At 71.3% G+C, this 55960-nt stretch carries 53 protein-coding genes and 1 pseudogene (1 of these 54 cut by a window edge); 23 read left to right on the top strand and 31 right to left on the bottom strand.

Features of this window, described 5'->3' with window-relative positions:
- On the top strand, nt 1-860 hold the 3' portion of the coding sequence (locus Q0Q23_RS11120; RefSeq protein WP_295123333.1) for an aldo/keto reductase. 184 nt of this gene lie to the left of the window's left edge; 860 of the gene's 1044 nt are visible here — the last part of the coding sequence; its start codon lies beyond the left edge, outside the window; it ends in the stop codon at nt 858-860.
- A gap of 146 nt (nt 861-1006) precedes the next feature.
- Complete coding sequence (locus tag Q0Q23_RS11115; RefSeq protein ID WP_295123303.1) at nt 1007-2839, top strand: DUF2207 domain-containing protein; 1833 nt, start codon at nt 1007-1009, stop codon at nt 2837-2839.
- Here the strand turns inward: Q0Q23_RS11115 and Q0Q23_RS11110 are convergent.
- The 6 genes from Q0Q23_RS11110 to Q0Q23_RS11085 form a co-directional block, all read right to left on the bottom strand.
- Complete coding sequence (locus tag Q0Q23_RS11110; RefSeq protein ID WP_295123301.1) at nt 2836-3231, bottom strand: hypothetical protein; 396 nt, start codon at nt 3229-3231, stop codon at nt 2836-2838. The genes Q0Q23_RS11115 and Q0Q23_RS11110 overlap by 4 nt on opposite strands.
- The gene (locus Q0Q23_RS11105; protein ID WP_295123298.1) at nt 3197-4792 is read right to left on the bottom strand and encodes a cytochrome b N-terminal domain-containing protein; all 1596 of its coding nucleotides are present in this window, start codon (nt 4790-4792) and stop codon (nt 3197-3199) included. The genes Q0Q23_RS11110 and Q0Q23_RS11105 overlap by 35 nt, the downstream gene beginning before the upstream one ends.
- A gap of 71 nt (nt 4793-4863) precedes the next feature.
- The gene (locus Q0Q23_RS11100) at nt 4864-5772 is read right to left on the bottom strand and encodes an RNA polymerase sigma-70 factor (protein WP_295123295.1); all 909 of its coding nucleotides are present in this window, start codon (nt 5770-5772) and stop codon (nt 4864-4866) included.
- A 10-nt stretch (nt 5773-5782) separates the two neighbouring features.
- On the bottom strand, nt 5783-6538 hold the full coding sequence (locus tag Q0Q23_RS11095; protein WP_295123292.1) for an SDR family oxidoreductase: 756 nt from the start codon (nt 6536-6538) through the stop codon (nt 5783-5785).
- A 258-nt stretch (nt 6539-6796) separates the two neighbouring features.
- Entirely contained in the window at nt 6797-7252 is a 456-nt protein-coding gene (locus Q0Q23_RS11090; RefSeq protein WP_295123289.1) for a hypothetical protein, read from the bottom strand.
- 174 nt (nt 7253-7426) lie between these two features.
- On the bottom strand, nt 7427-7819 hold the full coding sequence (locus Q0Q23_RS11085; RefSeq protein WP_295123286.1) for a hypothetical protein: 393 nt from the start codon (nt 7817-7819) through the stop codon (nt 7427-7429).
- Nucleotides 7820-8161: 342 nt separating this feature from the next.
- Between Q0Q23_RS11085 and Q0Q23_RS11080 the strand changes: the two genes are divergently transcribed.
- The gene (locus Q0Q23_RS11080) at nt 8162-9646 is read left to right on the top strand and encodes a glyceraldehyde-3-phosphate dehydrogenase (protein WP_295123283.1); all 1485 of its coding nucleotides are present in this window, start codon (nt 8162-8164) and stop codon (nt 9644-9646) included.
- Between the two features lie 9 nt (nt 9647-9655).
- Here the strand turns inward: Q0Q23_RS11080 and Q0Q23_RS11075 are convergent, their stop codons facing one another.
- The 3 genes from Q0Q23_RS11075 to Q0Q23_RS11065 all read right to left on the bottom strand — a co-directional run bounded on the left by Q0Q23_RS11075 (nt 9656) and on the right by Q0Q23_RS11065 (nt 12279).
- Nucleotides 9656-10444 (bottom strand): alpha/beta hydrolase, encoded by a 789-nt coding sequence (locus tag Q0Q23_RS11075; protein ID WP_295123280.1) that lies wholly within the window; start codon nt 10442-10444, stop codon nt 9656-9658.
- Between the two features lie 143 nt (nt 10445-10587).
- Nucleotides 10588-11127 (bottom strand): carbonic anhydrase, encoded by a 540-nt coding sequence (locus Q0Q23_RS11070; protein ID WP_295123277.1) that lies wholly within the window; start codon nt 11125-11127, stop codon nt 10588-10590.
- A 135-nt stretch (nt 11128-11262) separates the two neighbouring features.
- Nucleotides 11263-12279 carry a DMT family transporter gene (locus Q0Q23_RS11065; RefSeq protein ID WP_295123274.1) on the bottom strand — a complete coding sequence of 339 codons (1017 nt, stop codon included), beginning with the start codon at nt 12277-12279 and terminating at the stop codon, nt 11263-11265.
- Nucleotides 12280-12364: 85 nt separating this feature from the next.
- On the opposite strand from Q0Q23_RS11065, the gene Q0Q23_RS11060 reads away from it, so the two are divergent.
- The 3 genes from Q0Q23_RS11060 (at nt 12365) to Q0Q23_RS11050 (ending at nt 14576) form a co-directional block, all read left to right on the top strand.
- Nucleotides 12365-12913 carry a CGNR zinc finger domain-containing protein gene (locus tag Q0Q23_RS11060; protein WP_295123271.1) on the top strand — a complete coding sequence of 183 codons (549 nt, stop codon included), beginning with the start codon at nt 12365-12367 and terminating at the stop codon, nt 12911-12913.
- A gap of 95 nt (nt 12914-13008) precedes the next feature.
- A complete protein-coding gene (locus tag Q0Q23_RS11055; protein WP_295123268.1) occupies nt 13009-13641 on the top strand; it encodes an MEDS domain-containing protein in 633 nt (210 codons plus the stop codon).
- 29 nt (nt 13642-13670) lie between these two features.
- Nucleotides 13671-14576: a response regulator transcription factor gene (locus Q0Q23_RS11050; RefSeq protein WP_295123265.1), complete on the top strand. Its 906-nt coding sequence runs from the start codon at nt 13671-13673 to the stop codon at nt 14574-14576.
- A 51-nt stretch (nt 14577-14627) separates the two neighbouring features.
- On the opposite strand, the gene Q0Q23_RS11045 is transcribed toward Q0Q23_RS11050, so the two are convergent.
- The 5 genes from Q0Q23_RS11045 to Q0Q23_RS11025 all read right to left on the bottom strand — a co-directional run bounded on the left by Q0Q23_RS11045 (nt 14628) and on the right by Q0Q23_RS11025 (nt 19401).
- Nucleotides 14628-15665, bottom strand: coding sequence for a thioredoxin (locus tag Q0Q23_RS11045; protein ID WP_295123262.1), 1038 nt, complete (start codon nt 15663-15665; stop codon nt 14628-14630).
- Complete coding sequence (locus Q0Q23_RS11040; RefSeq protein ID WP_295123260.1) at nt 15658-16620, bottom strand: alpha/beta hydrolase; 963 nt, start codon at nt 16618-16620, stop codon at nt 15658-15660. The genes Q0Q23_RS11045 and Q0Q23_RS11040 overlap by 8 nt, the downstream gene beginning before the upstream one ends.
- Nucleotides 16617-17837 carry an epoxide hydrolase family protein gene (locus Q0Q23_RS11035; RefSeq protein WP_295123257.1) on the bottom strand — a complete coding sequence of 407 codons (1221 nt, stop codon included), beginning with the start codon at nt 17835-17837 and terminating at the stop codon, nt 16617-16619. Before Q0Q23_RS11035 ends, Q0Q23_RS11040 begins: the two co-directional genes overlap by 4 nt.
- Nucleotides 17838-18000: 163 nt before the next feature.
- Nucleotides 18001-18405: a hypothetical protein gene (locus Q0Q23_RS11030; RefSeq protein WP_295123254.1), complete on the bottom strand. Its 405-nt coding sequence runs from the start codon at nt 18403-18405 to the stop codon at nt 18001-18003.
- A 108-nt stretch (nt 18406-18513) separates the two neighbouring features.
- A complete protein-coding gene (locus Q0Q23_RS11025; RefSeq protein WP_295123251.1) occupies nt 18514-19401 on the bottom strand; it encodes an aldo/keto reductase in 888 nt (295 codons plus the stop codon).
- A gap of 86 nt (nt 19402-19487) precedes the next feature.
- On the opposite strand from Q0Q23_RS11025, the gene Q0Q23_RS11020 reads away from it, so the two are divergent.
- Nucleotides 19488-20408: a helix-turn-helix transcriptional regulator gene (locus Q0Q23_RS11020; protein ID WP_295123248.1), complete on the top strand. Its 921-nt coding sequence runs from the start codon at nt 19488-19490 to the stop codon at nt 20406-20408.
- A gap of 129 nt (nt 20409-20537) precedes the next feature.
- Here Q0Q23_RS11020 and Q0Q23_RS11015 read toward each other — a convergent pair whose 3' ends face one another.
- Nucleotides 20538-21194 carry a fasciclin domain-containing protein gene (locus Q0Q23_RS11015; RefSeq protein WP_295123245.1) on the bottom strand — a complete coding sequence of 219 codons (657 nt, stop codon included), beginning with the start codon at nt 21192-21194 and terminating at the stop codon, nt 20538-20540.
- Between the two features lie 184 nt (nt 21195-21378).
- Between Q0Q23_RS11015 and Q0Q23_RS11010 the strand changes: the two genes are divergently transcribed.
- Both Q0Q23_RS11010 and Q0Q23_RS11005 read left to right on the top strand, forming a co-directional pair.
- Nucleotides 21379-22986 (top strand): molybdopterin-dependent oxidoreductase, encoded by a 1608-nt coding sequence (locus tag Q0Q23_RS11010; RefSeq protein WP_295123242.1) that lies wholly within the window; start codon nt 21379-21381, stop codon nt 22984-22986.
- A gap of 92 nt (nt 22987-23078) precedes the next feature.
- On the top strand, nt 23079-23702 hold the full coding sequence (locus Q0Q23_RS11005; protein WP_295123239.1) for a class I SAM-dependent methyltransferase: 624 nt from the start codon (nt 23079-23081) through the stop codon (nt 23700-23702).
- A 191-nt stretch (nt 23703-23893) separates the two neighbouring features.
- Here the strand turns inward: Q0Q23_RS11005 and Q0Q23_RS11000 are convergent, their stop codons facing one another.
- The 3 genes from Q0Q23_RS11000 to Q0Q23_RS10990 form a co-directional block, all read right to left on the bottom strand.
- Entirely contained in the window at nt 23894-24985 is a 1092-nt protein-coding gene (locus Q0Q23_RS11000; protein ID WP_295123236.1) for an ABC transporter substrate-binding protein, read from the bottom strand.
- Nucleotides 24986-25046: 61 nt separating this feature from the next.
- A complete protein-coding gene (locus Q0Q23_RS10995; protein WP_295123331.1) occupies nt 25047-25919 on the bottom strand; it encodes an ABC transporter permease in 873 nt (290 codons plus the stop codon).
- A 5-nt stretch (nt 25920-25924) separates the two neighbouring features.
- A complete protein-coding gene (locus Q0Q23_RS10990) occupies nt 25925-26782 on the bottom strand; it encodes an ABC transporter ATP-binding protein (protein ID WP_295123233.1) in 858 nt (285 codons plus the stop codon).
- Between the two features lie 246 nt (nt 26783-27028).
- On the opposite strand from Q0Q23_RS10990, the gene Q0Q23_RS10985 reads away from it, so the two are divergent.
- Both Q0Q23_RS10985 and Q0Q23_RS10980 read left to right on the top strand, forming a co-directional pair.
- Nucleotides 27029-28612: a sensor histidine kinase gene (locus Q0Q23_RS10985; RefSeq protein ID WP_295123230.1), complete on the top strand. Its 1584-nt coding sequence runs from the start codon at nt 27029-27031 to the stop codon at nt 28610-28612.
- A complete protein-coding gene (locus Q0Q23_RS10980) occupies nt 28609-29325 on the top strand; it encodes a response regulator (RefSeq protein WP_295123226.1) in 717 nt (238 codons plus the stop codon). The genes Q0Q23_RS10985 and Q0Q23_RS10980 overlap by 4 nt, the downstream gene beginning before the upstream one ends.
- Here the strand turns inward: Q0Q23_RS10980 and Q0Q23_RS10975 are convergent.
- Nucleotides 29304-29837, bottom strand: coding sequence for a hypothetical protein (locus Q0Q23_RS10975; RefSeq protein WP_295123223.1), 534 nt, complete (start codon nt 29835-29837; stop codon nt 29304-29306). The genes Q0Q23_RS10980 and Q0Q23_RS10975 overlap by 22 nt on opposite strands.
- A gap of 124 nt (nt 29838-29961) precedes the next feature.
- Nucleotides 29962-30828: a hypothetical protein gene (locus Q0Q23_RS10970; protein ID WP_295123220.1), complete on the bottom strand. Its 867-nt coding sequence runs from the start codon at nt 30826-30828 to the stop codon at nt 29962-29964.
- A 256-nt stretch (nt 30829-31084) separates the two neighbouring features.
- On the opposite strand from Q0Q23_RS10970, the gene Q0Q23_RS10965 reads away from it, so the two are divergent.
- The 3 genes from Q0Q23_RS10965 to Q0Q23_RS10955 all read left to right on the top strand — a co-directional run bounded on the left by Q0Q23_RS10965 (nt 31085) and on the right by Q0Q23_RS10955 (nt 33582).
- On the top strand, nt 31085-31252 hold the full coding sequence (locus Q0Q23_RS10965) for a hypothetical protein (RefSeq protein ID WP_295123217.1): 168 nt from the start codon (nt 31085-31087) through the stop codon (nt 31250-31252).
- Between the two features lie 123 nt (nt 31253-31375).
- Nucleotides 31376-31984: an HdeD family acid-resistance protein gene (locus Q0Q23_RS10960; RefSeq protein ID WP_295123213.1), complete on the top strand. Its 609-nt coding sequence runs from the start codon at nt 31376-31378 to the stop codon at nt 31982-31984.
- A 38-nt stretch (nt 31985-32022) separates the two neighbouring features.
- Entirely contained in the window at nt 32023-33582 is a 1560-nt protein-coding gene (locus tag Q0Q23_RS10955; RefSeq protein WP_295123210.1) for an ATP-dependent DNA ligase, read from the top strand.
- Between the two features lie 102 nt (nt 33583-33684).
- Here the strand turns inward: Q0Q23_RS10955 and Q0Q23_RS10950 are convergent, their stop codons facing one another.
- Both Q0Q23_RS10950 and Q0Q23_RS10945 read right to left on the bottom strand, forming a co-directional pair.
- Nucleotides 33685-35094 carry an MFS transporter gene (locus Q0Q23_RS10950; RefSeq protein WP_295123207.1) on the bottom strand — a complete coding sequence of 470 codons (1410 nt, stop codon included), beginning with the start codon at nt 35092-35094 and terminating at the stop codon, nt 33685-33687.
- A 4-nt stretch (nt 35095-35098) separates the two neighbouring features.
- Entirely contained in the window at nt 35099-35575 is a 477-nt protein-coding gene (locus Q0Q23_RS10945) for a RimK/LysX family protein (protein WP_295123204.1), read from the bottom strand.
- A gap of 25 nt (nt 35576-35600) precedes the next feature.
- Between Q0Q23_RS10945 and rimK the strand changes: the two genes are divergently transcribed.
- From rimK to Q0Q23_RS10930, 3 genes are all read left to right on the top strand, one after another.
- Nucleotides 35601-36791, top strand: coding sequence for a 30S ribosomal protein S6--L-glutamate ligase (rimK, locus tag Q0Q23_RS10940; protein WP_295123201.1), 1191 nt, complete (start codon nt 35601-35603; stop codon nt 36789-36791).
- A gap of 226 nt (nt 36792-37017) precedes the next feature.
- Nucleotides 37018-41319 carry a hypothetical protein gene (locus Q0Q23_RS10935; RefSeq protein ID WP_295123198.1) on the top strand — a complete coding sequence of 1434 codons (4302 nt, stop codon included), beginning with the start codon at nt 37018-37020 and terminating at the stop codon, nt 41317-41319.
- 105 nt (nt 41320-41424) lie between these two features.
- On the top strand, nt 41425-42417 hold the full coding sequence (locus tag Q0Q23_RS10930; RefSeq protein ID WP_295123195.1) for an aldo/keto reductase: 993 nt from the start codon (nt 41425-41427) through the stop codon (nt 42415-42417).
- An 81-nt stretch (nt 42418-42498) separates the two neighbouring features.
- Here Q0Q23_RS10930 and Q0Q23_RS10925 read toward each other — a convergent pair whose 3' ends face one another.
- Nucleotides 42499-43059, bottom strand: a complete 561-nt coding sequence (locus Q0Q23_RS10925) for a TetR family transcriptional regulator (RefSeq protein WP_295123192.1) — start codon at nt 43057-43059, stop codon at nt 42499-42501.
- Nucleotides 43060-43181: 122 nt separating this feature from the next.
- Here Q0Q23_RS10925 and Q0Q23_RS10920 point away from each other — a divergent pair, with 122 nt between their 5' ends.
- On the top strand, nt 43182-44087 hold the full coding sequence (locus tag Q0Q23_RS10920) for an SDR family oxidoreductase (RefSeq protein ID WP_295123189.1): 906 nt from the start codon (nt 43182-43184) through the stop codon (nt 44085-44087).
- Here the strand turns inward: Q0Q23_RS10920 and Q0Q23_RS10915 are convergent.
- The 4 genes from Q0Q23_RS10915 to Q0Q23_RS10900 all read right to left on the bottom strand — a co-directional run bounded on the left by Q0Q23_RS10915 (nt 44060) and on the right by Q0Q23_RS10900 (nt 47375).
- Nucleotides 44060-44668 (bottom strand): hypothetical protein, encoded by a 609-nt coding sequence (locus Q0Q23_RS10915; protein ID WP_295123186.1) that lies wholly within the window; start codon nt 44666-44668, stop codon nt 44060-44062. The two genes, Q0Q23_RS10920 and Q0Q23_RS10915, sit on opposite strands and share 28 nt — an antisense overlap.
- Nucleotides 44669-44681: 13 nt before the next feature.
- Nucleotides 44682-46109 (bottom strand): glutamate decarboxylase, encoded by a 1428-nt coding sequence (locus tag Q0Q23_RS10910; RefSeq protein ID WP_295123183.1) that lies wholly within the window; start codon nt 46107-46109, stop codon nt 44682-44684.
- A 27-nt stretch (nt 46110-46136) separates the two neighbouring features.
- Entirely contained in the window at nt 46137-46523 is a 387-nt protein-coding gene (locus Q0Q23_RS10905; protein WP_295123179.1) for an META domain-containing protein, read from the bottom strand.
- Nucleotides 46524-46625: 102 nt separating this feature from the next.
- Complete coding sequence (locus Q0Q23_RS10900) at nt 46626-47375, bottom strand: triacylglycerol lipase (protein WP_295123176.1); 750 nt, start codon at nt 47373-47375, stop codon at nt 46626-46628.
- Nucleotides 47376-47439: 64 nt separating this feature from the next.
- Here Q0Q23_RS10900 and Q0Q23_RS10895 point away from each other — a divergent pair, with 64 nt between their 5' ends.
- On the top strand, nt 47440-47619 hold the full coding sequence (locus Q0Q23_RS10895) for a hypothetical protein (RefSeq protein WP_295123173.1): 180 nt from the start codon (nt 47440-47442) through the stop codon (nt 47617-47619).
- Between the two features lie 120 nt (nt 47620-47739).
- On the opposite strand, the gene Q0Q23_RS10890 is transcribed toward Q0Q23_RS10895, so the two are convergent.
- Nucleotides 47740-48045, bottom strand: coding sequence for a hypothetical protein (locus Q0Q23_RS10890; protein ID WP_295123171.1), 306 nt, complete (start codon nt 48043-48045; stop codon nt 47740-47742).
- Between the two features lie 275 nt (nt 48046-48320).
- Between Q0Q23_RS10890 and Q0Q23_RS10885 the strand changes: the two genes are divergently transcribed.
- From Q0Q23_RS10885 to Q0Q23_RS10870, 3 genes and pseudogenes are all read left to right on the top strand, one after another.
- Nucleotides 48321-49496: an EfeM/EfeO family lipoprotein gene (locus tag Q0Q23_RS10885; protein ID WP_295123168.1), complete on the top strand. Its 1176-nt coding sequence runs from the start codon at nt 48321-48323 to the stop codon at nt 49494-49496.
- Nucleotides 49493-50727: pseudogene (gene efeB / locus Q0Q23_RS10880) on the top strand (iron uptake transporter deferrochelatase/peroxidase subunit). The gene Q0Q23_RS10885 and the pseudogene efeB overlap by 4 nt, the downstream one beginning before the upstream one ends.
- Nucleotides 50728-50795: 68 nt before the next feature.
- The gene (locus Q0Q23_RS10870) at nt 50796-52466 is read left to right on the top strand and encodes a phospholipase C (protein WP_295123159.1); all 1671 of its coding nucleotides are present in this window, start codon (nt 50796-50798) and stop codon (nt 52464-52466) included.
- Nucleotides 52467-52538: 72 nt separating this feature from the next.
- Here Q0Q23_RS10870 and Q0Q23_RS10865 read toward each other — a convergent pair whose 3' ends face one another.
- Together Q0Q23_RS10865 and Q0Q23_RS10860 are read right to left on the bottom strand one after the other, a co-directional pair.
- A complete protein-coding gene (locus tag Q0Q23_RS10865; protein WP_295123156.1) occupies nt 52539-53378 on the bottom strand; it encodes an SDR family oxidoreductase in 840 nt (279 codons plus the stop codon).
- A 25-nt stretch (nt 53379-53403) separates the two neighbouring features.
- On the bottom strand, nt 53404-53679 hold the full coding sequence (locus Q0Q23_RS10860) for a MerR family transcriptional regulator (protein ID WP_295123153.1): 276 nt from the start codon (nt 53677-53679) through the stop codon (nt 53404-53406).
- Nucleotides 53680-54111: 432 nt separating this feature from the next.
- Here Q0Q23_RS10860 and Q0Q23_RS10855 point away from each other — a divergent pair, with 432 nt between their 5' ends.
- Complete coding sequence (locus Q0Q23_RS10855) at nt 54112-54537, top strand: Hsp20/alpha crystallin family protein (RefSeq protein ID WP_295123150.1); 426 nt, start codon at nt 54112-54114, stop codon at nt 54535-54537.
- 260 nt (nt 54538-54797) lie between these two features.
- On the opposite strand, the gene Q0Q23_RS10850 is transcribed toward Q0Q23_RS10855, so the two are convergent.
- Nucleotides 54798-55960: L-arabinose isomerase (locus Q0Q23_RS10850; protein ID WP_295123147.1), on the bottom strand; the 1163-nt coding region annotated here is incomplete at its 5' end.

Genomic DNA, 55960 nt, shown 5'->3' with positions numbered 1-55960 from the left:
TCGGCGAGGCGCTCGTCGGCCGACGCGATCAGGTGGTGCTCGCGACCAAGTTCTCGGGACCGGTGGACGACGACATCAACCACCGCGGGGCATCCCGCCGCTGGATCATGCAGGCGGTGGAGGGGTCGCTGCGCCGGCTGCAGACCGACTACATCGACCTCTACCAACTGCACCGCCCGCAGCCCGGCACGGACATCGAGGAGACCCTCTCGGCGCTCACCGACCTGGTGCGGCAGGGCAAGGTGCGGGCGATCGGTTCGTCGTCGATGCGCGGGTCCGAGATCGTGGAGGCGCAGTGGGTCTCCGAGCGCCGCGGCTTCGAGCGCTTCCGCACGGAACAGCCGAACTACTCCCTGCTCGACCGGCAGATCGAGACCGAGGTCCTCCCGGTGGCGCAGCGCTACGGGATGGGGACGCTCATCTACAGCCCGCTCGCCGGCGGCACGTTGACCGGCCGGTACCGGGCCGGAGGCGAGAACGCCAACTTCCGATCGGTGCGCACGGGGATGCGGCACTTCCGCGACGAACGTCGGCTCGCCGCCGTCGAGGAACTGCTCCGGCTGTCCGACGAGATCGGCGTGAGCCTCACCCATCTCGCCATGGCCTTCGTCACCGCGCACCCCGCCGTGACCTCGGCCATCGTCGGCGCGCGGACTCTCGAGCAGCTGGAGGACACGCTGGCCGGCAGCGAGCTGGAACTGTCCGACGACGTGCTCGACCGCATCGACGCGATCGTCGCGCCGGGCGAGAGCATCGGCGCGATGGACATGGTGTACCGCGGGCCTGAGGTGGGCGACGCGCGGCTGCGTCGGCGCCCGGTCGGCGAACGCTCGGCCGCCGAGTCGGAGATCGCGTCCTGATTCCGTGACGGTGCCGACCGGTAGCCGTGTGAGGATGGACACGCGCTGCCGGGCGGGCCGGCGGCCGAACTCCACCACGCAGGGGGTGGACGGCAGGACAGGGGGTGCGCGTGCGAGGTACGCGGACGGCGCGTCGCAGCTGGAGGGTGCTTTCGGCCTCCCTCGCCGCGACGCTGGTCGCGCTCGTGCTGGTCGCCGCCGCTCCCGCCGGCATCCACCCGGCGCACGCGGATGCCCGGGCCGCGCACACCGCCCGGACGGGCGTCGACGACTTCACCTTCGCGAGCTTCGACGGCGACTACCGGCTCGGCCGCGACGCCGCGGGGCACTCGACGCTCACGACCGTGGAGACGCTGGTGGCGCGCTTCCCCAGCACCGACCAGAACCACGGCATCCGGCGTGAGCTCGTCGAGGACTACGACGGCCACCCGACCGACCTGAAGGTCCTGTCCGTCACCGACCAGAACGGCACCCCGCGGCCGTATACCAGCGAATCCGACAGCGGGATCCTCACGCTGACGATCGCCGCCAAAGACTACGTCCACGGCGACCAGACGTACGTCATCACCTACCGGCAGTCGAACGTCACGCGCTACTTCGGCGACACCCGCGACGACGAGTTCTACTGGGACACCAACGGCACGGAGTGGGCACAGCCGTTCGACCGGGTGACGGCAACCGTGCACCTCGGCTCCGGTCTGGCCGGAGCCCTGCAGGGCGCGGCGTCCGCGTACCGCGGCGCCCAGGGCTCCACCGACGTCGCAGCCGTCGAGCGCACCGCCGACGGGTACCGGTTCAGCGCCGAGCGGCTCGGCCCGCACGAGAACCTCACGTTCGCGATCGGGTTCGCCGCCGGCACCTTCACGGCGCGCGCCGACGGGCTGTTCGACACCGGCTGGGGCTTCGCGGCCGTCGCCGGCTTCGTCATCGCCCTCCTCGCTCTGATCGGCTCCGCCGTCGCGCGGGTGCGCCTGCTGGCCGATGCTCCCGGGCGCGGCACGATCATCCCCGAGTACGTCCCGCCCCCGGAGGGTCTGCTGCTCGCGGCGGACATCGCCGGGCTCACCAAGAAGGCGGTTCCGGCGCAGACGCTCGACCTCGCCGTCTCGGGCCGGATGCGGGTGCTGGAGGCCGCGAAGGGCTTCTTCGGCCGCGCCTCCTACACACTCGAGTTCGTCTCGACGGAGGCGACGGGCCGGGAGGCGCTGCGCCGACCGCAACCGACCGCCGACGAACTCCAGTTCCTCCGTGCCTTGTTCGGAGAGCCGCTAACGCCGGGCGACACCCTCGAACTCGGGTCGTCCAACCCACGTGTCGCGCGCTCCATCCAGTCGCTCCTGAAACGCGTGCACCGTGACGCCGCCAAGCTGGGCTACCGCACCACCGGGCCGCGCGGGCCGATCCGTGCGCTGTTCTTCAGCGCCCTGGGCGCGACCCTGCTCGCCGCGGTCGGTGCGATCCTCTGTCTCGTGGGCGTCTACGGAGGCGGGTGGCCGGTGGGCATCCTCCTCGGCTCGGTCGCCCTCTTCGTCGGCACCGCGGTCCTGCTGTCGCACTCGCCCCTGACCGGCTCCGGCACGGCGCTCCAGGAGTACGTGCGCGGCCTGCGGATGTACGTCGAGCTCGCCGAGGCCGACCGCATCCGCTACCTCCAGTCGCCGCAGGGTGCCGAGCGCGCACGGGTCGCCGTCGACGACCCGCGCGAGATGCTCCAGCTCACCGAGCGACTCCTCCCGTGGGCGGTGCTCTTCGGCGAAGAGAAGAAGTGGCTGGCCGAACTCGGGAGGTTCTACGAGCAGACCGGGCAGACGCCGGGCTGGTACTCCGGTCAGACCGCGTTCAACGCGGCCGCGCTCGCGTCGATGGTCAGCGGGATCTCCGCCAGCACCACGATGGCGAGCAGCTCGTCGTCCGGCGGCACGGGAGGCGGCGGCTTCTCCGGCGGCGGAGGAGGCGGCGGCGGGGGCGGGGGCGTCTAGAGCCGCTCGGTCGCGGATCCCGAGCTCCAGCTCCGGAGCTTGTCGGGGTTCGCGACGACCCAGAGCTCCGTCGCGTCGCCGACGGCCCCGACGAGCACCGCGACGACGACCACCCGCCCCGAACGGCTGCCGACCAATCCCGGTCCGCCGTTCACCGAACGCAGCTCCCAGCGCAACGCGGCCGCCACCACACGACTCACCGGGCAGTCGAGCATCGCACACTGCAGCCGCAACTCGTCGCCGTGGCCGCAGCCGTCGACGACGACGCGTGGATGCGGCCCGATGACGCGCAGCAGCTGCTCGACATCGCCGGCCCGGAGGGCGCGCAGCACCTCGAGCGCGAGACGACGGTCGGGCTCAGGCCGCTCCGGCCCGGCCAGCGGTCGCCTCATCCACCCGGTCCCTTTCCGCGGCCGCCTCGATCCGCGCGAGCGGCGCCGGTTCGAGCCGGTCCTCGAGATACGCACGCGCAAGGCGCGCCCGGATGAGTTTCCCGATGCGTATCCTCCCGGACTCATCGGGACGGACGACGGCGGCGGCCACGGCCCGCGGGCCGCCGAGCTGTACGCGCTCCGCCTCCGGAACGGGCGCGTGCACCTCCACGTACCGCCCGCCGGGCAGCCGGACGATGCGACCGGTCTCGTAGCCGTGCAGGAGCAGTCCCCTGTCCTTCTTCTGCAGAGCGAGGCACACCCTCCGCGTGAGGAGGAACGCTGCGACCGGTCCGAGCACCACGAGCGCCTGGAACCCGTGCACCACCGCCTCCAGCCCGATGCTGAAATGCGTCGCGAGGAGGTCGGCGCTGCCCGCTCCCCAGAGCGCCCCATAGAAGACGATGCCGGCCACGCCGAGCGCCGTGCGGGTCGGCTCGTTGCGGGGGCGGTCGAGCAACGCATCGTCTTCGCCGGGGCCACGGACCCACTGCTCGAAGAACGGGTAGACCGCGACGGCGAGCAGGAACGCGCCGACGACCGCCAACGGTACGAGGATCGCGAGCGTCCAGGTGCGACCCAGCCACACGACCTCCCACCCGGGCGGTACCAGTCGCAGCGCGCCGTCGAGGAACCCGGTGTACCAGTCGGGCTGGCTTCCGGCCGACGCGTCACCCGGTGACGACGGCCCGAACAGCCAGACCGGTGCGACCGTCACGGTCGCGGCCATCAGCACGAGGAGACCGGTCACGATCGCGAAGAGCCCTCCGGCGCGCACCGCCGCGTCCGGGAACACCGCCACGCCGATCTCTCCCGGGTACCGTCTCGGCTCCTGGCGGGACGCGAGCCGCGCGCGCAGCCAGAGCAGCACGACCAGGAGGAGGGGAACCACGGCGATGTGCACGGGGTAGAGGTTCTCGATGATGCATCCCGGGAACCCACCTCCGAAGACCAGCCACGACAGCCAGGTGCCGACGACCGGGATGCCGAGGAGGATGCCCTGGAAGATCCGCAGGCCTGTGCCGGAGAGCATGTCGTCGGGGAGGGCGTAGCCGCTCCGGCCTCCCGCGAGCGCGACGACCAGCAGCCCGAACAGCACCAGCCACGAGCCGCGCCGGCGCCGGAACGCTCCGGTGAAGAACGCGACGGCGAGCTGCATCATGATCGCGGCGGGCAGCAGCAGCGCGGCCCAGTGATGGGCCTGCCGCACGAGGAGGCCGCCGGGGATGTCGAACGAGGTGCGCAGGATCGACACGTACGCGGCGGAAGCCTCCTGCCCGGCGAGCGGGCCGTACGAGCCCTCGTAGGTCACGCCCCGGCCCGACGGCGCGTACCAGAACAGCAGCAGGAGGCCGGTGACGAAGAGCACGACGACGCACGCGAGGGCGACCACGCCGAACAGGTTCGACCAGTGCAGCGAGACGCGGCGACCCCCGAGTTCGGCACGGGCCGCGGCTATCCGTCGCCCGGCCGCGGTCCGCTCCGCCGCTCGCGAGTCCCTCTCCGTCAGTGCCTGCCTCATCTTCAGACCTCCCGCCCTCACCGGTTATGACCGGACAGGGGACCGTTCTGTGACATCGCCCCGGCGGGCCGTCAGGCGGCGGTGACGTGCCCCAGCTTGTCCGGATTGAGGACCCAGAAGAGGCCGTGGATGCCGGCGCCGTCGAGATCGGCCGTGACGGAGGCGAAGACTTCGCCATCACGGGTGGCCACGAACGCCGGACCGCCGTTGAGCTCGACCAGGTGGAGGGCCGATCCCGCCCAGAACCGCGAGGCGAACGCGTGGATGTACTTTGCCACGGTGACGGCGCCGACGACGGGGATGCGCGTCGCCCGCACGACACCGCCGCCGTCGGAGAGCGAGACGACGTCGTCGGCGAACAGCTTCTCGAGGGCGCCCATGTCGCCCTCCACGGCCGCCGCCATGAACGCGGTGAGGAGGCGCATGCGCTCGTCGTCTCCGACGGCGCGCGACTTCCGTTCGGCCGCGAGGTGCTTGCGCGCCCTGCTGACCAGCTGCCGGGCGGCCTGCTCGCTGGTCTCGATGACCCCCGCGATGTCCGCGTACGGGTAGTCGAACGCCTCACGCAGCACGTACGCCGCGCGCTCGGCGGGTGACAGCTTCTCAAGCAGCACGAGCACGGCGACGCTCAGGGCTTCGCCGCGCTCAGCGCCCAGGGTCGGGTCCTGAGAGGTATCGACAGGCTCCGGGAGCCACGGCCCGATGTACGTCTCGCGCTGTGCGCGCGCGGAGGTCGCCGCGGTGATCGCGAGGCGCGTCGCGATGGTGGCCAGGAATGCGGCGGGTTCGCGCACGGTGGAGCGATCGTAGGCCTGCCAGCGCAGCCAGGTGTCCTGCACGATGTCCTCGGCGTCCGCGACGGTGCCGAGCATCCGGTAGGCGATGCCGAACAGCCGCGGACGGACCTCCGCGAAGGTCGCGACGGCGGACGCGAGGTCGTCGCCGCTGCGCTCGTCCGCGGTCGCATCGGGTCGGGACATGGGTTCGATGCTAGCGGCGCATCCACTCCGCGAGGGAGGTCGCGCCGCGCAGCTGCGCGACCGCCTTCGGGTCGTGACCGGGAACGAGCGACTCGTCGGTCACGGTTCCGCCGAAGTAGCCGGCGGAGTCGTCGGCGATGATCTCGCGGGTGTCACCGCGACTGCCGAGTACCGCCCTTGCAGCGTCGGCGAGGCGCAGTGGTTCCGGGCCGGCGAGCTCGACGAGGGCGTTCGCCGGCTCGGCGAGCGCGACGGCGGCGAGCGCCTGCGACACGTCGGCCGCGGCGATCGGCTGCATGAGCACCGGAGACAGGGTGATGGTGTCGCCGGCCGCTCCGCCCTCGGCGAGCGCGGAGAGGAACTCGAAGAACTGCGTGGCCCGCACGATCGTGAACGGCACCCCGCTGCCCCGGACGATCTCCTCCTGCCGCACCTTGGCCCTCATGTAGCCGATGTCGGGCATCCGGTCGGCGCCGACGATCGACAGTACGACGTGGTGGCCGACGCCCGACCTCTTCTCCGCTTCGACGAGCGTGCCGGTGCTGCGCTCGAAGAACTCCAGCACGGGGCCGTCGTCGAACGACGGCGAGTTGGCCACGTCGACGACCACGGCGGCGCCGGCGAGCGCCGCGTCCACGCCCGCACCGGTCACCGTGTCGACGCCGGTCGACGGGGAGGCCGGGACGACCTCGTGCCCGGCCTGGCGGAGCTGCTCGACGAGCGGGCGGCCGATGAGGCCGGTTCCGCCGATGACGACGATCTTCATGTTCATCCCTTCGTTGCGGCGGCGCGGTCGCGCCGTCACCTGCTCTGACCGAGCAGACCTCCCGGATGTGACAGGTTCCGCACAGGGCGTTACAGCTCTACCATGTCGACTGTCCGAGCTGTCGACGCGTCCGGCCGAGCCGCGAGGTAAGCGCGGGAGCACAGGGTTTCAGGCGGCCCCTCCCCGGGTAGCGCCAAGCAGACCACGGCTGGTCCCACCCACCGCCGGATGCGTCGAGCTGAGCATCTGCGGGTCCGCTCAGGCGTAGACGCTGTTCCAGTGCCGGCGTTCCACCGGGTTCAGGCGCACCCAGACCATCGAGACGAGGCGGCCGGTGAAGTCGACGGCGACGGAGGCGATCGGGGTGCCGGCGCGGCTGATGATGAGGCCGGCCTGGCTGTTGACCGACCGTGCATCGACCAACACGCCGTCGACGCGCGCGAAGCCGTGTTCGAGCACCACCGCCGCGTTCGCGACGCCCTGGATCACCCGCAGTCCCGACGGGTCACCGCTGCCCGAGTCGACCACGACCGCGACCGTCGGCGCGAGCAGGGAGCGCAACCGCTCCGTGTCGCCGGCCTCCGCTGCGGTCTGCAGCCGGTGCACCGAGCGATAGTGGACGGGCCGCGCAAGCCATTCCCATGCGGCCCAGCCGCCCCGCCGGAGGGCCGGGCCGAGGGTCCGCCTTCTCGTGCCGTGTGCGATCGCGGTCATCCGATTGCCTCCGTCCGGCCGAGGTGGTGTCCTCGGTCACCGTCACCGACTGAGACCGATCGGCAGGAGGATTTGTGACATCGCGGCCTCCTGAGGTGGGTCCGCCCAACGGATCGCGAGGTCGCGCGAGCTTCACCGCGTCGGCCGCGTCGCTCTCGGACGTACAGCGGGCCGTTATGCGCTGCGTGCGCCCTGGCGTGGTCGTGTCGAGGCCGGGAAGAGACGCCCCCAGAGCGCGGCGACCTGCCCGCGGCGCGTCGACCAGACGGTCGCGAGCGCGTCGCCGACCGCGTCCGCCGGGGGTGTCCGCACGCGCACGGCGGCCAGGTCGTGGAGGTTGTTGCGCTGCGTGCCGTCCCAGTTCGCGTACAGGTAGGCGCCCCCGAGGGTGGAGATCGCGCGGACGGGAACGCGCGAGTACGAGTCGGGGCCGGTCACGTACGTCGCCTCGCCGCGCGCGATCTGCGACGAGGCGTGCTGCGCGTCGACGACGCCGTGCGGAGTGACGAGCGCGACGATGGCGCCCAGTTCGTTGCGGGCGACGACTTCGATCCTCAGGTCCAGCATGGTTCCTCGGGGTGGTGCGGCGGCCGTGAGGTCGCGGGGCGCGGGTTCAGGGTGCGGACATCAGAACCGCACCGTCGCGCCGGACGCGGTCGCGAGGGCAGCAGCGACGACGTCCTACACCGATGTTAAGTACGCGAGGATTCAACGGTCAAACAGGCGTTGATTATAAGATTCATGGGTGCGACGAATGAATCGCGTTTTGCCGCAAGCGCAAGAACAACGATTCTTTCCAGCGCATTTCCGCGAATCTTACGGCGGGCGACACTTAGGCTCGCTTCGCGGCCATCCCGCACGCCCCACCCACGACGCGTTCACCAGCGCAGAAGGACCCGAGAACCGAGAGTGACCGCCTTCAACGACGAATTCCCGCACGCCTTCGAGTCCCACCGCGCGGCGTGGGTCGCCCGCGAGGAGCGGGCCGAGCAGCTCATCCCGCTGATCGGGCGGCTCTACCGCGACCACGGCGTGGTCACCTCCATCCACGGCCACCGCCTCATCAACCTGTCGGCGACCGGCGTCATCTCGGTGCACGATCGCGCGCGCGAGCTCGGGCACGACGAGTTGACACTCGACGAGACGGGCGTCGTTCTCGCCGCGCTGCTCACGATCGCACCGGAACCGGCCTCCATCGACGTCGCACGGCTCGCCATGTCGGTGCGCGGACTCGACGGGGAGGCCGTCGCCGAGCGGCTGCGGGCAGAGATCGACGCGGCGCACCCGGCGTACGCGGCCGGCCCGACCGACGTCGTCCTCTACGGGTTCGGGCGCATCGGACGCCTGCTGGCGCGCATCCTGATCAACCACGCCGGCAACGGCAACGGCCTGCGGCTGCGCGCGATCGTCGTGCGGCGCGGGTCGGACAACGACCTGCACAAACGCGCCAGCCTGCTCGCGCGCGACTCGGTGCACGGGCCCTTCCCTGGGGCGGTCACGGTCGACACCGACAACGACGTGCTCATCGCCAACGGGACGCGCATCCAAGTGATCTACTCGGACAACCCCGCGAGCGTCGACTACGTCGGCTACGGCATCCATGACGCGATCGTGGTCGACAACACCGGCCGCTGGCGCGACGAAGCGGGGCTCGCCCAGCATCTGGCTGCGCCCGGGGTGGCGCGCGTCCTGCTGACGGCACCGGGCAAGACGCCGCTGAAGAACATCGTCCACGGCATCAACGACGACACGATCACCGACGGCGACCGCATCCTGTCGGCGGCCTCCTGCACCACCAACGCGATCACGCCGGTGCTGAAGGCCGTCGACGAGGCGTATGGGATCGCACGGGGCCACGTGGAGACGGTCCACTCGTTCACGAACGACCAGAACCTCACCGACAACTTCCACAAGGGCGACCGCCGCGGCCGCTCCGCCGTGCTCAACATGGTCATCACCGAGACCGGCGCCGCCAAAGCCGTCGCCAAGGCGCTTCCGCAGCTCGCAGGCAAGCTCACCGGCTCCAGCATCCGCGTCCCCACCCCGGACGTCTCGCTGGCGATCCTCAACCTCACCCTCGACCGACCCGCCACCAAGGACCAGATCAACGACTACCTGCGCCGCGTCTCGCTGCACTCCCGGCTGCGCCAGCAGATCGACTACGTCGAGTCGCCGGAGGTCGTCTCCAGCGACTTCGTCGGCTCCCACCGGGCCGGCATCGTCGACGGCCTCGCGACCATCGCCGACGAGACCAACGTGGTGCTCTACGTCTGGTACGACAACGAGTACGGGTACTCGTGCCAGGTGGTCCGCGTGCTGGAGGCCATGGCCGGCACGCACCCGGCCGTGGTTCCGCCGCGGGCGGAGGTGCGGCTGGAGGCGACGCTGAGCTGAGCCGGCTCCTCAGCCGAGGGGCACGCTGCTGTCGCTTTCGGCGGTGTGCGAGCGGAGGAAACATCCGATGCGCTCGGTGGCCGCGCGAGCTTCCGGAGCTCCGGCGTCGAGCTGATAGACGTGCGGAAGGCCGTCGCCGATCTCCAGAGTCACCGGAACGCCGGCGCGGGAGGCGGCGCTCGACAGCCGCTGTGCGTCGCTGAGCAGCAGATCGGCGGTGCCGACCTGGATGAGCAGCGGCGGCAGGCCGGAGAGCGGCGCGAACAGCGGCGACGCCAGAGGCGTTCGCGGGTCGGCGCCCGCGAGATAATCCGAGGCCAGCCGCTTCAGGAGTTCAGGGGTCGAGATCGGATCCTGCCCGACACGGTCGGTCATCGAGGCGCCGGAGCAGGTCAGGTCGACGGTCGGCGACAGCAGCACGGCCGCTGCGGGAAGGGGTGCTCGCGCGTCGCGGGTAGCGACGAGCAGCGACACGGCCAGTCCGCCGCCGGCCGAGTCGCCCGCGACCGCCGACGCCCGCGGATCGAGCTGCTGGGCGGCGCACAACCAGGTCCAGGCCGCCCGCACGTCGTCGAGCGCGGCCGGGAACGGGTGCTCCGGTGCGAGCCGGTAGTCGAGGAACAGCACCCGCATGCCGGCCGCTCGGCCGATGCGCGCCGCGAGTTCGCCGTCGCTGGTCAGCGAACCCAGCTGGAAGCCGCCGCCGTGCAGGAAGAGCAGGACCCGCGTCCTGTCGACGTCGGGGGCGTCCAGCCAGTATCCGGGCGCGTCTCCGGCGGTGGTGGGCGTTACCCGCACGTCATCGGGTATCGGGTGGATCGCATCAGCAGGGACGAAATCCGCCCTGAGCTCCTCGAGCGACCGAGGCGCCCGACCTGCGGCGTCGCGCTGGCGTTGCCTCAACGTCGCGAGCACGGCCTCCATCTGCGGGCTCGGCATGCTCACGCCGCTGCCCGAGCGGGCGCCGGAGTGCCCGAGCGTGCGGGCAGCACCTCGGTCAACCGACCGGTGTGGACGTCGAAGACGAAACCTCGCACGGGGATGTCCGCGTCGATCCACGGATGCGACCGAGCTCTGAGCATCTGCTCCCGCGTGTTCTGCTCCACATCGGTGAAGCTGTAGAAGGTGGCCGGCGCGATCGGCGCCGAGCCGGTCTCGTCCGTCAGTCGCGCCGCTAGCTCGTCTCCCGAGAATGTCGACAGACCGCATTCGTTGTGGTTGATGATCATGATCTCGCGGGTGCCGAGCACCCGGGTCGAGATGATGAGCGAGCGCACGGCATCGTCGTCCACGACAGTGCCGACGTTGCGGATCAGGTCGACGTCGGCGTCATCCAGACCCATCAGCCGGACGATGCCGGTGAGTCTCGGGTCCGCACACGTCAGCACCGCGATCTTCGGGTGGGGAATGCCGCCGAGGCGGGCATCGTACTCGCCGGCGAGCCGGGCATTGGCGGTCAGTGCGTCATCGATGATGCTCATGGGGAGACGGTACGTCCGCGAAGCGGCCGGGCGAATCGTGGGTTCCCGCCAATCGAATGCGGGAGGATCAGGCGGATTGAGGGGATCCACTCAGGTGCCCCGCCGCGACGGGCCGGCGGTCGCTGACCAGCTGCCCTAGCCGAGGGGCACGCTGTTGTCGCTTTCGGCGGCTGAAAGCGACAACGACGTGCCCTTCGCGGCCTCCGATCTCGCGGCGAGCGTGGGCGTGGGCGTGGGCGCGGGCGTGGGGTCGGGCTCTGCGCGCACGAGGGCGATTCCGGCCAGGATGAGCACACCGCCGACCAGCTGGAGGGCGTCGAGCGACTCTCCGAGCAGCAGCCAGGCGTAGATCGTCGCGGCCACGACCTCCAGCAGCCCCGCGAAGGAGCTCAGGCGCGATCCGAGCAGGCCGGCCGCGGTGATCCCCGCCGCATAGGCGAGGGCGGTCGCCAGCACGCCGACGACGGCCAGCGGAACCCACCACGGCGCCGGGCCGCCGAACAGCTCGACGTCGCGGAAGCTGACGACGAACGGCAACAGCCCGGTCGCGCTCACGGCGAGCAGCGCGACGCCGCCGAGCAGGAGGCCGACCGCCGCCAGCGCGACGGGCGGAAGGCCGTCGGCCGGGCGCGCGGCGATCACGTAGTAGCCGGCGCAGCCCAGCATCGCGGCGACCGCGAGCGCCACGCCCACGGCGTCGAGGCCGTGACCGCCGCCCGGGGCCACGACGAGCAGGAGACCGGCGATCGCCACTGCCGAGCCCGCGAGCACCATCCACCGGGGCGCGCGGCGGGTCCGCACCCAGACGAGCAGCACCAGCACCACCGGGGCGAGGTACTCGATGAGGATCGCGGTGCTCACCGGGATGCGCTCGATCGCGGCGAAGTACAGCACCTGGGTGCCGGCGACCCCGACCAGCGCCATCCCGAGCAGCCGCCAGCGCCCCCGCCACAGCGTGTCCCACCGGCCCCGCAGCGCGAGCGCAGCGAAGGGTGCGAGCACCACGCCGCCGATCAGCACCCGCGCGCTGACCGCGGCGGCCGGCGACCACCCGCTCTCGAGCAGCGGCTTGATGAACGCTCCGGACAGACCGAAGGAGGCCGCGGCGACGACCGCGACGATCAGTCCCCGGGTGGTGTGGGTCGTGGCCATGGGCAGCCGCCTGTCGAGTTCGGAATGTCAGGAGTGTCGTGCGTTATGATCCTGACGCTAGTACTCGGAAACGTAAGGAGTCAACTTGCATTTCGCCCCTGACGCGGAGGAGGCCCTCCGGTTCGCGGTCGAGCTCTGCAACACCGTGCCGAGCGCCTCGCGCAGCGGCACCGACGAGCTCGCCACACCCGAGCTCCTCGCGGCGCTCCTGCACGAGAACCAGTACTCCGGGCGCATCGACGGCGACGAGGAGGAACTGCGCCAGGTGCACGCGACCCGCGAGCGGCTGCGGCGCGCCTGGACGCTGCCACGCGACGAGGCGGTGGCGGAGGTCAACGCGATGCTCGCAGACGCGCACGCCTCCCCCTACCTGATGCGTCACGACGGATTCGACTGGCACCTGCACGCGACCGCCCTCGACGCGCCTCTCGCGGAGCGCATCCGGGTCGAGATCGCCCTCGCGCTCGTCGACGTGATCCGGTCGAACGAGAACGACCGGCTGCGCAGCTGCGCGGCCGACGACTGCGACGGCCTGCTGCTCGACCTCTCCCGCAACGGGTCCAAGCGGTTCTGCAGCGTGCGCTGCGGAAACCGGATGAACATGATCGCGTTCCGAGCGCGCCAGGAGGCCTGACTGCCGTCCTCGGCGGGGCCGACCGCTCGGTCTCGTTGTGCGCTGCGACCGGGCTGCGCTAGCCTCGGCCCCGGGTTCGCAGATCGAGAGACGACATGGTGGAAGACGATCGGGCTGCGAGTGCACCCGCGACCTTCGCCAGTGGTGTACTCGACCGCTACCGCCACGTCTGCGCCTTCGTGAACGGGCACGACGTCGACGATCGTGTGCTCGACGCGTTCGTCCGGCAGGGCGTCGACGAGGGCGACCGGCTGCTGTATCTGGTGGACGCAGCCGAGGCCGCGGCGCCCGTCAACCGGCTGCGGCACCTCGGCTTCGACGCCGCTGCGCTGCTCGAACAGCACCGCTGCGACGTGCGGACCTGGACGGACACGTATCTGCGCGGCGGGCGGTTCGACCAGTCCGCGATGCTCGACCTGCTCGACCGGATGCTCATCGCACAGCCCTCCCCGCGCATCCGGATGCTCGCCGACATGGGGTGGGCCGCCGGACGCGACGACGCCGCCGACCAGCTCATCGAGTTCGAGGCGCGCGCCAATTTCATCCACGCGCGGCACGAGCACGTGGTCATCTGCTCGTACGACACATCGCAGTTCGACGGCACCTTCATCCTCGACATCCTGCGAACGCACCCGCTGGTGTATCTCGGCGGGATGCTGCAGGAGAATCCCTTCTTCGTCGCCCCGTCGCAGTTCCTCGCGGAGCGCTCGGCAGGCGCCGCCCGGTAGCGATGGCCGGGTCGGCGGCGGAGGGCGACATGACGGAGCGACCGGGACCGGGCGGGCTGCCCGACGACGACCCCTCCGTCGACACGCGTCGCTGGCTGCGCGATCTGAGCGCCCTGCTCGCCCTCCCCGCGTTGTGGGTCGACCACGAGCCGCGCGAGATCGCGACGGGCCTGCTCAGCGTGCTGTTCGGCGTGCTCCAGCTCGACGGCGCCTACGCACGCTTCGATGACGGCGACGACGAGACCCTCGAGGTCTGGCGACCGTCGGGCCCCCGGCCCCCCACAGGGCTGTTGGAACTCGCGACTCCCGATCGGGGGGACGGCGCACTCGAGAGCCGTCCGCTCGGCGGCACAGGCACCGGCCGTGCGGCCACCCTCCCACTCGCCCTTCCGTGGGGCTCGGGAACCGTCGTGGTGTCGGCGCCACGCGCCGACTTTCCGACCGCGATCGAGACGCAGCTGCTGCGCGTGGCGGTCGGGCAGGCAGCCATCGCGATCCACACCGCCCGGCGCCTCGCCCGGGAGACGGACGCGCGGCGGGCGGCCGAGCAGGCCCTCCATCATCAGCGCAGGCTCCTGCGCTCGCTGGTGGACGAGGTGGCTCCCGAGCTCTCCGGCCTGGCTCGGTACCTGCGCGAGGCGGCGCACGAGGCGGCGCAGGAGGCAGAGCCCGAGCCCGCGTCCGGGAAGCAGCGGGAGACGGCACCGGGCCAGGCGACGGGCGGCGACGGCCGGTCGTCGTCCGCCGCGCTCACGAGGCGCGAGGTCGAGGTGCTCGGACTGCTCGCCCAGGGCCTCAGCAACAAGGAGATCGCCGGCGTGCTCTGGCTGAGCGACCGCACCGTCGAGCGTCACATCACGTCGCTGTACCGCAAGATCGGCGTCGCCCGCCGGAGCGAGGCGACGGCGTTCGCTCTGCGGCACGGTGTCGTCTAGCCAGGGCGCGAGGCCGGTGCCGTGAGGCCGGTGCCGTGAGGCCGGAGGCCGTCACCCGAACGTGAAGCAGTACGCCTCTGCGCCGGGCGCCTCGAACTCGAGCTCGAAGAGCCGCGTCTCGATCCGGTCGTGCTGGCGGAGCAGCTGATACGTGTTCTGCTCATCCAGCAGCCCGCGGCCGTCCGCGTCGACGTCCGTTCCGCGTGCGTCGACCGGCGGTCTCCCGTCGAGGAGCACGCGGAACGGCACCGGGTCGCCGCCCGGCGGCGGTCCCATGACCAGGTTGACGTCCCGCGCGTGGAAGGCGAACGCGATCCGGCCGCCGGTCCCGTCGAGCACGGCCGCGTCCCGCCTCTGCGTCCACCCACCCGACAGGTCCCACTCGTTGAGACCCAGCCGGCCACCGCCGGCGTAGTCGTGCGAGACGTCGTAGAAGCGGGCATCCTCCGACGCGAATCCGCTGCTCTGACCGTAGCCGAGGTAGGTCTCCGGCGACCGCAGCGTTCCCCAGTCGGCAGCCGCCTCCAGCCCGCTCGGAGACGGCGAGACCAGATCGGCGTCGACGTCGGCCGCGCCGGCCTCCAGCAGCAGCTGTTGCACCACCATCTCGGTCATCACGTACTCGCCCTCGCCGAAGTGGTGGTGGCGCAGCCGCCCCGACGCGTCCGCGAGGTAGAGCGCCGGCCAGTATTGGTTGGCGAAGTCGCCCCAGATGCCGTAGTCGCTGTCCACCGCCACCGGGTAGGCGATCCCGAGCTGCCGCACCCGCTCGGTCACGGTCGGGAGGTCGTGTTCGAAGCCGAACTCGGGGGTGTGCACACCGATCACGGTGAGCCCGGCCCCCGCGTACTTCGCATGCCAGGCGCGCAGGTAGGGCGCGGTGCGCAACCAGTTCACGAAGGTGAACGTCCAGAAGTCGACCAGCACGACCCGGCCGCGAACGACCTCGGGAGTCAGCGGCGGCGAGTTGAGCCATGCAGTCGCCCTGCTGAGCGGCGGCAGCGCCCCCTCGTCGGGGAGGCGGTCGCGCTCGTCCGGCTGCCGGTGCAGGATCGAACGGAAGGGTCGCCGCCCCGTCGCCTCAGCCACGATGCCGCACCTCCTGAAGCGATCCGGGGCCGCTCCGCATGTTCTGCTCCGCCAGCCGGTCGACGTCGACGACCGCGTCCGCGAACGCGCGCGGCGCCTCCTGCGGAAGGTTGTGACCGATCCCGCCGCCGACCTCGCGGTGCTCGTAGGGCCCGGTGAACCGGTCGCGGTACGCCGCGGCCGGGGGATGCGGTGCGCCGTTGGCGTCGCCCTCCATCGTGATCGTCGGCACGGCGGTCGCCGGGCGTGCGGCCAGCCGCCCCTCCAGCTCGGCGAGTGCCGGCACCCCGTCGGCCAGGCCCAGACGCCACCGATAGTTGTGGATGACGATCTCGACGTGGTCGGGGTTGGCGAACGAGGCGGCGGTGCGCTCAAAGGTGTCGTCGTCGAAGTCCCACTCCGGTGAGGCGGTGCGCCAGATGAGCCGCGCGAACTCGTCGCGGTTGCGGTCGTAGCCGAGCCTCCCCCGCTCGGTCGCGAAGTAGAACTGGTACCACCAGGACAGCTCGGCGGCGGGAGGCAGGGGCTCGGCGTTCACCGCCTGGCTGCCGATCAGGTATCCGCTGACGGACACCTGGCCCCGGAAGCGCCGCGGCCAGAGCGCCGTGAGGACGTTGGCGGTCCGCGCGCCCCAGTCGAACCCGGCCACCACGGCATCGCCCACGCCGAGCGCGTCGAGGAACGCCAGCGCATCGGTCGCGAACACCGCCTGCTCGCCGTTGCGCACCGCATCGCTCGACAGAAAGCGCGTGCCGCCGTACCCGCGTAGATTCGGCGCGAGCACACGGTAGCCGCGCGCTGCGAGCAGCGCGCCGGCGTCATCGAAGCTGTGGAGATCGTACGGCCAGCCGTGCAGCAGCAGCACTGCTGCGCCGTAGCGGGGCCCGACGTCGGTGAACTCGATGTCGAGCTCGCCCGCCTCGACGTGCGCGAGACCCTCCGCGGCGTCGCTCATCGCAGCGACCGGAACGTCGCCCGGACCTCCTGCGAGAACAGCTCCGGCTGCTCCCACGCCGCGAAATGGCCGCCCTTCTCGAGCCGGTTGAAGTGGATCAGCTGCGGGTACGCGCGTGTCGCCCAACTCCGCGGCGCGGCGTAGATCTCGTCCGGGAACACGCTCACCCCGGTCGGCAGCTGCACGCCCTTCGGTGCGAAGAACGCGAGCTTGCTCTCCCAATAGAGGCGCGCGGACGAGACCGCCGTGTTGGTGAGCCAGTACAGCGACACGTTGTCGAGGATGTCGTCGCGCGTCAGGCCCTCGGCCTCCCCTGCGAAGACGCGTGCGATCAGGTCGTAGCTGCGGGCGTCGTGGTCGAGCATCCACGCGGCCAGCCCGATGGGCGAGTCGGCGAGCGCGTACAGCGTCTGCGGCCGGCCCCCCATCTCCTGCGCGTAGGCGAGACCGTGCGCGTAGAAGAACGCCAGCTGGTCCCAGGCGTAGCGCTCCTCGGCATCGAGGTCGGCCGGTGGCGCCTCGTGCGCGTCGAGGGCGGCCTGGATCTCGTCGGGCACCGTGGCGGGCATGTTGGTGTGGATGCCGACCAGTCCCTCCGGCTTCAGCAGCGCGAGTTGCTCGGTGACGGCGTTGCCCCAGTCGCCGCCCTGGGCGACGTAGCGGTCGTAGCCCAGGCGCCGCATCAGCTCCGCCCAGGCCCGGGCGATGCGGATCGGGTCCCAGCCCGGCGTGTCGGGCTTGGCCGAGAATCCGTGCCCCGGCAGCGACGGGATCACGAGGTCGAAGGCGTCCTCCGCACTCGCGCCGTACATCGTCGGGTCGGTGAGCGGGCCGACGATCTTGAGCTGCTCGATGATCGAGCCCGGCCAGCCGTGCGTCACGATCAGCGGAAGCGCCCCCTCGTGCCGCGACCTCACGTGGATGAAATGGATGTCGAGCCCGTCGATCTCGGTGACGAACTGGGGGAGGCTGTTGAGCCGGGCCTCCACGCCGCGCCAGTCATGCTCGTCGCGCCAGTAGGCGAGCAGATCGTTCACGACCTGCAGCCGCACGCCTTGCGAGCTGTCGTCGACGGTCTCGCGCTCGGGGAGCCGGGTCCGGCGCAGCCGATGCTTCAGGTCGTCGAGGTCGGCCTGGGGGACGTCCACGCGGAACGGCCGGACGGCGGCGGAGTCGCCGCTCCGGTCGGTTCCGGGGCGCGGTGCGGTGATGGACATGTCGGGGTCTCCTTCTGGTTCCGGCGCACGGTGCGCGCCGCCGCGAGCCAGACTGCTCCGAGCGGCGACCGCTCGGGTATACGGGACACCCCGCAACCTGGGCCGCCCGCGAACCGTAAGTGAGGAGAACCCCCCAATCCGCGTGGGGATCCGCCGCGCCGGCTCAGAAGAGCTCCCCGTCCTCCTCCGCTCCTGTCGCCCATTGTTCGGTGCCCGCGGCGTAGTCGTACGGGAACAGCGCGATCGCCAGAGGGGAGGACATGACGAGGGCCGCGACGACCGGCACCAGCGGTCCGAGAACCCGCGCGAGGTTGCCCGGCCGCGCGGTCTCCAGGTCGGTCGACACCCGGGCCAAGGTCTCCGGCCGGTCGTCGATGGGCCTGTCGGCCTGCACGGCGATCTCGCCGGAGAGCCGGGAGCGCAGGTCCGCCCGCTGCTCGTCGCTCAGCGCGGCGAACGCCTCCGCGTGCACACGGTAGAGCTGATCGGGCTGGCCTGCCGCCAGCACGTACTCGTACCGGTCGACGGCGGCCTGAGTATCCGCGGAACCGCGGTGCTTCCTGACCACGAGGCCGAGTGTAGACGTGCGGAAGGGGCCAGGGCGACGCGAGGCCCGTGATATGTGATGCTTCCGACCCGGACGTCACGCGCCGCGACGGCCCGTTCGAGGCTTGCCTCACGCCTCCGGGATCGGCATCGCGAAGCGCTCCGGGCGCGGCACGTCGGGGTCGGGGCCGTTGCGCACCCCGGCGTCGAGGGCGTCGACGCGGGCGAGCTCGGCGTCGCTCAGTTCGAAGTCGAAGACGTCGAAGTTCTCGGCGATGCGACCGGGGTTCACCGACTTCGGGATGGCCGAGCGGCCCTGCTGCAGGTGCCAGCGCAACATGACCTGCGCCGGCGTCTTGCCGTGGGCGGTTCCGAGCTCGGCGAGCACCGGGTCCTCCATCACGTTGCGGCGCTGCTCGCCCCAGCCCGGGTAGAACGTGATCCCGCCGATCGGCGACCACGCCTGGGTCACGATCCCGTGCTCCGCATCCGTCGCCTGAACGTCCGGCTGCGTGAAGTACGGGTGCAGCTCGACCTGGTTGACCGCCGGCACGACGGAGGTCTCGGCCAGGAGGCGGTCCAGGTGGTGCGGCAGGAAGTTGCTGACGCCGATGGCCCGCACCTTCCCATCGGCGAGCAGCGTCTCCAGCGCCCGGTACGCCGCGATCGTCTTCTCGAAGCGGTCGGTCGCCGGCTGGTGCAGGATCAGCAGGTCGAGCTGCTCGATCCCGAGCTTGCCCGACGCCTTCTCCCAGGCGTGCAGGGTCTCGTCGTAGCCGTAGTCCGACACCCACACCTTGGTCTCGACGAAGACCTCGGAGCGGTCGAGACCGGACCGGCGGATCCCCTCGCCGACCTCCCGCTCATTGCCGTAGGCGGCCGCGGAATCGATGTGCCGGTACCCGGTCGCGAGCGCCGCCACCACGGCGGCGGTGGTCTCCTCCGGCGGGCTCTGGAAGACGCCGAGCCCGAGCGCGGGCATCGTGACGCCGTTGTTGAGAATGAGTTCGATGGTCATGCGTCACACGCTAGACGCGCGGCACGGCGCCTGGGAGGCCGTGCCAGTGCCCCCCTCAGCGGGCGCGGGCGGCGTAGCGTCGGAGTATGAGCGATCCGGGCACGACCGACGATCCCGCCAGGACCAACGACGACGTGCGGGAGTTCCTGACCTCCCGTCGCGCCCGGATCACGCCGGAGCAGGCGGGCCTCCCCGCCTACGGCGGCAACCGCCGCGTGTCGGGGCTGCGCCGCGAAGAGGTCGCGATGCTCGCCGGCGTGAGCGTCGACTACTACACGCGCCTCGAGCGCGGGAATCTGTCCGGCGCGTCCGACAGCGTGCTGGAGGCGCTGGCCCGGGCGCTCCAGCTCAACGACGCGGAGACCGCCCACCTGTACGACCTCGCCCGAGCCGCAGTGGTGGCGCCGCGCGCCCGTCGCAGGCGCAGCCCGCAGACGGTGCGGCCCAGCCTCCAGCGCGTCATCGACGCGATCACCGGTGCGCCGGCCTGGGTGCGCAACGACCGCGGCGACGTGCTGGCCGCCAACGAGCTCGGCCGCGCGCTCTACCTCGACCTGATGGCTGAGACCGTCCAGCCGCCCAACAACTCCCGGTTCACGTTCCTCAACCCGAAGGCGCGCCAGTTCTATTCGGACTGGGAACGCGCAGCCGACGACATCGTCGCGATCCTCCGGTCGGCCGCAGGCCGCAACCCGTACGACCGAGACCTCACCGACTTGGTCGGCGAGCTGAGCACGCGCAGCGAGGAGTTCCGGGTGCGCTGGGCACGCCACGACGTGAAGTACCACCGCACGGGCCGCAAGCGCGTGCACCACCCGATCGTCGGCGATCTCGACCTGGCATTCGAAGCGCTCGAACTCCCCGCCGACCCCGGCCTCCGCATCAACGTGTACACCGCCGACCCCGGCACGCCGTCGGAGGACGCGCTGAAGCTGCTGGCCAGCTGGGCCGCGACGCAGAGGGACGACACAGCGACGGAGACCGCACCGAACGGGCGCCTCCCCTGACGTGAACGGGCACGGCGCCGCGAACGGGCACGGCGCCGCGAACGGGCACGGCGCCGTCGCTCCTCTTCGGAGCCGACGACGTCGTGCCCGTCGTGCCCGGCGCACCTGGTCAGGTCACCGGGTCGGTCGTCACTTGGCCGGGGGCATCAGCACCGAGTCGATGAGGTACACGGTCGCGTTCGCGGTGTGCACGCCACCGCAGATGACGTTCGCGTCGTTGACCTTGAGGGAGTCGCCCGACCCGGTCACCGTGACCGTGCCGCCCTCCACCGTCTTGTGGGTGCCGACGATGTCCTTCGGCGCGATCTGCCCCGGCACGACATGGTAGGTGAGGATGCTGGTCAGCGTGGCCGCGCCCGCATCGGTCTTGAGGCTGTCCAGCGTGGCCGCGTCGATCTTCTTGAACGCGTCGTCGACCGGAGCGAAGACGGTGAACTGGCCGCTGTTGAGCGTGTCGACCAGGTTCACCTTGGGGTTGACCTTGCCGGACACGGCCGCGACGAGAGTCGTCAGCAGGGGGTTGTTGCTCGCCGCGGTCGCGACCGGGTCCTGAGCCATGCCCTCCACCGAGCCGGCACCCGACGGCACCTGCTTGGCGTACGCCGCGCAGCCGGGCCCGACCAGGTCGGCGGCCGGGTTCATCGACGACGAGGCCGACGGCGACGGGGAGCTCATGGACGAGCTGGTATCGGTGGTCGACGAGCCGGCGCTCGACGAACAGGCCGTGAGCGCGAGCGCGGCGGCGGCGAGGATGCCTGCAGCGGCGAGACGGGTGGTGGATCGCATGTTCTTCTCCTTCGAGAGGTGCTTCGAGTGATTCCGTTCGGGTGGCCGCATCGTGCGGCCGACATCAGGGGTTCGGGCCGGGCGGCCGATCGGATTGGACGTGGTCCGGAACCGGCTGCGGCCAATCCGCGAGACCGGGCCGCGCCGAACACCAGTCGTGAGCATCAGCACAAGGCGTTTCGGGATGAGACGGAGCGACGGGCATCGGCACGACGGACATCGGCACGACGGACGCCGGCGCAACGGACGTGACCGTTCCGCCTGGGCCTGGGCCTGGGCCGCGCTGGCCGGGGCGGTGAGCGGCGCACTGTTCGTCGGGGTGGCCGACACGGTCGCCCTCCTCGCGGCTCGCGACGCCAGTCCTGTGATCGCGGTGGGGTCGTTCGTCGTCGACGTCGTGCCGCGCTGGGCGAAAGAGGCGGCCATCGAGCTGTTCGGGTCGAACGACAAGCTGTTCCTGATCAGCACGGTGGCCGTCGCCGCCCTGATCGCAGCGGTCGCGGCCGGACTCCTCGAGCTGGCCCGCCGCTGGGCCGGAGTCGCCGTGATCGGCGCGGCCGGGGCGGCGGCGATCGCGGCCACGGTGACGCGGGCCGATGCGAGCCCCCTGGCCTTCCTGCCGCCGACGATCGGCGCGCTGGCGGCGGCCGCGTCCGTGCACGTGCTCGTCGACGCACTGCGTCGCTGGCGCGGAGCGCGCGAGCGCGGCGCGTCGACGACGGGCGTCGACCGGCGCCGGTTCCTCGTGCTGACCGGGGCGGGTGCGGCGCTGGCCCTGGTGGCCGGCGTGGGCTCCCGGATCGGGTCGGCCGCGACGTCCTCCATCGCCGCAGTGCGGGCGGCGCTGCGGCTGCCGGCGCCGCGCGACCGGGTCACCGTCCCGTCCGGCGCCGACCTCCGGCTGCCCGGCTTGTCCCCGCTGTTCACGCCCAACACGGACTTCTACCGCGTCGACACGGCCCTGACGGTGCCGGCGATCGACCCGGACACCTGGCGGCTCACCGTCGACGGACTGGTCGAGCAGCGCGTGCAACTGAGCTTCCACGACCTGCTCGCGATGGGCCTGCGCGAGTACGCGATCACCCTCACGTGCGTCAGCAACCAGGTCGGCGGCGACCTGGTCGGCAACGCCCTCTGGCTGGGTGTCCCGCTGCGCGACGTGCTGTCGCGCGCCCGCCCCCGCCGCGGCGCGGACATGGTTCTCTCCCGGAGTATCGACGGCTTCACCGCGAGCACCCCGCTGAGCGCGCTGACCGACCCCGGCCGCGACGCGATCCTCGCCGTCGGCATGAACGGCGAGCCGCTGCCGCTCGAACACGGCTTCCCCGTGCGGATGGTGGTCCCCGGCCTGTACGGCTACGTGTCGGCGACCAAGTGGCTCACGGAGCTCAAGGTCACGACCTTCGCTGCCGACCAGGCCTACTGGACGCCGCGCGGCTACAGCCCGCAAGCCCCGATCAAGCTCTCCAGCCGCATCGACACCCCGCGCATCGACAGAGCGCTCGCGGCCGGCCCGACGAAGATCGCGGGGGTGGCGTGGGCACAGACGGTCGGCATCCGGAAGGTCGAGGTGCAGATCGATGGCGGCCCGTGGCAGGAGGCCGCCCTGGCCGCGCCGGTCAACGCCGACACCTGGGTGCAGTGGTCGCTCGACTGGGAGGCCACCACAGGCAGCCACACGCTCGCCGTCCGCGCGACCGACCGCGACGGGCGCCTGCAGGAGGAGAAGCGCACCCCGATCGCGCCCAACGGGTCGACGGGATGGCAGACGACGGTGGTGCGGGTGGGGTGAGACCAGCGAGTCGAAGGGCGCGCAAACGCCCTCAAAACGAGTAAATAGGGGCACCTAGACGCCCCTCGACGCTGATAGAGCAGAATGGCGGCGTGATCGATGAGACCCGCCGCCAGCAGCGCGCCTGGCGCAAGCACGCGGCGAGCTACGACCGCACGGTCCAGCGAGCCGAGCGCACCATGCTCCACGGCAGCCGCGAATGGGTGGCCGCGCGGGCGCGGGGCCGGGTGCTGGAGGTCGCGGTCGGCACCGGTCGCAACCTCCCCTACTACTCGCGAGACGTCTCGCTGGTCGGCATCGACCTCAGCCCGGAGATGCTGGCGATCGCGCGCACCCGGGCTGCGGAGGTCCGGGTCGACGCCGACCTGCGGCAGGGCGACGCCGAGGCGCTGCCGTTCGAGGATTCGAGCTTCGACACGGTCGTGTGCGCGCTCGCGCTCTGCTCCATCCCTCGGCCGCAGGTCGCACTCGGCGAGATGGCGCGCGTGGTGGTTCCGGGCGGCTCCGTCGTGCTCGTCGATCACACGCGCAGCGACCGCGCCATCGTCTTCGCGGGGCAGTGGCTCATGGAGCGGTTCACCATCCCGATCGAGGGCGAGCACCTCACCCGCCGGCACCGGGCCGAGGTGGAGGCCGCCGGCCTGGAGGTCGTCGAGCACGAGCGCTTGCGCTCGGGCGCTGTCGAGCGCATCCGCGCCACCCGCCCGGCCACCTGAGATCGAGGGGCGCGCAAGCGCCCTTAAAACGCGCGAATTAGGGCCCTTAGACGCCCCTCGGCGACCCCTCGGCGGCCCCTCGGCAACTGCAGCGGCGCGCCGGCGGCGCGCGAAAGCCCGCCCGGTGCCGTGGATGGCTGGAGGCACCGGGCGGGCTGGTCTGGCGCGGCGAGCGCGGGGACGGAGCGGGCTCAGCCGTCCGCGCCGGCGGGCGTCGTCGTGGTCTTGAAGCCCTCCAGCTTGTTCGCCGCCTCGGCGTACTTGTTGGTGAAGGTGTCGGAGATCTTCACCTTGGACGTGTCGACGCCGATCGTCTTCTCCATGTCGAAGATGACCTTGGGCCCCCCGGCGGGCATGATGCCGTCGGGCAGGAACTGGCCCTTGTCGGTGGTCAGGCCGTCGATGTACTGCTGCTTGGTGATCGTGCTGTTCTGCACGTAGTCCTGCGGCAGCTTGTTCGCGATGTCGGCGGCCGAGTGGCTCGCGATCCAGTGCATCGTCGCGACCAGCGCGTCGACGACCTTCTGCGCGGTGTCCGGGTTCTTCTTCACCCAGTCGGCGCGAGCGAGCAGGCCGGCCGCGGGCCAGGCGCCGCCGAGCGCCTTGGTCGCGCCCTTGGTGGTGGCCAGGTCGATCGCCGAGGTGGCGAGCTTCTGCGAGGTGAGCGCGCCGACCGTCGGCTGAGTGGTCATCACGCAGTCGGCTGTGCCGCGCTGGATCGCGGCGATCGCGGTCGATCCGGCGTGCACGGCGATGGTGTTGTACTGCTTGCGGGTCACACCCTGCTGTGCGGCCAGGAACTGGGTGAGCTCATCCGTGCCGGACCCCAGGTCGGTCACGCCCATGTTCTTGCCCTTGAAGTCGGCGCCCGAGCTGACTCCCGCCTTCGGGTTGCACATCACGCGCTCGCCGGGGGCGCCCGAGAGCTGGACGATGTTGATGACGTCCTTGCCCTTGGACTGGAAGTCGACGGTGTGCACGTACCAGGCGCCGGCGAGGTCGACCTGGCCGGAGGCCATGGCGTCTTCGGCGCCCACGCCGCCGTTCTGCTCGGTCGACAGCTCCATGTTGACGCCGTACTTCTTGTAATAGCCGAGCTGCTGAGCGAGGTCGTAGGGCAGGTAGATCTGCTTGTCGATGCCGCCGACCATCATCTTGACGGTCGGCATCGGGCCGGAACTGCTGCCGGCGGCCGCGGTGCCGCCTCCACCGCCGCTGCAGGCCGCGAGACCGAGGGCCACGACGCCCGCCGCCGCGATGGCTGCGATGCTGCGCTTCTTCATGGGATGTGTTTCCTTTCGTCGTGCCGGCCGGGGCCGGCTCTGCTTCATTGCAGGTCGGGAGCTAGATCGCCTGGGCCTCGGAGCGGCTCGGCGGCCGCCACTTGAGGAGGGACTTCTCGAGGAGCGTGATGAGGTACTCGGCCACGAGCGTGACCACGGCGACGATGACCATGCAGGCGAACACCGTGTCCGGGTCGAAGTTGCCCTGCGCCTGGCTGATGATCAGGCCGACGCCGTGCTGGGCCCCGAGCACCTCCGCGACGAGCGCGCCGATGATGGCGAAGCCGAACGCGGTGTGGAGGCTCGCGATGATCCACGTCATGGCCGACGGGATGGTGACGTGCCGGGCGACCTGGAACGGCGAGGCGCCGAGCACCCGCACGTTGGCGATCAGGTTCTGGTCGACCTCCCTGACGCCCTGGAAGGCGTTGAAGAAGACGACGAAGAACACGAGCACGGCCGCGAGGAGCACCTTGGGGAAGACGCCCAGGCCGAAGGCCACGATGAAGATCGAGCCGAGCACGATCCGCGGGATGGAGTTGACCACCTTGATGTAGGGGCCGAACACCGAGGCGAGGTAGCGGTTGGAGCCGAGCAGGATGCCGAAGACGACGCCGAGGACGGTGCCGAGCAGGAAGCCGAGGAAGGCCTCCTGCACGGTGATCCACAGGTTCTCCCAGATGGTGCCGAACGCGGTGCCCTGCGTGAACAGGTGCACGAGGCTGTCCCAGATGCCGGACGGCTGGCCGTAGAAGAACTTGTCGACCCAGCCGACGGCGGTGAACCACTGCCAGCCGCCGAGAACGATCACGGCGACCGCTGCCCGGCCCACCCAGATCCAGGCGGTGCGGCGACGGTACGTGCGGCGGGCGGAGGCCTTGAGCTCGATCTCGCGCTCGGAGGTGCTCGGGGTGATCTTCTCTGCAATGGTCATGGTCGTCACGCCGCCGCTCCTGCCGTCTGCTGGTACGCCCGGGTCACTTCGTCGCGGAGCGACTCCCAGATGCGGCTCTGGATCTCGATGAACCGCTGCTCGTGCCGGATCTCCTGCACGTCGCCGCGAGGCCGTGGCAGGTCGATGTCGAAGACGTCCTTGACCGTGCCCGGGCTGCTGGTCATGATCACGACGCGGTCCGAGAGCGCCACGGCCTCGTCCAGGTCGTGGGTGATGAACAGCACGGACGGCCGCAGCTCCTCCCACAGGGTGAGCAGCTCGGTCTGCATGATCGCCTTGGTCTGCACGTCGAGCGCGCCGAACGGCTCGTCCATGAGCAGGATGCGCGGGTTGTTGATGAGCGCTGCCGCCATCGCGACGCGCTTGCGCATGCCGCCGGACAGCTGGTGCGGGTAGCGGTCCTCGAACCCGGCCAGCCCCACGCGGCGCAGCCAGTCCAGCGCGAGAGCTGTCGCCTCCTTCTTGGGCGTGCCCAGGAGGATCGGGCCGATCATCACGTTGGCGAGCACGGTCTTCCACGGGAACAGCGAGTCCGCCTGGAACATGTAGCTCACCCCGCTCGTGATCCCGTCGACGATGCGACCGCCGACGCTGACCGAGCCGGCGCTGGGGCGCTCCAGGCCGGAGACCTGTGCGAGCGTCGTCGACTTGCCGCAGCCGGTCGGGCCGACGATGGCGCAGAACTGGCCGGGTTCGACCGTGAGCGTCACGTCGCGGATCGCGGTGAAGGTGTCGCCTTTCGGCGTCAGGAAGCGTTTCGTCAGTCCGACGATGTCGATGCGCGCCGCCTCGTCCGCCGCGGGGGCGGAGCCGGGGGCGCTCCGGGACCGGTGTTCACCCATGAGTCAAGACCTCTCTGTCTTTCCGTTGCGGGCCCGGCGGTTGGTTCGATGTCCGGTGCCCGTTGGAGATCGATGTTCGTCCCGCAACAGGGAGGCTGTCTCGCTTGCGCCCGATTCGCCGCGTTGTGTGCGTTGTCGCAGGTTTTGCGCGTTCTGCGCGCACACGGTGCACAGCAGGAGGTGACACAATCTCGAATGATGCGACGACGGATCAGACGACTTTCGAGCCAGATACTCCTGGCTCAATTGGCGATCCTGGCCGTGTCGATGCTCATCGGGTTCCTCCTGCTCGCGCAGACGGCGCGGGCCAATCTCGACGCCGACTTCCAGGCGCGTGCAGCGGCCATCGCGCAAACGTTCGCCGGCATCCCCGATGTCCAGAACTGCCTGGCGAACGGCGGGCCCGGGTGCGCCGCCACGGTGCAGAGCCTCGCTTCGCAGACCGTGACCCGCACGAGCGCGGCATACGTGGTCGTCATCGACCGGAACCGGGTCAGGCACTCGCACCCCGATCCCGCTCTGATCGGCAAGAAGGTGAGCGAGCCCCTCGTCGCGGCCGACGGGAAGGTGCACATGGGCACCAATTCGGGCTCGACGGGCCCCACCGCGAATGCGCGGGTTCCCCTTTACGCTCCGGCGTCGAGCGCGATCGTCGGCGAGGTCTCCGTCGGCATCCGCGAGAGCTCGGTGGGCCAGGAGCTCCTGCGCCAGCTGCCGGCCTACGCAGCCTGGTTCGTGCTGGCTATGGCGATCGGGGCTGTGGCGTCGTTCGGGCTCGCCAGCCTCCTCAAACGGCGGACCTTCGGCCTCGAACTGGACGAGATCGCCCGCCTGCTGCAGGAGCGCGAAGCCACGCTGCACGGCATCCGCGAGGGCGTCATCGCAATCGACCCGGGCGGGCGCATCTCGGTCGTGAACGACGAAGCGCAGCGCCTGCTCCGACTGCCGGAAGGCGCCAGGGGCAGGCTGCTGGTGGACGTGCTGCTCCCGGGCCCGCTGCGTGAGACCCTGACGGGCACCACCGAGGTGAAGGACGCGATCGTGATCACCGATGACCACTGCCTCGTCGTCAACCGGATGCCGGTGAGCCTCGGCGGCCGGGCGCACGGCGCGGTGTTCACCCTCCAGGACCGCACGGAACTCGTCGGCCTCACCCGCGAGCTCGACGGCGAGCGCAGCTTCAGCGAGTCCATCCGTGCGCAGCAGCACGAGTTCTCCAACCGGATGCACGCCGTCTCCGGGCTGCTGGAGCTCGGGAGGACACAGGAGGCGCTCGAGTACCTCAACGAGATCCGCGGCACGACGGCCGACCTCGACGCCACCCTGCGGTCGCACATCGGGTCGCCGATGATCGTCGGGCTTCTGCTCGGCAAGGCCGCCGAAGCGAATGAGCGCGGGATCGACCTGGTGATCGCCCCTGACACGGAGCTCGGGGAGGCGCCGGAGCGGGTGCAGGCGCTGACGACCGTGCTCGGCAACCTGATCGACAACGCGTTCGATGCGCTCGCGGCGGCCCCGGCACCGCGACGCGTCGTGGTCAGCGTCGTCGAGACCGCCGAGTCGGTGACGGTCCGCGTCTCCGACAACGGGCCGGGCGTGCCGAGCACGGAGCTTCCGCGCATCTTCGAGAGCGGCTACACGACCAAGCGCGGCTCCCTGGCCCGGCACGGCGGGCTCGGGCTGTCGCTCGTGCACTCGACGGCGACCAAGCTGGGCGGCAGCGTGACCGTGTCGGGAGGCCCGGGCGCCGTGTTCACGGTGGTGCTCCCGCGCGCGACGGGAGGGGCCGTCGCCGGCTCCCCCACGGTGGCGGCCGGAGGTGCGCGGTGAGCGATCTCCCGGGTGCCGCAGCCTCCACTCCATCCCTCACCGTGCTCGTCGTCGACGACGACTACCGGGTCGCGTCTGTGCACGTGGGGTTCGTGGAGGCCGTTCCCGGCTTCCGCGTGGTCGGGCAGGCGCACAGCGCGGCCGACGCCATCCGGCTGGCCGGGGAGCTGCGCCCCGACGTGGTGCTGATGGACGTCTACCTTCCCGACGGCGACGGCCTCCACGTCGTGCGGCAGCTGCTGGCGGAGCCGTCGGCGCCCGCTGTGATCGTGATCTCGGCGGCGAACGACGTCGCGACGGTGCGGCAGGCCGTGCAGCTCGGCGCCCTGCACTACCTGGTGAAGCCGTTCGGTTTCGCGCAGCTGGCCGAACGGCTCACGGCGTTCCGGCGCGCGCACGACGACCTCGGGGCGTTCCCTGCCGAGGCGACGCAGCACGACATCGACCGGCTCTTCGACCTCCTGCGCCCCGGCAACCCGGCGCAGGCCGAGTCGACGCGCCGGCTCGCGCCGACCCTGCAGTCGGTCTACGACGCCGTCGCGTCGAGCAGCGGAAGCCTGTCGGCCAGCGATGTGGCGACCGCCATCGGCATCAGCCGCACCACGGCGCAGCGCGCGCTCTCGCAGCTCGAGCAGAGCGACGTGCTCACGCTCGAGCTCCGCTACGGCGCGACCGGCAGGCCGGAGCACCGCTACGGCGTCAAGCGCCGCTGAGCGACGAGCGCGTCGGCGACGACGGCCGCACCGACGACGAACAGGCCCGCCACGAGCGCTCCCCCGACGTAGAGCGAGGTGCGCTCGATCCGCTGCTCGGTGCGCTGCAGGGACTGCCCTGCGACGATGACCCCGTCGCCGACCGGCTGAGCGACGACGGCGAACCGCAGACCGGGCTTCGGCTCCCAGCTCACGGCATCCTCGCCCAGCGTGCGCGCTGTGCGCAGCACGCCCTGCGGCACCCGGGCGAGCGAGCCGTCGAGGTACCCGTCACCCGCGATCGGCCTCCCCGCGGCGTCGTAACGGACCCAGAAGGTGCCGAGAGAGCGGGAGAGATCGACCTGGCCGGGCTGCTGCGTCGGCGACGACGCCTCGCCCGCGGACAGCAGAGCACGCGGGGCGTCTTCGACCGCCTGCCGGCCGTCCTGCTGAACGACGACGTAGAGAGTCGCGAGGCCGCCCGCGAAGAGCAGGTACGCGGCCACCGCGATGATGATCCTCCTGAGCCACATGCACGCATCATCCGCCCGCGCGGGCGGGTCGGGCATCCGTCTCGCGATGGATCCTGGCGGAGGGACGCCCCCGCCCCCTCGCGCGGTGAGCCGCGGAGGAGGCGGAGACGTGGTGGCCGTACCGTCAGTGCGCGGCGGTGACCGCCTGCTCCACCTGGTCGGCGACCTGCTGGAGCTGAGCTCCGTAGCCGCCGGAGAGCGCGGTCGTCACGACCTTCTGCACGTCGGCGGTGCGGTCGGCGGCCGGTGCCGAGGCCAGCTGCGACAGGTCGGTGCGCAGCGAGTCCGGCAGCTTGGCCGCGAGTCCGCGGTCACCGGCGACGGTGGAGGCGACGTCCGCCGCGGCGGCGCCGAGCTGCGAGGCGGCGCCCGAACCCGAGCTCAGGAGGTCGCCGCTGCGCAGACCGCCGAGCAGGCCCTTCACGTCGAGGCCCTTCACGTCGAGGCCCTTCACGTGGAGGCCGTCCCTGGTGTCCGCGCGGTCGCTGCTCGTGAGCTGGGTCGCGAGCTTCCGAACGGCGGTGCCGTAGCCTCCCGAGAGCGCGGTCGAGACGATCTTCTCGGCGTCGGCCGTGCGGTCGTGGGCGGATGCGCCGGCGAGCGCCTTCAGATCGTGCTGCAGGCTGTCGGGCAGCAGCGAGAAGACGGCCGTGTCTGCCACGATCCGCTTGGCGAGCTGCTGCGCCTCGGCGCCGTCGACGTGACCGTTGAAGAGCGCGTGCGCTTGTCCGACCAGCGAGAAGCCGTGCGCCGAGCGGTCGAACGACGCCGACCCGCCCGCTTTCGCGCCGCCGAACGGCGTCGACGCGGAAGCCGAGCCGGAGCCGGCTGCGCCCGAGTCGCCCGTCGCCGCGAACGCTCCCTGTGCGCCCACGCCGATCAGCGCGCCCGCCGCCACGACGGAGGCGGCGCCGACGACGAAGCGCCGGGCGCCGAAGGCGGTGCGCGCGGTGGTGGTGTGGTCGGAGGTGTTCTGGATGGTGTTCTTCACGTGGATCCTTTCCGTCGCCCGCGACAGGGCCGGCAGGGGTGCCGGCCTGTTCCGACCGCGGGCATCCGGCGACGTTACGAGACCGTTCTGGACCTCCCGTCCGTACCCTCTGCGAGGTCACGAAGGGCACTTGAGCTCTCCCGTCGGTCGCGGTAACCCGCGAGCAGACCGACCGGTATGCGCTGCCCGTCCTCCCCCTCGTGCCTCTTGCACCACCCGCGCATCGAGGATCAGGATCGGTTCAGGAGGCCAGACCATGGACGATCTCGAAGGCACGGCGGCAGAACGCCTCGACCAGCTCTCCCGAGCGGGCGACAATGTCACCCCGGAGTGGACCCGCAGGCAGCTCGAGCGGGCACTCCAGGCGTGGGCGGCCGATCAGGACGCGCTGGCGGTTCTCGCAGAGGGCCGCGAAGACTACTGACGCCCCCGCGCGATCAGCGGGCACGCGGCGCTCAGTTACGGCAGGGCCCAACGGCCCTAGACAGGCCGCGTGCGGTGGCGATAGCGTCCGAACACGTTTCGTTCGCACCAGGAGGATCCCGCGATGTCCACTTCTCAGCCGTCCGCTTTCGCGTCGTTCTCGCTCAACGGCAGAGACCTGACGCCGGCGGTCATCAACAGTGTCCGCGTCGCGCTCGGGATCAGCGGAGCCGTCGCCCTCATCATCGGCATCATCATCGTCTTCTGGCCCAAGACGGCCGCGGTCGGGCTCACGGTGCTGATCGCGATCTCGCTGCTCGTGTCCGGAATCGCCTACCTCGGCATCGGGATCTTCGCTAAGGGGATCGGCGGAGGCGCCCGGGCACTCGACATCGTCTTCGGCGTCCTGCTCGTGATCGCCGCGATCGTCGCGTTCGCCAACCTCGCCGGAACCACGGCGTTCCTCGCGGTCTTCATCGGCATCCTGGTCGGCATCGCCTGGATCGTGGAGGGCGCGGTGGCGCTCGCACAGCTGGGCGACTCTCCGTCGCGCGGCTGGTCGATCTTCTTCGGCATCCTGAGCATCATCGCCGGCATCGTGCTGCTGTTCAGCCCGCTGTGGGGGATCGTGGTGCTGTTCATCCTCGCGGGCATCAGCCTGATCGTCCTCGGGATCGTGCAGATCGTCCGCGCGATCACGTTCGGGCGCGGGGTGGCGACGCCCTCGGCTTGAGGCCGGGCGCCGTCGGACGCTGGTGGAACACTGAAGGCGTGCTCCTCGAGACCGTCGTCACCACACTCGACACCGTCGCCTCCACCCGTTCGCGGCTGGCCAAGGTCGACGCGCTCGCCGGCCTGCTCGGCGCGCTCGCGCCCGAGGAGATCGCGCCGGCGGTCGGCTTCCTCGTCGGCAAGCCGCGCCAGGGCCGGGTCGGCGTCGGCTGGCGCGGCGTGTCGGCCGCCATGGGCGAGCCGGCCGACGCGCCGACGCTCACTGTGACCGACCTCGACGCGCTGCTCGGCGAGCTGGCGGCGCTCGGCGGCGAAGGCTCTGCGCGCGACCGCAGCGCGACGCTGCGCGACTTCGCGGCGCGCGCGACCGCCGGCGAGCAGGACCTGCTCGCGCGCGTGCTCCTGGGCGAGATGCGCACGGGAGCGCTCGAGGGGGTGCTGATCGACGCCGTCGCGCGAGCGGCCGATCGACCCGGGCCGAGCGTCCGGCGCGCCGCCATGCTCACCGGCGATCTCGGCGAGACCGCGGTGATCGCCCTCACGGGCACCGCCGACGAGCTCGACGCCGTCGGGCTGGAGGTCGGCCGACCGGTGCTGCCGATGCTCGCCGCCACTGCGGCGACGGCTGCGGCGGCGCTGGAGACGACCGGGCCGGCCTCGGTGGAGTACAAGCTCGACGGCGCACGCATCCAGGTGCACCGGTCGGGCGACAGCGTGCGCGTCTTCACGCGCAACCTCGCCGACATCACCCACCGCGTGCCGGAGGTGGTCGAGATCGTGCGCCGCCTCCCCGCTCGCGACGTCATCCTCGACGGCGAGACCCTCTCGCTCGACGAGGACGGCGGGCCGCGGCCCTTTCAGGAGACGATGTCGCGTTTCGGCGCGGAGGCCGCGCGGGAGGTCGTCCTCCACCCGTGGTTCTTCGACATCCTGCACGTCGATGGCCGCGACCTGCTCGACGAGCCGCTCTCCGTGCGGCGTGGCGAACTGGAGCGCGTGGCCGGGGAGTACCGGATCCCCGGAGAAGTCACCGACGACCCGGAGACCGCCGAGCGGGTGTCGCGGGAGGCGCTCGCGGCCGGGCAGGAGGGCGTCGTCGTCAAGGCGATCGACTCGCCCTATGCCGCAGGGCGGCGCGGCTCGAGCTGGATCAAGGTCAAGCCGGTGCTCACCTACGATCTGGTGGTGCTCGCCTGCGAGTGGGGGTCGGGCCGTCGCCGCGGGCTGCTGTCCAACCTCCACCTCGGTGCGCGCGACCCGGACGGCGCCTTCGGCGAGCCGGGAGGCTTCGTGATGGTGGGCAAGACCTTCAAGGGGCTCACCGACGAGCTGCTGCGCTGGCAGACCGAGGAGTTCCAGCGGATCGAGGTGCGCCGCACGCCGGGCACAGTGTGGGTGGCGCCGACGACCGTGGTCGAGATCGCGATCGACGGGGTGCAGCGGTCGACCCGGTATCCGGGCGGCATTGCACTGCGGTTCGCGCGGGTCAAGCGCTACCGCGACGACAAGCCGGCCGCGGAGGCGGACACGATCGCCACGCTGCGGTCGCTGCTGCGAACGGAGGAGACTGCTCGCGACGCGCCCGGGATCCGCAGCTGACGGAGGAGTCGGGCGGCGTGTCGACCGGCGGCTCCTCCGTTGGCAACGGCCTGCTCAGACGCGCGCGGTGGCTCAGCCGGTCGAGGGGCGGACCCTGGGGCTTCAGCGGCGGGCGGTCGCCCGCGCGCCGGCGTCATGCGGCAGCAGGAACGCTCCGGCCAGCGGGATGAGCAGCAGCGCCGCCGCGAGCGCGAACGCCCAATGGTAGCCGGGAAGCGGCGAGCCGGTGACGCCCTCCGCCACCGTGGTGGAGGCGCGCACGAACACCGCCACCACGGCGAGCCCCAGAGCGGTCGCGACCTGCTGCAGGGCGGAGGCGAGCGTGTTCGCGTTGTTCGTGTCGCCGGCCCCGACGTCGGCGAACTGCAGCGTGTTGTATGCGCTGAAGCCGATCGAGCGGAACACGCCGCTCGCCACCAGCAGCAGGAGCAGCACCGGCAGAGGAGCCGCCGGACCGATGCCGACGAACGCGGCGAGCACCAGCAGGCCGAGCAGGTTCGACCAGATCAGCACGGTGCGGAAGCCGAGCCGGCGGATCAGCGGCGTCGTGAACGGCTTGATCGCGAGGTTCCCCACGAAGATCGCGATGACGGCGAGGCCCGCGACCGTCGCGCTCCACCCGTAGGCGAGCTGGAACAGCAGGGTGAACAGGAACGGCGCTCCGGTGATGATCATCCGGTAGACGCCGCCGCTGATGTTCCCGGCGCGGAACGAGTGGAGCCGCAGCACGCTCCAGTCGAAGAGCGCGTGCTCGCGCCCGCGCGACGACGCGACGGCCACCCAGCCGATGACGATCGCGACGACGATCGCGGCGCCCCCCGCGAGCTGCAGCCGGCCGTCCTCGGCGCTCAGGCCCTCGGCTCCCGCCGTGAGCAGCACCAGGGCGAGCGCGATCGCGGCGTAGCCGCGCCCGTCGAAGCGGAGGCCGCGCTCGCGTACCGCCTTCGGCACCAGCACGAGACCGGCGGCGAACGCGGCGACGCCGAGCGGGAGGTTGATCAGGAAGATCCAGCGCCAGCCGACCGTGTCCGAGAGGATGCCGCCCAGGGCAGGCGCGACCACCGGAGCGATCAGCGCGGGCCAGGTGAGGTAGGCGATCGCGTCGAGCAGATCTACCGGGTCGATGTCGCGAAGCACCGCGAGCCTCCCGACCGGCACCATGAGCGCCCCGCCGATGCCCTGGAGCACCCGCGCCACGGTCAGCAGCGTCAGGGTGGGCGCGAACGCGCACAGCAGCGACGCCGCCGTGAAGACGACGATCGCGGTGATCAGCACGGGGCGGATCCCGAGCCGCCGTGACAGCCAGCCGGTGGCCGGGATGCCGGCGGCGACGGCCAGCAGATAGGCCACCATCGCGACGCTCACGTCCGCCGGCGCGACGCCGAACTCGCGCGCCATCGTCGGCGCCGCCGTCTGGATGATCGTGCCGTCGAGGTTCTCCATGAAGAACGTCGCGGCCACGAGCAGGGCGAGGCCGCGGCTGAACGAAGCGGCGGTGCGGGCGGGGGCCACCCGGCTACACCGCGCGCCCGCGATTGCGGCGGCGCACCTCCCGCGGCGCACGCCCGGCGAGGAACGAACGGCCGGGGTCGACGACGAAGCCCTGGCGGAGCGCCTCCCGGCCCACGAGCATCCGGAAGCCCATCTGGTCGCGGTTGCTCAGCGTGGTCTCGGCGAGGACGGTCTGTCCGGCCAGCGCCAGCTCGAGCAGCACGACGATGCGCTCCTCCGTGTGACCGGAGGAGCTGCGCACGACACGGCGATCGTGGATGGGCCGCTCGACCACCGTCGCGTCGGTGTCGGCGTCCTGCCAGGGGTGCACCGTGAACCGCACACGATCGCCCGGGAGCTCCTCGAGATCGAACGCGTGCAGCGCCGAACTGCGCGCCCCGGTGTCGATCTTGACTTTGATCCACGGAATGCCGATGCTGGGCAGGCTCGCCCATTCACGCCACCCGACCACGAGGGTGTTTGAATGGATGTCACCGGCCACCCCCCTATCTTTGCAGGATCCATCGATGAAGCTCGCCATCCTCTCCCGCGCTCCGCACGCGTACTCGACCCAGCGCCTGCGCGCGGCGGCACGGGACCGCGGCCACACGGTGAAGGTCCTCAACACGCTGCGGTTCGCGATCGACCTCTCCGGGCCGGAGCCCGATCTCCAGTACCGCGGCCGGCTGCTGTCGGACTACGACGCGGTGCTGCCGCGCATCGGCAACTCGATCACGTACTACGGCACTGCGGTCGTGCGGCAGTTCGAGCAGATGGACGTCTACACGCCCAACACGGCGAACGGGATCACCAACTCGCGCGACAAGCTGCGGGCCAACCAGATCCTCTCGCGCCACAACATCGGGATGCCGGCGACGACCTTCGTCAACAGCCGCGCCGACGTGCGCATGGCGATCGAACAGGTGGGCGGCGCCCCGGTCGTCATCAAGCTGCTGGAGGGCACCCAGGGCATCGGGGTGATCCTCGCGCCCGAAGCGAAGATCGCGGAGTCCATCGTCGAGACGCTGCACTCGACCAAGCAGAACGTGCTCATCCAGAGCTTCATCTCGGAGAGCCGCGGGCGGGACATCCGTGCGCTCGTCGTGGGCGACCGTGTCGTCGCGGCGATGCGCCGGGTCGCGAGCGGCGACGAGTTCCGTTCGAACGTGCATCGCGGCGGCACCGTGGAGAAGGTCGAGCTGACGCCGGAGTACGAGGAGGCCGCAGTCCGTTCCGCGCAGATCATGGGCCTCCGGGTGGCCGGAGTCGACATGCTCGAGGGCCGTGACGGACCGCTGGTGATGGAGGTCAACTCCTCGCCGGGCCTGGAGGGCATCGAGCGGGCGACCGGGCTCGACGTGGCCGGTGCGATCATCGACTTCATCGACAACCAGGTCGCCTTCCCCGAGATCGACGTACGCCAGCGGTTGAGCGTCTCCCGCGGCTACGGCGTGGCGGAACTGCTCGTGCACGGCAACGCCGACCTGGTCGGCAAGACGATCAAGGAGTCGGGTCTCTGGGACCGCGACATCACCGTCCTGACCCTGCACCGCGGAGCGACCGTCATCCCCAACCCGCGCAGCGGGGTCGAGCTGCAGGCCGGCGACCGTCTGCTGTGTTTCGGAAAGCTGGAGGAGATGCGCTCCATGATCCCGGACCGACGCAAACGGCGTACGAAGGTGCGGCGACTGCCCAAGGAGCCGTTGGTCGAGGCCTGAACCTCGCGATCGTCCCGCGGCCCGACACGCACGGCCGGGTGATCGGGCTGGTTAAGTAGCCGGCGGAGCCGAACAGGCGCGCCGGTCGGCTGCCGCTGCGCATCCCCGGGAATCCAAGGGATTCTGACGGTACAACGCCGTCTCGCGCCCTCAGGCCGCGAATGCCGGTCGATGCCGCCCCGCCATTATCGATGCACCACATCGACGAGCGGGGGCACGAAGGTCCATGGCAAGCACTGAACCACGAACTCAGCGGGTGACGGGAGGCGCGGCCCGGCCCGATCGCGCCGGCCGCGCAGGCCGGCTCCGGACCCGGCTCCGCAGTGGCGTCGCGGCCACGTTGTCCACGCTCCTCGGCATCTCGAGCCTCGTCGCCGTCTCCGTCGCGGTGACCGCGGCGCCCGCTGCCGCGGCCGTCGACTGTCCGGCCGAGAACGTCTTCCTCAACACGACCGCTCCGAACACTCTGAGGGAGGTCTCCGCCGACGGCTCGGTGGTCTCGTCGATACCGCTGTCGCAGAGTTACGGCGACATCGGCTTCAGTTCCGACGGCACGCACCTCTACGGCACCTTCCTCGGGCTCAACCCCGCCCCGGTGCTCGTCGACATCGACAAGGCGACGGGCGCCGAGCTGAGCTCGGTACCGATCTCAGCGTCGACCGGAGTCATCGCCAACCCCGTCGCGCTGTCACCGACGCGCGACGGCCGCATGCTCATCGGGTTCACCAACAACCAGCTCGTGTACACCCTGGACGTCACGACCGGTGTCGCGACGCCGTTCGCCCGCTACCCCGCCGGCTACTTCCCGACCGGTGACTTCATCCAACTCAGCGACGGCGACATCCTGATGTCCGGGAGCACCTCCCAGGGCGCCGGCATCCCCACCACGCTGTTCCGCCTCCACCCGGACGGGACGACCACCACGATCGGCACCATTCCGACGTCGTACGGCCTGACGCAGGCGGAGGGCGTGGTCTACACCGGCGGCCCCGACCAGATGTTCCGGTCGGTCGATTCGATCCCGACGGCGTCATCGACCGACCCGCTGCCCACGACCGCTATCGCGAGCATGGGCGCGCAGATCTACGGCATGTCGTCGATCCAGGACCCGGGATGCGGACCGTACTTCGGGCAGGTCAAGACCTCCGATCAGACCAGCTACAACGTGGGCGACACGGTGACCTACACGGTCACCGCCACCAACTCGCGCGCGTACACCGGCACGGCCGACCTGGCCGACGCGCTCCCGGCGACGGTGAGCCCGGTCGACGTCACCTGCACCACGACGGCTCCCGGGACGTGCTCCGGCAGCTTCTCCGGCCAGAACGTGACGGGTACCACGACCATCCCGCCGGGCGGGACGACCGTCTTCACCATCAGAGCGACCGCGGTCGCCGGCGGTCTCGCCACCAACACCGCGACGATCACGCCGACCGACGCGGGCTGCGACGACGGCTCGTGCGGCGGCGGCGACGCCTCCACGCCGGTCATCGACGTGATCGCGCCGCAGGTCGGCTCGGTGAGCATCGTCACGAACCCGGTCCCCGGCGACGAGAACGGCGACGGGTCCGTCAACGTGGGCGAGACGGTCTCGTACTCCTTCGCGGTGACGAACACCGGCACCGTCACGCTCACCGGTGTCGGCGTGACCGACCTGCTGAGCGGATCCGTGACGTGTCCGACCACCCCGCTCGCACCCGGCGCGTCCGTGACCTGCACCGGCGACAACCCGCACACCGTCACCGAAGCCGACCTCATCTCCGGGACGATCACGAACACCGGCACCGCGAACGCCACGCCGCCGGCCGGCGTCCCCGCCGTCACCCCCGCCACGGACACCGCGACCACCCCGGTCGCCGGCTCGGCCGTCGGCTCCCTCTCGCTGGTCACGACCGCGACCCCGGGCGACGAGAACGGCGACGGGAACGTCGACCCCGGCGAGACGGTCTCGTACTCCTTCGAGGTGACGAACACCGGCAGCGTCACGCTGAGCAGCGTGACGGTCACCGATCAGCTCAGCGGCTCGGTCACCTGCCCCACCACCCCGCTCGCACCCGGCGCGTCCATGACCTGCACCGGCGACAACCCGCACACCGTCACCGAAGCCGACCTCATCGCCGGGACCATCACGAACACCGGCACCGCCAACGCCACGCCGCCGGCCGGCGTCCCCGCCGTCACCCCCGCCACGGACACCGCGACCACCCCGGTCGCCGGGCCCGCGGCTGGAGCACTGTCGATCGTGACCAACGCGGTGCCCGGCGACGAGAACGGCGACGGCGTCGTCGACCCGGGCGAGACCATCTCCTACACCTTCACGGTCACGAACACCGGCAACGTCACAGTCACCGACCTGTCCGTCGTGGATGGTCTCAGCGGCTCGGTCACGTGCCCCACCACCCCGCTCGCGCCCGGCGCCACCGTGACCTGCACCGGCGACAACCCGCACACTGTGACGGAGGCGGACATCCGCGCCGGACTGGTGAGCAACACCGGCACGGCCGACGGCACGACGCCCGCGGGCGTTCCTCCGCTGACCCCGGTGAGCAGCACCGCGACGACGCCCACCGCCCCGGCCACCGGCGCCCTCGACATCGTCACCACCGCCGTTCCGGGCGACGAGAACGGCAATGGGTCCGTCGATGTGGGCGAGACCGTCTCGTACACGTTCACCGTCAGGAACACCGGAACGGTCACTGTGACCGACGTCACGGTGACCGACCAGCTCAGCGGCTCGGTCACCTGCCCCACGACGCCCCTCGCGCCCGGCGCGACGATGACCTGCACGGGCGACACCCCGCACACCGTCACCGACGCGGACATCATCGCCGGACAGATCGTGAACACGGGCACCGCCGACGCGACCACCCCGGTCGGCGTCGCCCCGATCGTTCCGCCGACGAGTACGGCCACGACGCCGACGGCCACGGCCGCCGCTGCGCTGAGCATCGTCACCACGGCTGTGCCCGGCGACGAGAACGGGGACGGCTCGGTGAACGTCGGCGAGACCGTCTCCTACACGTTCGCCGTGACCAACGCCGGCACCGTGACGATCACGGATCCGACGGTCACCGACCAGCTCAGCGGCTCGGTCACCTGCCCCACCGGCCCCCTCGCACCGGGTCAGACCATCACCTGCACCGGCGACGCCCCGCACACCGTCACCGACGCGGACATCGTGGCCGGGCAGATCTCCAACACCGGTACCGCGGACGGCACGGTGCCGGTCGGCGTCGCGCCGATCGCGCCGCCGACGAGCACGGCCACGACACCGACCGTGCCCGCGGCGTCGTCGCTCGACATCGTGACCACGGCCGTCCCCGGCGACGAGAACGGCGACGGATCCGTGGAGGTCGGCGAGACGATCTCGTACACGTTCACGGTGACCAACAACGGAACCGTCACCCTGACCGACGTGACGGTGACCGACCAGCTCAGCGGCTCCGTCACGTGCCCGGCCGGTCCGCTGGCCCCTGGCTCGACCATCGTCTGCACGGGCGACGCCCCGCACACCGTCACCGAGACCGACCTCATCGCGGGCGAGGTGGCCAACACCGGCACCGCGGACGCGACGACTCCTCCTGGCGCTCCGGAGCTCACACCGCCGAGCAGCTCGGTGACCACCCCGGTCGCCGGCACCGCGCTCGGGGAGCTCGACATCGTCACGACGGCGACGCCGGGCGACGAGAACGGCGACGGGATCGTCGACCCCGGCGAGACGGTCTCGTACACGTTCACGGTGACAAACACCGGCACGGTCACCCTGACCGACGTGACGGTGACCGACCAGCTCAGCGGCTCCGTCACCTGCCCGGCCGGCCCGCTGGCTCCCGGCCAGACGATCACCTGCACCGGCGACAACCCGCACACAGTGACCGAGGAGGACGTGGTGCGCGGCGAGATCGTCAACACGGGCACCGCCGACGGGACGCCGCCCGCGGGCGTGGGTCCGATCGTCCCGGCGACCGACACGATCAGCACGCCGACGGCGACGGCGCTCGGCCGGCTGAGCCTGGTGACGACCGCCGTACCCGGCGACGAGAACGGCAACGGAACGGTCGACGCGGGCGAGACCATCTCGTACACCTTCACCGTCACCAACACGGGCAACGTCACGCTGACCGATGTCACGGTCACGGACCAGCTCAGCGGCTCGGTCACCTGTCCGGCGGGCCCGGTCGCCCCCGGGGAGAGCATCGTCTGCCACGGCGACAACGCCCACGTCGTCACGGAGGCCGAAGCCCTCCTCGGCACGGTGGTCAACACCGGCACGGCGAACGCGACGCCGCCCGCCGGCGTCGATGCGGTGAGCCCGGCGACCAGCACGGTCACGACGCTGATCGCCCGCGCGGTCGATGTCGTACCCGCTCCGGCGGCCCCGACGGGTCCCGACGGCGCCCTTGCGGACACCGGGGGCAGCCCGGTGACCGACTCGGCGTGGTGGGCGATGCTCGCCGCAGCGGCCCTGACAGCCCTGGCGGGTGCGGTGCTCCTCCTCCGCCGCCACCGCCGCGCTCCGGTCCGCTGATCGATTCGTCCCGGCACGCCGTCACCGCCTTCGGGTCGACGGCGTGTCGGGACGAATCGGTTCGCAGCGGCCGCTGCACTGCCTCCGCGATCTAGGCTGGTCGGCATGCGCTCCGATCACGTCGCCGATCCCGCCCGTTACGACTCGATGAGCTACCGCCGCGCCGGACACAGCGGACTCCAGCTGCCTCCGCTCTCGCTCGGCCTGTGGCAGAACTTCGGGACCGCGCGTTCGTACGACGTGCAGCGCGCCATCGTGCTGCGGGCGTTCGACCTGGGCGTGACGCACTTCGACCTGGCGAACAACTACGGGCCGCCTCCCGGTGCCGCCGAGGAGTTCTTCGGGAGGATTCTCGCGACCGACCTGCGCGCCTACCGCGACGAGATCGTGGTGTCGACCAAGGCCGGCTACCTGATGTGGCCCGGCCCGTATGGGGACTTCGGCTCGCGCAAGTACCTGCTGTCGTCGCTCGATCAGAGCCTGAAGCGGCTCGGACTCGACTACGTCGACGTCTTCTACCACCACCGGCCCGACCCCGACACTCCGCTCGAGGAGTCGATGGGCGCGCTGACCACCGCCGTGGCGCAGGGCAAGGCGCTCTATCCGGCGATCTCCAACTACGGGGCCGAGCGCACCACGGAGGCCGCCGAGCTGCTCGCCGCGGCGGGCACGCCGTTGCTCCTGCACCAGCCGCGCTACTCCCTGTTCGATCGCAGCCCGGAGGACGGCGTCTTCGCCGCGGTGGAGGCCGCAGGCGCAGCTGCCATCGTGTATTCGCCGCTCGCCCAGGGGATGCTCACCGACCGCTACCTCGACGGCGTGCCCGAGGGCTCCCGCGCCGTCACGAGCGTGTTCCTGCACGAGTCGGACCTGACCGACGACGTGCTGACGACGGTGCGCGCACTCAACGAGATCGCCTCCGGCCGCGGGCAGAGCCTCGCTCAGCTGGCGCTGCAGTGGGTGCTGCGCGAGCCCGTGGTCGTCTCCGCGATCATCGGGGCCAGCAGCGTGGCCCAGCTCGAACAGAACCTCGGTGCCCTGAACGCCGCCCCGCTCACCGCGGGCGAGCTCGCCGCCATCGACGCGGCTCTCGCCTAGCGCGACGCCGAGGGGACGCAACACGCCGGTATCGCCGCCGGATGGCGGCGTGTTGCGACCCCGGTGCGGCCGCCCCCGAGATCAGGCGAGGGTCGGGAGGGTGCGCAGCGCCTCGTCGACGTGGGAGGTCAGCGTCGCGTCGGCGGCGCCGGCGATCCACTGGGCAAAGCCCACGTGGAACGCCCCGACCGCCGCCTGGCCCGCCAAGCTCGCCGCCGGTTCGGCGACGCCGCGGGCGCGCAGCGCGTCACCGCACGCCGTGGCGAGCGAGGCCAGCTTGAGCAGCTCGCGCTCCTGGAGGCTGGGGTTCGCTGCGATGACCGCCGACCGGCGGCGCGGATAGTCAGCGTCGGCGCTGTCGATGAGGGCGGCGGCGGCGCGCATGCCCTCGCCCGCGACCGTGAACGGCGGTGCGTCGGCGGGTGCTGCGGCGATCGCCGCGAGCACGGCCTCCTGCATCGCCGATGACCCCGCGAAGAGCACTTCGCGCTTGTCGGCGTAATGGCGGAAGAAGGTGCGCTCGGTCACACCCGCCCGCTCGGCGATGTCGGCGACGGTCGTGCCTTCGAAGCCGCGCTCCGCGTACAGCTCGATGGCCGCCTGTGCGAGGCGGCCGCGCGCGTCCGGTGTCCAGCGTCCCACGCGGTCAGTGTAGCGGGTTCGCACCGGGTGATGACAGCTGCTGACATCGGTGCTATCGTGATGTCAGTCACTGACGACAGTCACTGACATCGAGTTGCACACCGACTTCAGGAGGTCACCCCATGCGCGTCTTCGTCACCGGAGCATCCGGCTGGATCGGATCCGCCGTCGTCCCCGAACTGCTCACCGCCGGTCACGAGGTGACCGGGCTCGCCCGCTCCGACTCCTCGGCCGAACGTATCCGTGCCGCGGGGGCGACGCCCGTCGCCGGATCGCTCGACGACCTGGAGAGCATCCGGTCGGGCGCCGCAGCGGCCGACGCCGTCATCCACCTCGGCTTCAAGCACGACTTCGCCGACTACGCCGGCGCGGGCCGCACCGAACGATCGGTCGTGGCGACGATCGGCGACGAGCTCGCGGGCTCGGACCGGCCGTTCCTGTTCGCGTCCGGCATCGTCGCGCGGCCTGGAGAGGTGCTCACCGAGGACGTGCCATCGCCGTACGTCGGCGCCGACGCGCCGCGCGGCGGCGGTGAGGCCTTCGCATTCGAGTACGCGGAGAAGGGCGTGCGCCCGGTCGCGCTGCGCTTCTCGCCGACGGTGCACGGGCGCGGCGACCACGGCTTCAGCGCCGAGCTCGTGCGGGTGGCGCGCGAGAAAGGGGTGGCCGGCTACGTCGGCGACGGCGGCAACCGCTGGCCGGCCGTCCACCGCCTCGACGCGGCGCGCCTCGTACGTCTCGCGCTCGAGCAGGCCGCACCCGCCGCGCGCGTCCACGCCGTGGGAGAGGAAGGCATCCCGACCCGTGCCATCGCCGAGGCGATCGGCGCCGGCCTCGGACTGCCTGTCGAGTCGATCGCACCGGAGCAGGTGGATGCGCACTTCGGCTGGATCGGTCGGTTCTTCGCAATGGACATCCCCGCCTCCAGCGCGATCACCCGCGAGCGCTACGGCTGGACGCCCACCGGGCCGACCCTGCTGGAGGACTTCGCGTCGGGCGCCTACTTCGAGGCCGTCCCCGCGCGCTGAGCGCGCGGCGCCGGCAGCAGGCCGAGCACGGCGGCGGCGAGGAAGCACAGCGCGCCGCCGACCGTGCCGACCCCGGTCCAGAACGGGCTCAGCAGGGCGTTCGTACCCGGCGGCTCGAACGCGCCGACCGCCGCGAACCCGAACAGCACTGACCCGGCCAGGTTGAGCCAGCCTCCCGCACTGTCCCTGGTATCGGCGCGCCGGCGGGAGAGTGCGACCACGGCGAGCACGCTCGAGAGCAGGAAGCAGATCGAGCCGTAGACGTCCGGACGCCAGCCCGTCCCTCCCGCCGCCCCGGCCGGCACCGCCGCGGCGAGCGCCAGCGACGTACTCACGTTGAAGAACAGCGTGCCGACGAACTGGATCACCGACGAGCTGCGGTTCGGGAGGCCGAGAGCCAGACCGGCACCGGCCGTGAAGAAGACCGACCCGATCACGAACACCGCGCTGGTGGCGATCGCCCCGAGGGCGGCGGCGGCCGACGGCAGCGCCGCGACCGCGAAGCAGACCGAGCCCACGGAGAAGGAGACGTCCGAGAGCAGGACCCTGTTCCGCTCCCAGGCGCCTCCCTCACCGCTCACGGACTGTGTCCGCTCAGTGCGCGAAGTGCGACTTGGTGCGTGCCGACTCCGTGGCCTTCGCGGCCGCGTCGGCCGTCGCGCCGGCCTTCTCCGCCTGCGCGCCGAGCTCGGCGCAGACCGCGCGCACATCCGTGACGAGGTCGGCTGCGAGGTCGGCGTTGAAGCCGTCGCGGACGACGATGCGCAGCACGGCGACGTCCGTCGCATCGGCGGGCATCGTGTACGCCGGAACCTGCCAGCCGCGGGCGCGGAGCTCGTGCGACACCTGGAACACGGTGTACGGCGTCCCCTCCTTCAGGGTGAAGGCGAGCACCGGGATCGCGGAGCCGTCGGTGATGATCTCGATCGCCGGGTCCTCCGCGAGTCCCTTGGAGATCGAGAGCGCCGTGTCGCGCAACGCCTCCATGATCGCCGTGAACCCCGACCGGCCCAGCCGCACGAAGTTGTAGTACTGCCCGACGATCTGGTTGCCCGGCCGCGAGAAGTTCAGGGTGAAGGTCGGCATGTCGCCACCCAGGTAGTTCACGCGGAAGACGAGATCCTCCGGCAGGTGCTCCGGCGACCTCCACACCACGAACCCGATGCCGGGATAGGTCAGCCCGTACTTGTGGCCGCTGACGTTGATGGAGACCACCCGCGGGAGGCGGAAGTCCCACTCGAGGTCGGGGTGGAGGAACGGCACGACGAATCCGCCGCTCGCGGCGTCCACGTGCACCGGCACGTCCGGGCCGCCCGAGGCGGCCAGGGCGTCGAGGGCCGCGCAGATCTCGGCGATCGGCTCCAGCTCGCCGGTGTAGGTCGTGCCCAGGATGCCGACCACGCCGATGGTGTTCTCGTCGACCGCGTCGACGACCTGCTCCGGGGTGATGACGTACCGCCCCTTCGCGACCGGCAGATAACGCGGTTCCACCTCGAAGTAGCGGCAGAACTTCTCCCACACCACCTGGACGTTCGAGCCGAGCACCAGGTTCGGGACGCCTCCCGGCTCGACGCCGCCCGTCGCTCCCGCACGGCGCGCCCGCCACCGCCACTTGAGCGCCAACCCCGCGAGCATGACCGCTTCGCTGGAGCCGATGGTGGCGGCGCCGGTCGGCTCGCCCGGCTCGGCGTTGAAGAGGCCGGACACGATCGAGACGCAGCGGCGCTCCATCGCCGCCGTCGCCGGGTACTCGTCCTTGTCGATCATGTTCTTGTCGAACGCCTCGGCCATCAGGATCTCGGCCTCCGGGTCCATCCACGTGGTGACGAAGGTCGCGAGGTTCAGCCGCGAGCTGCCGTCGAGCAGCAGTTCGTCGTGGATCAACCGGTAGGTGGAGGCCGGATCGGTGGCCTCATCGGGGAGGACGTCCGGCGGCCTCTTGCGCGACAGGCGCCCGGTGTAGGCGGGTGCGACGCGGGTGCTCCCGCTCGCCGAGGGGATGTCTGACTCGAGCCGCGCCATCCGCGCGCCTCCTTCCGGTCCCGCGGATCACTTCTTGTCGAGTGTTCCGATCTGGTTTCCGCCCTCGTCGTAGACGACCATGGTGGAGCCCTTGGCCGTTCCGGTGGCGGCCTTGCCCAGCCACTCGTCGACCCCGGTGCACGCCATCATGGTGCTGGCGATGGGGCCGAACGTGATGCTGTCGCCGTCGATCGAACCGCGACCGGTGAGCCGGTTGCAGCCGTCGGTGCCCGAGAAGGCGCCGTCGTTCTCGATCGTGAGATTCGGTTGCTTCGCGGCGGTCGAGCCCCACGTGCCGACGACCGCCGCACCGCTCGGGGTGCCTGCGCAGCCCGCGAGAAGGCCGAGGACGGCAGCGGCGGCGGCGCAGGCACCGAGGAGGCCGACGGGCGGCCTCCGTGTCGATCGCATCATGGTCGCCCTCCCGTCCACGATCCGCGGCAGGGCGGACCGGCCTTCACGAGGCAGAGGATAGCGTTGTGCGACGAATGCGCAACAGGGTGCGCGTCGGCCGGATCAGATGTCGGTGAGGTCGTCCACCAGGGCGAGCACGCGGGGGCTGCCGAGGATGCGGAAGTGCCCACCCACGGGAACCTCGATGTTGCGCGCCCCCGGCAGTGCGCATCCCCCCGGAATGTGCGGGTCGTACCAGCCCCAGATCGACACGATGCGCGAGAGGTCGGTCTCGGCGGCCGCCAGCCGGGCGAAGTCCGGACCGGTGGGTCGCAGCGCCCGCACGGCGGGGATCGGGATCCAGCCGGCCAGTACCGACCCCGAGAACGGTGTGGAGATCGCCACGACACGGCGGATGCGCGCGGCGACCTCCGGCCGGGCGAGCAGAGCGCGCGCCACGAGGCCGCCTTTGCTGTGGGCGACGATCGTCACGTCGCCCAGATGATTCTCGAGCAGGTGGCGCTGCACCAGGTCTGCGGCCTCCTGCAGCGACATGCGGTTGTCGCCGAGGGCGGCCACGACGTGCACCGGGTGCCCGGCGGTGTGGAGGCGACGGGCCAGCGGGTGCAGGAACCGCCACGTCTCGTAGATCCCCGGCAACAGGATCACCGGCTCACCGGTTCCGCTCTCGTCGACGAGGGCGGCGGGCTCGCCCCGGTCGAACGCGGCGCGCAGCTGGTGGCGGAGGACGTACCCCCAGTCGGCCAGGAGGACGCCGATCCCGCGGAGCGGGCGGACGCCGCGTGCGCGGGCGGGACTCTCCTCCACCGTTCGCCGCTCCACCGTTCGCCGCTCCACCGTTCGCCGCTCCACCGGCCCAGCTTCGCGCGCCCGGCGCGCTCTTGCCAAGCCGGGAGCCGGGGTGGATAGTTGCGGCATGGGAGACGTGATCGCATTCATCCTCTGCCTGCTCCTCTTCCTGGCAGGGCTCTTCCTCCTCGGCCTGGCCGTCACGCTGCCGGGGTGGGAAGGCCTGGTGTTCTTCGCGGGGATCCTCTGCGTGGCCCTGTCGTTCGGCATCCCCGTCCACGCGCTCGGTCACTCCGAGCGGCAGTAACCCGAGCCCGCGCCCCGATCGCCTCGAGCGCCGAGCCGGACACCCAGAGGTGAGTAATCGCGGGAATCAAAGGGCCGATTCCCACGATTACTCACGTCTGGGTCGCTCTGAGCGGCACCACTACATGTCGGGCGCGGTCCTGGCCCCGTGATCCGAGCGGAACCCGGCCGTGGCCTCCTCGTACGTGGTGTGCTTGCGGGCCGGGTGCGACTCGGCGGGAGGCGGCACATCGGCCCGGCTCAGCGCGTGCAGCACCAACTGCTCGACCAGTTCGGCCGCCGTCGTCTCGCGATGGCGGGCGATCCTGACCAGCGCGGCGAACTCGCGCTCGCCCAGGCGGATGGTGAGGGGGATTCCTGCAGGCGCACGACCGGGGCCGTGAGCGGACGCGGGCTCAGCGACATCAATACCGTGAGAATCCTTCATGAACTGAATGCTCTCATGGACGCGCTCTCTTTAGAAGAACCCAAATGTCGGAAGGTACACCGAAACGCCCACCGCGGGTAGACGATGCGTGCCGGTCCGTCGTGGCGCTGCCCGGCGTCGCCGCCCGGCCTCGCCTCCGGGCCTCGTCCCCGGGCCTCGTCCCCCGTTCGGGGGCGAACCCGTGACAGGCGGGTGAACATCGCGTGAAGGCCGCCCGGCGGCGCACAGCCGCCTCCTAGGCTCGCTCCTGACCACGACCAGGAGGCCTTCCGCCGATGTCCACGCGCGCCCGACTCACGGCGCTCTTCGGCGTGATGGCGGCCGTGGTCGCCGTCGTGATCGTGCTCGCCCTGGCGGCACGGCCGGCCGCGGTCAGCGCCGAACCGGCCGCCGAGATCGCGGTGACGGCGGGGATGGACGACTGCGGCGGCGGCTGGGGATCGGGCGGAAAGGCGCCAGGAGGCGCGGCCGCTTTCGACGTCGAGAACACCGCGGTCGGCGGCCTCGAGGTCTACCTCCAGGCGATCGACACCCAGAAGGTCTACCTCGACCTGGAGAGCATCGGAGCTGGCGCCCACGCACACGCGCGGGTCACTCTGGGGTCCGGGCGCTACCGGTTCGTCTGCCTGCCGGCCGACGCCGACCCCGTGCGCGGTCCCACGGTCGCGGTGGGGCCGGCACCGAAAGGCTCGGCACTCACTCCGGGCATCGTCCCGGTGACCCGCACGGATCTCATCCCGGCGGCCCAGAGCTACGGCGCCTGGGTCGCGTCGCGCCTCCCCGCACTGCGCCGGCAGGTCGCAGCGGTCGCGGCCGACGCCGAGGAGGGCGACTCAGCGGCCGCACGCCGCGACTGGCTCACCGCCCACACGACCTATGAGACGCTCGGGGGCGCCTACGGTGCGTTCGGCGAACTCGGTGACGCGATCGACGGCCTCCCCAACCACGGACCGACCGGTTTCCACGCCGTCGAAGCGCCGCTCTTCAGCGGCGCGCCCGCCGCGACCGTCGTCGAGCCGGCGCAGGCGCTCGTGCGCGACGTCGACGCTCTGATCGCCGCCTTCCCCGCCACGCAGATCGACCCGGGCGACATGGGGCTGCGCGCGCACGAGATCGTGGAGGACGCCCTGCGCGACGTGCTCGGCGGCGCGGCCGACGCCGGTTCGGGAACCGAACTCGCCACCGTCGACGCCACGCTCACCGGTACGGCCCAGGCCCTCGCACCGCTGAACGGCATCCTCGCCACCCGCTACCCCGGACTCGCCGCGACCCAGCGGTCGATCGCGACGACGCAGCAGTTGGTCGAGAGCTTCCGCGGCGCCGACGGCACGTGGACGCGCCTCTCGTCGCTGACCACCGCCCAGCGGGAGCACGTCGATGCGGCACTGAGCGAGACCGCCGAGCTGCTCGCCCCCGTTGCGGCCATCTGCGACCCGAGGAGGGACCCGTGACAGGCATCGGACGACGGGACTTCCTGCACGCCGGCGCGGGCCTCGCGGCCGGTGCCGCCGCCACGGGCGGAGCGAGCTCCGGACGGGAGGCCGCGGCGGGCTCGGCGGCGGGCTCCGGAGCCCGGCCGCGGTCGCAGCCGTCGTTCCACGGCGACCACCAGCAGGGCATCCTGACACCCGCGCAGCGCTCGGCCGCGTTCGTCGCGCTCGACGTGACCGCGGCCTCCCGGGCCGAGCTCGCCGACCTGCTGCGCACCATCACCGAACGCGCACGGTTCCTGACCACCGGGGGCACGCCTCCCGACCCCGGACTGACCGCCCCGCCGCGCGACTCGGGCGTGCTCGGACCGACCGTCGTCCCCGACGGGCTCACGGTCACGCTCTCCGCCGGGGCGTCCCTGTTCGACGGCCGCTACGGCCTCGCCTCCGTCAAGCCCGCGAAGCTGCGCACGATGGACGAGTTCCCGGACGACGCGCTGCGCCGCGACGTCTGCGACGGCGACCTCCTGCTGCAGGTCTGCGCCGACGACCGCGACGCCGTCACCCATGCGGTGCGGGAGATCGCCCGCGCCACCCGCGGCGGGATGGGCGTGCGCTGGCGGCAGGACGGCTTCGTCTCGCCTCCGCGGCCCACCGGCACCCCGCGCAACCTGATGGGGTTCAAAGACGGCACCAGCAACCCCGACACCGGCGACGCCGCACTGATGAAGCAGCTCGTCTGGACGGACGCGACGGCCGGGGAGCCCGCGTGGGCGGCGGGAGGCAGCTACCACGTCGTCCGCCTCATCCGCATGCTGGTGGAGTTCTGGGACCGCGTGAACCTCCACGAGCAGGAGAACATGATCGGCCGCCGGCGCGACACCGGAGCACCGCTCACGGCCTCGGCCGAGCACGACGACCCGCACTACGAGAACGACCCCACCGGCGACGTCATCCAGCTCGACGCCCACATCCGGCTCGCCAACCCGCGCACCACGGCCACGGCCGGCCAGCGGATGCTCCGCCGCGCCTACAACTACGACGGCGGCGTCGACGCCAACGGCACACTCGACATGGGCCGATCTTCGTGGCCTTCAACCAGGACCTCGACCGCCAGTTCGTCGCCGTGCAGAAGCGCCTGGCGGGCGAGCCGCTGACCGACTACGTCCGGCCGTTCGGCGGCGGCTACTACTTCGCGCTCCCCGGCGCCCGCAACTCCTCCGACTGGCTCGGACGTACCATGCTCGCGTGAGCATGTCGGCGTCCGAGCCCGCACCCGGAGGTCCCGTAACACCCACCCACAAGAAGGAAGCAGGAAACGTGTCCAGACTCTCCCGTCTGCGCCGCCACCCGGTCGCCTCGGCCGGTCTCGCGCTGCTCGGCGCGGCCACCCTCGTCGGAGCCGGCGTGCTCGCCGTCGCCCCGGCGTCGGCGTTCCCCGCGCACGGATCTCCCGACCACTCGCACCAGACCCGGACCCCGATCAAGCACCTCGTCGTGATCTTCGACGAGAACGTCTCCTTCGACCACTACTTCGGCACCTACCCGAACGTGGCGAACACCGACGGGACGCCGTTCCACGCCGCACCGAACACCCCGAAGGCGAACACGCTGGTCACCAGCGGGACCCTCACCGACAACCCGAACCTCTACAAGCCGTCGCGGCTGACCCCGGCGCAGGCGCTGACCTGCGACCAGAACCACGGCTACGCGGCAGAGCAGGGCGCTGTCGACGACGGCAAGATGGACATGTTCGTCCAGAAGACCTCCACCGACACCTGCACCGGCGCGTTCGGGCAGCCGGGACTCGTCATGGACTACTACGACGGCAACACCGTCACCGGGCTCTGGAACTACGCCCAGAACTACGCCATGAGCGACAACATGTGGGACACCACGTTCGGGCCCTCCACCCCCGGCGCGCTCAACCTGATCTCGGGCCAGACGCACGGCGGCACGGCGTACGACCCCACGACCGGGGCCGTCCTGCCGGCCTCCACGGCCGTCCATTCGGCGAACGCGGCCGGTGTCGGGACGGTGATCGGCGACCCCGACCCGGTGTACGACGACTGCTCGGACAACGACCACGCCTCCACGTCGGCGCTCGTCGGCATGTCCGGCAAGAACGTCGGCGACCTGCTCAACGCGCGCGGAGTGACCTGGGGCTGGTTCCAGGGCGGCTTCACGCCGACCACCGCGTGGAACGGCCAGGCCGGCAGCTACGCCCGGTGCGACGCGACCACCGCGAACGTCGGAGGCGCGACTCCCAAGGACTACTCGCCGCACCACAACCCGTTCGCGTACTACAAGTCCACGTCGAACCCGCACCACCTGCCGCCGACGTCGACCAAGGCCATCGGTCACACCGACCAGGCCAACCACCAGTACGACCTCACCTCGTTCGATGCAGCACTGGCGGCGAACAACCTGCCGGCCGTCTCGTTCCTCAAGGCCCCGGAGGCCCAGGACGGCCACGCGGGCTACTCCGACCCGCTGGACGAGCAGAAGTTCGTCGTGAACGAGATCAACGCGCTCCAGAAGTCGAAGGACTGGAAGAGCACCGCGGTCATCGTCACCTATGACGACTCGGACGGGTGGTACGACCACGTCGCGCCGACCGTGGCGAACGGCTCGCACGACGCCACGGTCGACTCGTCGGTCTGCACCGGAGTCCCGAAGGTGGCCGGCGGCTACGCCGACCGCTGCGGCCCGAGCCAGCGCCTGCCGTTCCTCGTGGTCTCGCCGTGGGCCGCGCAGAACAAGGTCGACCACACCGCGATCGAGCAGACCAGCCCGCTGAAGTTCATCGAGGACAACTGGAGCACCGGACGGATCGGCGACTCGTCGTTCGACGCGCGCGCCGGCTCGCTGAACGGGCTGTTCGACTGGCGCCACCCGCAGCAGCGCGAAGTGCTGCTGAGCCCGACCACCGGCGCCGTCACGCAGATCGTCCCGGTCCACGGGCACTTCGGCGACGACGACCAGCGGTAACCCACTCCACGAAGGGCACGTTGTTGTCGCTTCTCGGTCAGGAAAGCGACGACGACGTGCCCTTCGGCGCGTTCACTGCTCGCCGGCGAGGTACTCGTCGAGAGAGAGCGGGCGGCGACCCGTGACGCGCTCGACGTCGCCGCTGACGCCGGCGAGCTCGCCCGCGGCGATCGCCGTGTAGGTGGACACCCACGCGTCGTACTGCCACCGCGGGGCGTGCCACTTCTTGCGCGACTCGTACGCCTCCTCCACCGACTCGTCGTGGAAGGACACCGGCCGGCCGAGGTGCTCGGTCAGCTTCTCGGCGACCTCTGCCATCGTCAGCTCCTCCGGGCCGGTGAGGTCGTACGCGACATCGCGGTGCTGCTCGGGATGCAGGAGCGCGACGGCCGCGACCCTGGCGACATCCGCCCGCGCGACCATGGCGGCGCGTCCGTGATCGGCGGGACCGCGGATGACGCCGTCCTCGCCCACCATGAACTCGACGAAGTCGAGATAGAGGTTGTCGCGGAGGAACGTGTACGTCATGCCGCTGCCCGCGATGCGCTCCTCGGTGGCGAAGTGATCACGTGCGAGCGTGAACGTCGCATCGGGAGCCGCGCCGAAGAACGAGGTGTAGACGATGTGGCGCACGCCCGCCGCAGCGGCGGCGTCCACGAACGTGACGTGCTCGCGCAGTCGCTCGGCGTTCTCGGCCGCTGAGACCATCAGCAGCGTGTCGACGCCCGCCAGCGCCGCGCGCGCCGACGCCGCGTCGGCGTAGCTGCAGGCGACGACATCACTGTTCGGGAACCGTGGTGCGCGCTCGGGAGAGCGCGCCAGCATCCGGAAGGGGACGCCCGCGTAGGACAGGGAGTCGGCGACGAGTCGCCCCACCGTTCCGGTCACACCGGTGACTGCGATCAGGCCCATGAGCCCATCGTGCACCTCGGGCCGGTCAGCCGTCGAGGCGGCGGCGGAGTTCGGCGTTCTCGGCTCGCAGTTCGAGCACCCGCCCGATTCCGGTGAGGTTGACGCCGTCGCCCTGCAGCACGGCGACCTCCCGGATGGCCGCGATGTCGTCGTCACTGTAGCGACGTGTGCCGCCCTGGGTGCGGGCGGGCGTGATCAGCCCCTTCTCCTCGTAGAGGCGCAGCGTCGCCGCGGGGAGCTCGGTGAGCTGCGCCGCCACCGCGATGCTGTAGAGCGGCAGGTCGCCTGCCCGGTCCGTCATCCTCAAAGTTTGCTGTTAAGTGGAACTTTTGTCAAGCGCTAGGTGTATTAAATCTGTATCAGACGCTGTAGGTAATCTCATTCGGACGGGGAACGGGAGGCTCCGGGATGCAGACGGCGACCGAGACGACGACGGCAGGGTTCGCAGACCTGATCTGCTCCGATCCGGAATGGCTGGAGGCCGAATTCGCCGCGCTGGTCGCGCGCACGGGCCTGGAGCCTCCCCGCCGTGCCGGGACACCGGGACCGCCATCGGCCACGCCGGGCGATTCCGGCGGTGCGCGGTTCGACGGCGATCTCGCCGGCGATCTCGACGGGCCCGATGCGCGCATCCGCGCGGTCGCCCGGTGTCCGCCCGGATCGAGCCCTCGCTCAGCGAAGCGCGCGTCGGGCGCGCACCCCATGCACACCACGATGAAAGGAGTTCACACCCATGGCCATGTCGTTCGATCCTTTCAGCCAGCTGGACAGGATCGCTCAGAGCGTCTTCGACACCAGCCGCCAGCCGCGCATGATGCCGGTGGACCTGTCCCGTGAGGGCGACAAGTACCTGCTCAACGCGGACCTGCCGGGCATCGATCCCGGCTCGATCGACATCGACCTCGACGGTCACCTGCTGAGCATCCGGGCGCAGCGGTCGGCAGGCGACCACACGAACAGCCGCTGGCTGCTGCAGGAGCGTCCGTTCGGCAGCTACCTCCGGCAGTTCACCATCGGAGACGACGTCGACACCGAAGGCATCAGCGCGAGCTACGACAACGGCGTGCTCAGCGTCCTGATCCCGATCGCCGAGCGCGCCAAGCCGCGCAAGGTCACCGTCGATTCGGCGGGCACGGGGCGCAAGGCCGTCGCCGCCTGAGCGCGTCGTCGACACCGGACGCAATCGGCGAGCGGGGCTCCACGCCGGTGCAGGCCGGACCGCATGATGCGGGCGGCGCGCCGCGCTCGCCATGACCACAGGGCGGTCGTCCCCCCGGGGCGACCGCCCTTTCGCGTGTCCGGGCGCGAACTCGCACGAGAACCGCCGAGGCGGCAGAGAATCCGCCGCCTCGGCGGTACGTGGGGCCCGACCGCCGACGCCGATGACATGCCGGCGGCCGGGAGCGTGCAGGGCTCGGGCTAGATGCCGCGGGCCAGGCGGTAGTAGGCGGCGTTCCAGTCGAGCTCGCGCGAGAAGGCGCGCAGCGTCGTGTCCTCGTCGATGATCAGCAGCTCGGTGCGGGCCATCCGCGCGAAGTCCTCGAACGCCTGGATGCCGACCGCGGTGCTCATCACGGTGTGGTGGGCCGCGCCGGCCTCCAGCCACGCCGTCGCCGACGTGGTGAAGTCGGGGGCCGGCTTCCACACGGCCCGGCCGACGGGAAGCTTCGGCAGCGGGGCCGACGGCTCCACGACCTCCACCACGTTGGCCACGAGACGGAACCGGTCGCGCATGTCCGACAGCGCCACCACCACGGCGGGACCGGGATCGGCGGTGAAGACGAGGCGCACCGGGTCGTCCTTTCCGCCGATGCCCAGCGGGTGCACCTCCAGGCTCGGCCGGGCCGACGTGAGGGAGGGCGCGACCTCCAGCATGTGAGCGCCGAGGATGCGCTCGTCCCCCGGCGTGAGGTCGTAGGTGTAGTCCTCCATCAGCGAAGCCCCGCCGGGGAGCCCGGCGCCCATGACGTTCGCGGCGCGCACCAGAATGGCCGTCTTCCAGTCGCCCTCCGCACCGAAGCCGTAGCCCTCCGCCATCAGGCGCTGCACCGCGAGGCCGGGCAGCTGGCGGAGCGCCCCGAGGTCTTCGAAGCTGGTCGTGAACGCGCCGAAGCCGCCCTCCTCGAGGAAGGAGCGCAGCCCCAGCTCGATCGCCGCGCCGTCGCGCAGCGACCGGTGGCGGTCTCCGCCGCGCCGCAGCTCGGGCACGACGTCGTACAGCTCCTCGTACTCGGCGACCAGCGAGTCGATGTCGGAGGACGACGCGGCGGCGACAGCGTCGGCCAGCTCGTTCACACCCCAGGTGTTGACCTGCACGCCGAAGCGCAGCTCGGCCTCCGTCTTGTCGCCCTCGGTGACCGCAACGAAACGCATGTTGTCACCGAAACGCGCCAGCTTCAGCGAGCGGGTCGCGGCCCAGCCGGCCGCAGCGCGCATCCAGGTGCCGATGCGGGAGGTCACGGCCGGATCGCTCACGTGGCCGACCACCGTGGTGCGCGGCACCCCGAGTCGCGTCTGGATGTACCCGAACTCGCGGTCGCCGTGCGCGGCCTGGTTGAGGTTCATGAAGTCGAAGTCGATCT

Source organism: uncultured Leifsonia sp. (assembly GCF_945957465.1).
Lineage (GTDB): Bacteria > Actinomycetota > Actinomycetes > Actinomycetales > Microbacteriaceae > Leifsonia.
The sequence above is the reverse complement of the archived record's forward strand: the minus strand, read 5'-3'. Positions and strand labels throughout refer to the sequence as shown.

What these genes read in the sequence shown, in the direction of transcription:
- Q0Q23_RS11110 (WP_295123301.1), bottom strand. Translation starts at nt 3,231, where the DNA reads ATGAGGCGACCGCTGGCCGGGCCGGAGCGGCCTGAGCCCGACCGTCGT.
- Q0Q23_RS10930 (WP_295123195.1), top strand. Translation starts at nt 41,425, where the DNA reads ATGCGCTCCGATCACGTCGCCGATCCCGCCCGTTACGACTCGATGAGC.
- Q0Q23_RS11000 (WP_295123236.1), bottom strand. Translation starts at nt 24,985, where the DNA reads ATGAAGAAGCGCAGCATCGCAGCCATCGCGGCGGCGGGCGTCGTGGCC.
- Q0Q23_RS11090 (WP_295123289.1), bottom strand. Translation starts at nt 7,252, where the DNA reads ATGACCGCGATCGCACACGGCACGAGAAGGCGGACCCTCGGCCCGGCC.
- Q0Q23_RS11095 (WP_295123292.1), bottom strand. Translation starts at nt 6,538, where the DNA reads ATGAAGATCGTCGTCATCGGCGGAACCGGCCTCATCGGCCGCCCGCTC.
- Q0Q23_RS10890 (WP_295123171.1), bottom strand. Translation starts at nt 48,045, where the DNA reads ATGAAGGATTCTCACGGTATTGATGTCGCTGAGCCCGCGTCCGCTCAC.
- Q0Q23_RS10885 (WP_295123168.1), top strand. Translation starts at nt 48,321, where the DNA reads ATGTCCACGCGCGCCCGACTCACGGCGCTCTTCGGCGTGATGGCGGCC.
- Q0Q23_RS10935 (WP_295123198.1), top strand. Translation starts at nt 37,018, where the DNA reads ATGGCAAGCACTGAACCACGAACTCAGCGGGTGACGGGAGGCGCGGCC.
- Q0Q23_RS10920 (WP_295123189.1), top strand. Translation starts at nt 43,182, where the DNA reads ATGCGCGTCTTCGTCACCGGAGCATCCGGCTGGATCGGATCCGCCGTC.
- Q0Q23_RS11105 (WP_295123298.1), bottom strand. Translation starts at nt 4,792, where the DNA reads ATGAGGCAGGCACTGACGGAGAGGGACTCGCGAGCGGCGGAGCGGACC.
- Q0Q23_RS10995 (WP_295123331.1), bottom strand. Translation starts at nt 25,919, where the DNA reads ATGACCATTGCAGAGAAGATCACCCCGAGCACCTCCGAGCGCGAGATC.
- rimK (WP_295123201.1), top strand. Translation starts at nt 35,601, where the DNA reads ATGAAGCTCGCCATCCTCTCCCGCGCTCCGCACGCGTACTCGACCCAG.
- Q0Q23_RS10855 (WP_295123150.1), top strand. Translation starts at nt 54,112, where the DNA reads ATGGCCATGTCGTTCGATCCTTTCAGCCAGCTGGACAGGATCGCTCAG.
- Q0Q23_RS11100 (WP_295123295.1), bottom strand. Translation starts at nt 5,772, where the DNA reads ATGTCCCGACCCGATGCGACCGCGGACGAGCGCAGCGGCGACGACCTC.
- Q0Q23_RS11050 (WP_295123265.1), top strand. Translation starts at nt 13,671, where the DNA reads ATGACGGAGCGACCGGGACCGGGCGGGCTGCCCGACGACGACCCCTCC.
- Q0Q23_RS11040 (WP_295123260.1), bottom strand. Translation starts at nt 16,620, where the DNA reads ATGAGCGACGCCGCGGAGGGTCTCGCGCACGTCGAGGCGGGCGAGCTC.
- Q0Q23_RS10895 (WP_295123173.1), top strand. Translation starts at nt 47,440, where the DNA reads ATGGGAGACGTGATCGCATTCATCCTCTGCCTGCTCCTCTTCCTGGCA.
- Q0Q23_RS11035 (WP_295123257.1), bottom strand. Translation starts at nt 17,837, where the DNA reads ATGTCCATCACCGCACCGCGCCCCGGAACCGACCGGAGCGGCGACTCC.
- Q0Q23_RS10860 (WP_295123153.1), bottom strand. Translation starts at nt 53,679, where the DNA reads ATGACGGACCGGGCAGGCGACCTGCCGCTCTACAGCATCGCGGTGGCG.
- Q0Q23_RS10905 (WP_295123179.1), bottom strand. Translation starts at nt 46,523, where the DNA reads ATGATGCGATCGACACGGAGGCCGCCCGTCGGCCTCCTCGGTGCCTGC.
- Q0Q23_RS11015 (WP_295123245.1), bottom strand. Translation starts at nt 21,194, where the DNA reads ATGCGATCCACCACCCGTCTCGCCGCTGCAGGCATCCTCGCCGCCGCC.
- Q0Q23_RS10965 (WP_295123217.1), top strand. Translation starts at nt 31,085, where the DNA reads ATGGACGATCTCGAAGGCACGGCGGCAGAACGCCTCGACCAGCTCTCC.
- Q0Q23_RS10990 (WP_295123233.1), bottom strand. Translation starts at nt 26,782, where the DNA reads ATGGGTGAACACCGGTCCCGGAGCGCCCCCGGCTCCGCCCCCGCGGCG.
- Q0Q23_RS11010 (WP_295123242.1), top strand. Translation starts at nt 21,379, where the DNA reads ATGAGACGGAGCGACGGGCATCGGCACGACGGACATCGGCACGACGGA.
- Q0Q23_RS11020 (WP_295123248.1), top strand. Translation starts at nt 19,488, where the DNA reads ATGAGCGATCCGGGCACGACCGACGATCCCGCCAGGACCAACGACGAC.
- Q0Q23_RS11085 (WP_295123286.1), bottom strand. Translation starts at nt 7,819, where the DNA reads ATGCTGGACCTGAGGATCGAAGTCGTCGCCCGCAACGAACTGGGCGCC.
- Q0Q23_RS11065 (WP_295123274.1), bottom strand. Translation starts at nt 12,279, where the DNA reads ATGGCCACGACCCACACCACCCGGGGACTGATCGTCGCGGTCGTCGCC.
- Q0Q23_RS10960 (WP_295123213.1), top strand. Translation starts at nt 31,376, where the DNA reads ATGTCCACTTCTCAGCCGTCCGCTTTCGCGTCGTTCTCGCTCAACGGC.
- Q0Q23_RS11025 (WP_295123251.1), bottom strand. Translation starts at nt 19,401, where the DNA reads ATGACCATCGAACTCATTCTCAACAACGGCGTCACGATGCCCGCGCTC.
- Q0Q23_RS10975 (WP_295123223.1), bottom strand. Translation starts at nt 29,837, where the DNA reads ATGTGGCTCAGGAGGATCATCATCGCGGTGGCCGCGTACCTGCTCTTC.
- Q0Q23_RS11055 (WP_295123268.1), top strand. Translation starts at nt 13,009, where the DNA reads ATGGTGGAAGACGATCGGGCTGCGAGTGCACCCGCGACCTTCGCCAGT.
- Q0Q23_RS10865 (WP_295123156.1), bottom strand. Translation starts at nt 53,378, where the DNA reads ATGGGCCTGATCGCAGTCACCGGTGTGACCGGAACGGTGGGGCGACTC.
- Q0Q23_RS10910 (WP_295123183.1), bottom strand. Translation starts at nt 46,109, where the DNA reads ATGGCGCGGCTCGAGTCAGACATCCCCTCGGCGAGCGGGAGCACCCGC.
- Q0Q23_RS11070 (WP_295123277.1), bottom strand. Translation starts at nt 11,127, where the DNA reads ATGAGCATCATCGATGACGCACTGACCGCCAATGCCCGGCTCGCCGGC.